At 50.8% G+C, this 57031-nt stretch carries 57 protein-coding genes and 2 pseudogenes (2 of these 59 only partly in view); 30 read left to right on the forward strand and 29 right to left on the reverse strand.

What is annotated here, in order from left to right; all coding sequences use genetic code 11:
- The 7 genes from KHQ09_RS14335 to arsK form a co-directional block, all read left to right on the forward strand.
- Positions 1–786: the 3' portion of a SulP family inorganic anion transporter gene (locus KHQ09_RS14335; protein ID WP_213598928.1), read on the forward strand. Its footprint begins 702 nt before the window's first position; 786 of the gene's 1488 nt are visible here — the last part of the coding sequence; its start codon lies beyond the left edge, outside the window; its stop codon occupies positions 784–786.
- Positions 787–896: 110 nt separating this feature from the next.
- The gene (locus KHQ09_RS14340) at positions 897–1265 is read left to right on the forward strand and encodes an ArsR/SmtB family transcription factor (RefSeq protein ID WP_213598930.1); all 369 of its coding nucleotides are present in this window, start codon (positions 897–899) and stop codon (positions 1263–1265) included.
- Positions 1266–1295: 30 nt separating this feature from the next.
- Positions 1296–1820: an arsenate reductase ArsC gene (locus tag KHQ09_RS14345; RefSeq protein WP_151160142.1), complete on the forward strand. Its 525-nt coding sequence runs from the start codon at positions 1296–1298 to the stop codon at positions 1818–1820.
- A complete protein-coding gene (gene arsB / locus KHQ09_RS14350; protein ID WP_213598932.1) occupies positions 1820–2869 on the forward strand; it encodes an ACR3 family arsenite efflux transporter in 1050 nt (349 codons plus the stop codon). Before KHQ09_RS14345 ends, arsB begins: the two co-directional genes overlap by 1 nt.
- Positions 2869–3282 (forward strand): arsenate reductase (glutaredoxin), encoded by a 414-nt coding sequence (gene arsC, locus KHQ09_RS14355; protein ID WP_213598934.1) that lies wholly within the window; start codon positions 2869–2871, stop codon positions 3280–3282. Before arsB ends, arsC (KHQ09_RS14355) begins: the two co-directional genes overlap by 1 nt.
- The gene (gene arsH / locus KHQ09_RS14360; RefSeq protein ID WP_272491723.1) at positions 3279–3989 is read left to right on the forward strand and encodes an arsenical resistance protein ArsH; all 711 of its coding nucleotides are present in this window, start codon (positions 3279–3281) and stop codon (positions 3987–3989) included. The genes arsC (KHQ09_RS14355) and arsH overlap by 4 nt, the downstream gene beginning before the upstream one ends.
- Positions 3986–5191, forward strand: a complete 1206-nt coding sequence (gene arsK / locus KHQ09_RS14365; RefSeq protein WP_213598936.1) for an arsenite efflux MFS transporter ArsK — start codon at positions 3986–3988, stop codon at positions 5189–5191. Before arsH ends, arsK begins: the two co-directional genes overlap by 4 nt.
- A gap of 54 nt (positions 5192–5245) precedes the next feature.
- Here arsK and KHQ09_RS14370 read toward each other — a convergent pair whose 3' ends face one another.
- Positions 5246–5506, reverse strand: a complete 261-nt coding sequence (locus KHQ09_RS14370; protein ID WP_022709229.1) for a helix-turn-helix domain-containing protein — start codon at positions 5504–5506, stop codon at positions 5246–5248.
- Positions 5507–5727: 221 nt separating this feature from the next.
- Between KHQ09_RS14370 and KHQ09_RS14375 the strand changes: the two genes are divergently transcribed.
- Complete coding sequence (locus tag KHQ09_RS14375) at positions 5728–6054, forward strand: hypothetical protein (RefSeq protein WP_213598938.1); 327 nt, start codon at positions 5728–5730, stop codon at positions 6052–6054.
- 353 nt (positions 6055–6407) lie between these two features.
- On the opposite strand, the gene KHQ09_RS14380 is transcribed toward KHQ09_RS14375, so the two are convergent.
- Positions 6408–7334, reverse strand: coding sequence for a GntR family transcriptional regulator (locus KHQ09_RS14380; RefSeq protein ID WP_213598940.1), 927 nt, complete (start codon positions 7332–7334; stop codon positions 6408–6410).
- Between the two features lie 217 nt (positions 7335–7551).
- On the opposite strand from KHQ09_RS14380, the gene KHQ09_RS14385 reads away from it, so the two are divergent.
- The 8 genes from KHQ09_RS14385 to KHQ09_RS14420 are packed head-to-tail and all read left to right on the forward strand — an operon-like array spanning position 7552 to position 16712.
- Positions 7552–8718 carry a C45 family autoproteolytic acyltransferase/hydrolase gene (locus tag KHQ09_RS14385; protein WP_213598942.1) on the forward strand — a complete coding sequence of 389 codons (1167 nt, stop codon included), beginning with the start codon at positions 7552–7554 and terminating at the stop codon, positions 8716–8718.
- 4 nt (positions 8719–8722) lie between these two features.
- Complete coding sequence (locus KHQ09_RS14390) at positions 8723–9667, forward strand: ABC transporter permease (RefSeq protein ID WP_213598944.1); 945 nt, start codon at positions 8723–8725, stop codon at positions 9665–9667.
- On the forward strand, positions 9664–10482 hold the full coding sequence (locus tag KHQ09_RS14395; RefSeq protein WP_213598946.1) for an ABC transporter permease: 819 nt from the start codon (positions 9664–9666) through the stop codon (positions 10480–10482). The genes KHQ09_RS14390 and KHQ09_RS14395 overlap by 4 nt, the downstream gene beginning before the upstream one ends.
- Positions 10479–12113 carry an ABC transporter ATP-binding protein gene (locus KHQ09_RS14400; protein ID WP_213598948.1) on the forward strand — a complete coding sequence of 545 codons (1635 nt, stop codon included), beginning with the start codon at positions 10479–10481 and terminating at the stop codon, positions 12111–12113. The genes KHQ09_RS14395 and KHQ09_RS14400 overlap by 4 nt, the downstream gene beginning before the upstream one ends.
- 23 nt (positions 12114–12136) lie before the next feature.
- Complete coding sequence (locus KHQ09_RS14405; protein WP_213598949.1) at positions 12137–12988, forward strand: alpha/beta hydrolase; 852 nt, start codon at positions 12137–12139, stop codon at positions 12986–12988.
- Between the two features lie 24 nt (positions 12989–13012).
- The gene (locus tag KHQ09_RS14410; RefSeq protein WP_213598951.1) at positions 13013–14569 is read left to right on the forward strand and encodes an ABC transporter substrate-binding protein; all 1557 of its coding nucleotides are present in this window, start codon (positions 13013–13015) and stop codon (positions 14567–14569) included.
- A gap of 60 nt (positions 14570–14629) precedes the next feature.
- The gene (locus tag KHQ09_RS14415) at positions 14630–16081 is read left to right on the forward strand and encodes an amidase (RefSeq protein ID WP_213598953.1); all 1452 of its coding nucleotides are present in this window, start codon (positions 14630–14632) and stop codon (positions 16079–16081) included.
- A gap of 13 nt (positions 16082–16094) precedes the next feature.
- Positions 16095–16712: an FMN-binding negative transcriptional regulator gene (locus KHQ09_RS14420; RefSeq protein ID WP_213598955.1), complete on the forward strand. Its 618-nt coding sequence runs from the start codon at positions 16095–16097 to the stop codon at positions 16710–16712.
- A 276-nt stretch (positions 16713–16988) separates the two neighbouring features.
- Here KHQ09_RS14420 and KHQ09_RS14425 read toward each other — a convergent pair whose 3' ends face one another.
- From KHQ09_RS14425 to KHQ09_RS14435, 3 genes are all read right to left on the reverse strand, one after another.
- Positions 16989–17606, reverse strand: coding sequence for a recombinase family protein (locus tag KHQ09_RS14425; protein ID WP_213600027.1), 618 nt, complete (start codon positions 17604–17606; stop codon positions 16989–16991).
- 165 nt (positions 17607–17771) lie between these two features.
- The gene (locus KHQ09_RS14430; protein WP_075657091.1) at positions 17772–18083 is read right to left on the reverse strand and encodes a hypothetical protein; all 312 of its coding nucleotides are present in this window, start codon (positions 18081–18083) and stop codon (positions 17772–17774) included.
- Between the two features lie 87 nt (positions 18084–18170).
- A complete protein-coding gene (locus KHQ09_RS14435; RefSeq protein WP_213598956.1) occupies positions 18171–18836 on the reverse strand; it encodes a hypothetical protein in 666 nt (221 codons plus the stop codon).
- A gap of 66 nt (positions 18837–18902) precedes the next feature.
- On the opposite strand from KHQ09_RS14435, the gene KHQ09_RS14440 reads away from it, so the two are divergent.
- Positions 18903–19850: a metallophosphoesterase gene (locus tag KHQ09_RS14440; RefSeq protein ID WP_213598958.1), complete on the forward strand. Its 948-nt coding sequence runs from the start codon at positions 18903–18905 to the stop codon at positions 19848–19850.
- Positions 19851–20286: 436 nt separating this feature from the next.
- Here the strand turns inward: KHQ09_RS14440 and KHQ09_RS14445 are convergent, their stop codons facing one another.
- On the reverse strand, positions 20287–20568 hold the full coding sequence (locus tag KHQ09_RS14445; RefSeq protein WP_213598960.1) for a hypothetical protein: 282 nt from the start codon (positions 20566–20568) through the stop codon (positions 20287–20289).
- 219 nt (positions 20569–20787) lie between these two features.
- Here KHQ09_RS14445 and KHQ09_RS14450 point away from each other — a divergent pair.
- The 4 genes and pseudogenes from KHQ09_RS14450 to KHQ09_RS14465 all read left to right on the forward strand — a co-directional run bounded on the left by KHQ09_RS14450 (position 20788) and on the right by KHQ09_RS14465 (position 24213).
- A pseudogene (locus tag KHQ09_RS14450) lies at positions 20788–21548 on the forward strand (IS5 family transposase).
- A gap of 133 nt (positions 21549–21681) precedes the next feature.
- A complete protein-coding gene (locus KHQ09_RS14455; RefSeq protein ID WP_213598962.1) occupies positions 21682–22152 on the forward strand; it encodes a hypothetical protein in 471 nt (156 codons plus the stop codon).
- A 324-nt stretch (positions 22153–22476) separates the two neighbouring features.
- Positions 22477–22770, forward strand: a pseudogene (gene arsC / locus KHQ09_RS14460) (arsenate reductase (glutaredoxin)); the annotation flags it as partial.
- 91 nt (positions 22771–22861) lie between these two features.
- Positions 22862–24213, forward strand: a protein-coding gene (locus KHQ09_RS14465; RefSeq protein WP_213597987.1) for an IS3 family transposase whose coding sequence is annotated in 2 segments (ribosomal slippage) — positions 22862–23198 and positions 23198–24213 — 1353 coding nt in all. Because the reading frame shifts where the segments join, the coding sequence is not laid out codon by codon here.
- Between the two features lie 349 nt (positions 24214–24562).
- Here the strand turns inward: KHQ09_RS14465 and KHQ09_RS14470 are convergent.
- The 7 genes from KHQ09_RS14470 to KHQ09_RS14500 all read right to left on the reverse strand — a co-directional run bounded on the left by KHQ09_RS14470 (position 24563) and on the right by KHQ09_RS14500 (position 32465).
- Positions 24563–24886 carry a GNAT family N-acetyltransferase gene (locus KHQ09_RS14470; RefSeq protein WP_213598966.1) on the reverse strand — a complete coding sequence of 108 codons (324 nt, stop codon included), beginning with the start codon at positions 24884–24886 and terminating at the stop codon, positions 24563–24565.
- A 30-nt stretch (positions 24887–24916) separates the two neighbouring features.
- Positions 24917–25567 (reverse strand): NADPH-dependent F420 reductase, encoded by a 651-nt coding sequence (locus tag KHQ09_RS14475; protein WP_213598968.1) that lies wholly within the window; start codon positions 25565–25567, stop codon positions 24917–24919.
- 121 nt (positions 25568–25688) lie between these two features.
- The gene (locus tag KHQ09_RS14480; protein WP_213598970.1) at positions 25689–26726 is read right to left on the reverse strand and encodes an LLM class flavin-dependent oxidoreductase; all 1038 of its coding nucleotides are present in this window, start codon (positions 26724–26726) and stop codon (positions 25689–25691) included.
- Positions 26727–26801: 75 nt separating this feature from the next.
- On the reverse strand, positions 26802–27476 hold the full coding sequence (locus tag KHQ09_RS14485; protein WP_213598972.1) for an FMN reductase: 675 nt from the start codon (positions 27474–27476) through the stop codon (positions 26802–26804).
- A gap of 63 nt (positions 27477–27539) precedes the next feature.
- Positions 27540–28667, reverse strand: coding sequence for an LLM class flavin-dependent oxidoreductase (locus KHQ09_RS14490; RefSeq protein WP_213598974.1), 1128 nt, complete (start codon positions 28665–28667; stop codon positions 27540–27542).
- A 114-nt stretch (positions 28668–28781) separates the two neighbouring features.
- Positions 28782–31211: a PIG-L family deacetylase gene (locus KHQ09_RS14495; protein ID WP_213598976.1), complete on the reverse strand. Its 2430-nt coding sequence runs from the start codon at positions 31209–31211 to the stop codon at positions 28782–28784.
- Between the two features lie 24 nt (positions 31212–31235).
- Positions 31236–32465, reverse strand: coding sequence for an ROK family protein (locus KHQ09_RS14500; RefSeq protein ID WP_213598978.1), 1230 nt, complete (start codon positions 32463–32465; stop codon positions 31236–31238).
- Positions 32466–32771: 306 nt separating this feature from the next.
- On the opposite strand from KHQ09_RS14500, the gene KHQ09_RS14505 reads away from it, so the two are divergent.
- From KHQ09_RS14505 to KHQ09_RS14530, 6 genes are all read left to right on the forward strand, one after another.
- Entirely contained in the window at positions 32772–34019 is a 1248-nt protein-coding gene (locus KHQ09_RS14505; RefSeq protein ID WP_213598980.1) for an extracellular solute-binding protein, read from the forward strand.
- 228 nt (positions 34020–34247) lie between these two features.
- Positions 34248–35171 carry a carbohydrate ABC transporter permease gene (locus tag KHQ09_RS14510; protein ID WP_022710584.1) on the forward strand — a complete coding sequence of 308 codons (924 nt, stop codon included), beginning with the start codon at positions 34248–34250 and terminating at the stop codon, positions 35169–35171.
- The gene (locus KHQ09_RS14515; protein ID WP_213598982.1) at positions 35168–36019 is read left to right on the forward strand and encodes a carbohydrate ABC transporter permease; all 852 of its coding nucleotides are present in this window, start codon (positions 35168–35170) and stop codon (positions 36017–36019) included. Before KHQ09_RS14510 ends, KHQ09_RS14515 begins: the two co-directional genes overlap by 4 nt.
- A 10-nt stretch (positions 36020–36029) precedes the next feature.
- A complete protein-coding gene (gene argH / locus KHQ09_RS14520; RefSeq protein ID WP_213598984.1) occupies positions 36030–37544 on the forward strand; it encodes an argininosuccinate lyase in 1515 nt (504 codons plus the stop codon).
- Positions 37544–38590 carry an ABC transporter ATP-binding protein gene (locus tag KHQ09_RS14525; protein ID WP_213598986.1) on the forward strand — a complete coding sequence of 349 codons (1047 nt, stop codon included), beginning with the start codon at positions 37544–37546 and terminating at the stop codon, positions 38588–38590. The genes argH and KHQ09_RS14525 overlap by 1 nt, the downstream gene beginning before the upstream one ends.
- Positions 38587–39501, forward strand: a complete 915-nt coding sequence (locus KHQ09_RS14530) for a carbohydrate kinase family protein (RefSeq protein ID WP_213598988.1) — start codon at positions 38587–38589, stop codon at positions 39499–39501. Before KHQ09_RS14525 ends, KHQ09_RS14530 begins: the two co-directional genes overlap by 4 nt.
- A 20-nt stretch (positions 39502–39521) precedes the next feature.
- Here the strand turns inward: KHQ09_RS14530 and KHQ09_RS14535 are convergent, their stop codons facing one another.
- The 9 genes from KHQ09_RS14535 to KHQ09_RS14575 form a co-directional block, all read right to left on the reverse strand.
- Positions 39522–40301, reverse strand: coding sequence for an SDR family oxidoreductase (locus KHQ09_RS14535; RefSeq protein ID WP_213598990.1), 780 nt, complete (start codon positions 40299–40301; stop codon positions 39522–39524).
- A 28-nt stretch (positions 40302–40329) separates the two neighbouring features.
- Positions 40330–41478 carry a galactonate dehydratase gene (gene dgoD / locus KHQ09_RS14540; RefSeq protein WP_213598992.1) on the reverse strand — a complete coding sequence of 383 codons (1149 nt, stop codon included), beginning with the start codon at positions 41476–41478 and terminating at the stop codon, positions 40330–40332.
- A 152-nt stretch (positions 41479–41630) separates the two neighbouring features.
- Positions 41631–42542, reverse strand: a complete 912-nt coding sequence (locus KHQ09_RS14545; protein ID WP_213598994.1) for an aldose 1-epimerase — start codon at positions 42540–42542, stop codon at positions 41631–41633.
- 12 nt (positions 42543–42554) lie between these two features.
- Positions 42555–43433, reverse strand: a complete 879-nt coding sequence (locus tag KHQ09_RS14550; RefSeq protein ID WP_213598996.1) for an SMP-30/gluconolactonase/LRE family protein — start codon at positions 43431–43433, stop codon at positions 42555–42557.
- Positions 43426–44067, reverse strand: coding sequence for a 2-dehydro-3-deoxy-6-phosphogalactonate aldolase (locus KHQ09_RS14555; protein WP_213598998.1), 642 nt, complete (start codon positions 44065–44067; stop codon positions 43426–43428). The genes KHQ09_RS14550 and KHQ09_RS14555 overlap by 8 nt, the downstream gene beginning before the upstream one ends.
- A gap of 16 nt (positions 44068–44083) precedes the next feature.
- Entirely contained in the window at positions 44084–45004 is a 921-nt protein-coding gene (locus tag KHQ09_RS14560) for a 2-dehydro-3-deoxygalactonokinase (protein WP_213599000.1), read from the reverse strand.
- Positions 45005–45010: 6 nt separating this feature from the next.
- Positions 45011–45961: an L-arabinose ABC transporter permease AraH gene (gene araH / locus KHQ09_RS14565; RefSeq protein WP_075657115.1), complete on the reverse strand. Its 951-nt coding sequence runs from the start codon at positions 45959–45961 to the stop codon at positions 45011–45013.
- A gap of 3 nt (positions 45962–45964) precedes the next feature.
- Positions 45965–47500, reverse strand: coding sequence for an L-arabinose ABC transporter ATP-binding protein AraG (araG, locus tag KHQ09_RS14570; RefSeq protein WP_213599002.1), 1536 nt, complete (start codon positions 47498–47500; stop codon positions 45965–45967).
- A gap of 94 nt (positions 47501–47594) precedes the next feature.
- Positions 47595–48596, reverse strand: a complete 1002-nt coding sequence (locus tag KHQ09_RS14575; protein ID WP_213599004.1) for an arabinose ABC transporter substrate-binding protein — start codon at positions 48594–48596, stop codon at positions 47595–47597.
- A 274-nt stretch (positions 48597–48870) separates the two neighbouring features.
- Between KHQ09_RS14575 and KHQ09_RS14580 the strand changes: the two genes are divergently transcribed.
- Positions 48871–49596, forward strand: coding sequence for a FadR/GntR family transcriptional regulator (locus KHQ09_RS14580; protein ID WP_213600028.1), 726 nt, complete (start codon positions 48871–48873; stop codon positions 49594–49596).
- Between the two features lie 45 nt (positions 49597–49641).
- Here KHQ09_RS14580 and KHQ09_RS14585 read toward each other — a convergent pair whose 3' ends face one another.
- Positions 49642–50400: a gamma-glutamyl-gamma-aminobutyrate hydrolase family protein gene (locus tag KHQ09_RS14585; RefSeq protein ID WP_075657119.1), complete on the reverse strand. Its 759-nt coding sequence runs from the start codon at positions 50398–50400 to the stop codon at positions 49642–49644.
- A 372-nt stretch (positions 50401–50772) separates the two neighbouring features.
- On the opposite strand from KHQ09_RS14585, the gene KHQ09_RS14590 reads away from it, so the two are divergent.
- Positions 50773–51027, forward strand: coding sequence for a YjhX family toxin (locus KHQ09_RS14590; RefSeq protein ID WP_028233546.1), 255 nt, complete (start codon positions 50773–50775; stop codon positions 51025–51027).
- A gap of 144 nt (positions 51028–51171) precedes the next feature.
- Here KHQ09_RS14590 and KHQ09_RS14595 read toward each other — a convergent pair whose 3' ends face one another.
- From KHQ09_RS14595 to lysA, 6 genes are all read right to left on the reverse strand, one after another.
- Positions 51172–51861 carry an amino acid ABC transporter permease gene (locus KHQ09_RS14595; protein WP_238481647.1) on the reverse strand — a complete coding sequence of 230 codons (690 nt, stop codon included), beginning with the start codon at positions 51859–51861 and terminating at the stop codon, positions 51172–51174.
- A 1-nt stretch (position 51862) separates the two neighbouring features.
- Positions 51863–52561: an amino acid ABC transporter permease gene (locus KHQ09_RS14600; RefSeq protein WP_213599006.1), complete on the reverse strand. Its 699-nt coding sequence runs from the start codon at positions 52559–52561 to the stop codon at positions 51863–51865.
- Between the two features lie 107 nt (positions 52562–52668).
- A complete protein-coding gene (locus tag KHQ09_RS14605; RefSeq protein ID WP_151160177.1) occupies positions 52669–53478 on the reverse strand; it encodes an ABC transporter substrate-binding protein in 810 nt (269 codons plus the stop codon).
- A gap of 94 nt (positions 53479–53572) precedes the next feature.
- A complete protein-coding gene (locus KHQ09_RS14610; RefSeq protein WP_022710604.1) occupies positions 53573–54319 on the reverse strand; it encodes an amino acid ABC transporter ATP-binding protein in 747 nt (248 codons plus the stop codon).
- Between the two features lie 122 nt (positions 54320–54441).
- Positions 54442–55329 carry a diaminopimelate epimerase gene (dapF, locus tag KHQ09_RS14615; RefSeq protein WP_213599008.1) on the reverse strand — a complete coding sequence of 296 codons (888 nt, stop codon included), beginning with the start codon at positions 55327–55329 and terminating at the stop codon, positions 54442–54444.
- A 139-nt stretch (positions 55330–55468) separates the two neighbouring features.
- The gene (lysA, locus tag KHQ09_RS14620; protein ID WP_213599010.1) at positions 55469–56746 is read right to left on the reverse strand and encodes a diaminopimelate decarboxylase; all 1278 of its coding nucleotides are present in this window, start codon (positions 56744–56746) and stop codon (positions 55469–55471) included.
- Positions 56747–56915: 169 nt separating this feature from the next.
- Between lysA and KHQ09_RS14625 the strand changes: the two genes are divergently transcribed.
- A protein-coding gene (locus KHQ09_RS14625) for a LysR substrate-binding domain-containing protein (RefSeq protein ID WP_116088946.1) crosses the window boundary here: on the forward strand, positions 56916–57031 show its beginning. Its footprint extends 808 nt past the window's final position; 116 of the gene's 924 nt are visible here — the first part of the coding sequence; it begins with the start codon at positions 56916–56918; the stop codon falls past the right edge of the window.

A 57031-nucleotide genomic window follows, 5' to 3' on the forward strand; every position in this document is an offset into this window, starting at 1 on the left:
GAATCATTGCTGACAGCTCAAATTGTTGATGACATGACTGATACGCCCAGCAATAAAAATCAGGAATGCTACGGACAAGGAACAAGCAATATAGCTTCTGCACTTATCGGCGGAATGGGTGGCTGTGCCATGATTGGCCAGTCCGTGATCAATGTGTCGTCAGGCGGTCGCGGCAGACTCTCAACATTTGTAGCAGGCGCGTTTCTTCTTTTCCTGATTGTTGTGCTTAACGATCTTGTCAAAATCATTCCAATGGCAGCACTTGTTGCAGTGATGATTATGGTTTCAATCGGAACATTTTCTTGGCGCTCTGTGCTTGATCTTAGACGCAATCCGCTGCCTTCTTCAGTCGTCATGATTGCTACAGTTGTAACAGTCATTACAACGCATGATTTGGCAAAAGGCGTCATCGTTGGAGTGCTGTTATCAGGCATATTCTTTGCTGGAAAAGTTGCTAAACTTTTTACTGTTACCAAACAAAGCGACGAGAGCACAAACACACTTACCTATATGGTTGAAGGACAGATTTTCTTCGCTTCAGCTGAGAGTTTTATCCATTCTTTCGATTTCAGCAGCACACACGCTCATATCATAATTGATGTCAGCCGAGCGCATTTGTGGGACATAACTGCTGTTGGAGCTCTTGATAAAGTCGTCTTAAAGCTTCGATCTTCCGGAGCACAGGTCGAAGTACGCGGTTTTAACCGTGCAAGCGCAGATATGATCGACAAGTTTGCTCTGCACGACAAAGCAGAACGACAAGCCGCCAGTAATTCGCTTCATTAAAAACAATGCTGGCACAGTCGAAAACTATGCCAGCACTCCCCCTCAGGTAGGCCCCCCTAATAATTTATCATTTGTGTTGACACAGTCAATATATCCATTATTCTAGATATATGGAAAATGAAAAAGCAATCACGGCACTCGCCGCCTTAGCACAGACCACACGACTGGAAACTTTCCGGCTACTGGTCAAGCACGAACCGAACGGTTTACCAGCAGGTGAACTGGCACGTGTATTGGATGTACCCCAGAATACAATGTCAGCCCATCTTGCCACATTATCACGAGCAGGATTGGTCAAAGGGGAACGTCAGAGCCGGTCGATCATCTACCGTGCTGACCTTGATGTATTTCGGGAACTGACACTTTTCATGATCAAGGATTGTTGTGGAGGCAATGCCGCGCTTTGCAAGCCTCTAATTGTAAACCTTGCGCAATGCACTGATGACAAAACAAAAAATCCAGAAACAATGATCAATTAACTTTAGCTATCAACTAGACGGACACATGTGATGACTGACAAGGTCTATAACGTGCTCTTTTTGTGCACGGGCAATTCCGCTCGTTCAATTTTAGGCGAAGCCATACTTAACATGGACGGAGAAGGTCGGTTTCGTGCCTTTTCTGCTGGTAGCAAACCCAAAGGCGAAGTTCATCCACTCGCGATAAAAGAACTTCAGGCTATGGGTCTTCCCACTAATCATCTCACATCAAAAAGCTGGGATGTATTTGCCGGTTCAGATGCGCCGAAAATGGATTTCATTTTTACCGTGTGTGATAGTGCTGCAGGAGAGTCTTGCCCCGTATGGATCGGCCATCCGATGACTGCGCACTGGGGTATTGAAGACCCAGCGGCAGTTGAAGGCAGCGAAACCGAAAAGCAACGTGCTTTTGCTCTTGCAGCGCGCTTTATGAAGAACCGAATATCAGCGTTCCTCAATCTTCCACTAGGTTCAATTGATCGCATGTCAATCCAAAACCAGCTGAACCAAATTGGTTTGATGGAAGGTAATATTGGCACACCAAGGAAGCTATAATGTCTGTATTTGAACGATATCTGACACTCTGGGTTGCGCTATGTATCATCATCGGGATTGCCTTGGGGCATCTGTTTCCCGCAGCCTTCCAAATGGTCGGGGCAGCAGAGGTTGCTAAGGTCAATATACCTGTTGCCATACTGATCTGGCTGATGATCATTCCCATGCTGCTTAAAATCGACTTCTCAGCGATGCGTCAGGTCGGCCAGCATTGGCGTGGCATCAGCGTAACGCTCTTCGTCAACTGGGCCGTCAAACCCTTCTCTATGGCCTTGCTGGGCTGGCTGTTCATCGGTTGGCTATTCAGACCATATCTCCCGCAAGATCAAATTGACTCTTACATAGCAGGCCTGATTATTCTTGCCGCAGCACCATGCACAGCAATGGTCTTTGTATGGTCAAACCTGATTAAAGGCGAACCCCATTTCACACTATCTCAGGTGGCACTGAATGACGCGATCATGGTCATTGCCTTTGCCCCGATTGTCGGCCTGCTCTTAGGATTATCAGCGATCACAGTGCCGTGGAATACACTGATTTTCTCAGTGGTTTTGTACATCATCTTTCCCGTCATCATCGCACAACTGATACGACGCAGCCTGCTCTCCAAGAATGGTGGCCAGTCCTTAAACAAGCTGCTGAAGGCATTACAGCCATTATCGCTGGTCGCTCTTCTTGCAACGCTTGTTTTGCTCTTTGGTTTTCAGGGGGAACAGATCATCGCCCAGCCACTAATCATCGCCATGCTTGCTGTACCGATCCTGATCCAAGTCTATTTCAACTCCGGTCTGGCCTATATCCTGAACCGGATGTCCGGCGAACAACATTGTATTGCAGGCCCGTCTGCAATGATCGGCGCTTCAAACTTCTTCGAATTAGCCGTTGCCGCAGCAATCAGCCTTTTCGGCTTCAGTTCCGGTGCTGCCCTTGCAACAGTTGTCGGCGTATTGGTGGAAGTTCCCGTCATGCTCTCCGTTGTCTGGATCGTGAACCGGTCAAAAGGCTGGTACGAACAAGGCAATAATCAAACCAAAACAGGTGATATCTGATGTCCGTTACAATCTATCACAACCCTAAATGCGGAACTTCACGCAACACACTCGCCATGATCCGCGCCAGCGGTGAAGAGCCTGTCATCATTGAATATTTGCAAACGCCACTATCCAAAGAACAACTCTCAGAACTTGTTGCTGCCATGAAAATTTCCGTGCGGGATTTACTGCGGGAAAAAGGCACTCCTTTTGCTGAACTCGATTTAGCCAATCCGAAATGGTCGGACGATCAGCTGCTGGATTTTATTGTGCAACATCCGATCCTGATGAACAGACCGGTTGTGGCCGCACCTCGTGGTACAGCCCTTTGTCGCCCGTCAGAACGTGTTCTTGACCTTCTGGAAAATCCCGCTGTCAGTTTCACCAAAGAAGACGGAGAACAGATCACTTATGAGCGGAAGGACAGATAATCGTGACACTGCCCAATCTTGACCTGCAGGCGTTTCGTGCACCCGATTACGATAAGCTCCAAGCGCCTTTACTGACACATAAACCGCGCATCCTGCTTCTATACGGATCACTGAGAGAACGTTCTTACAGCCGCTTCTTAACGCTTGAAGCACAGCGCCTGCTGGAATTTATGGGGGCAGAAACACGGATATATCATGCCAACGGTTTGCCATTGCCAGATGACAGCACTGCTGATCACAGCAAGGTTCAAGAGTTGCGGGAAGCAATGGTGTGGTCAGAAGGGCAAGTCTGGACCAGTCCTGAACGCCACGGCGCAATGAGTGCGGTCATGAAATCACAAATTGACTGGATACCTTTAGCGGGCGGCTCTGTACGCCCGACGCAAGGTCGCACACTGGCACTGATGCAGGTTTCCGGCGGCTCGCAGTCTTTCAATGCTTTGAACCAAATGCGTGTGCTAGGTCGATGGATGCGCATGATTACAATCCCCAACCAATCATCAGTCGCCAAAGCATGGCAGGAGTTTGATGAAGCCGGACACATGAAGCCCTCTTCATTTTATGAAAGAGTTGTCGACGTCATGGAAGAACTCATCAAGTTCACCATCCTGACACGGGGCATTTCTGACCACCTGACCGACCGTTACAGTGAACGAAAAGAAGCCGCAGAGAAACTGGAAACCCGTGTTTCGTTGAAATCCATATGACCGATCAGCGCCTTCCTGCTTATGCAATCCTGAGCCTTGGCCTCACACAAATCATCGGCTACGGCACACTCTACTATTCATTCAGTGTGCTGGCTCCGTCCATTGCGCATGGCTATCAGGCAACAACGGAATGGGTCTATGGAATATTATCCATAGCACTGCTAGCAGGTGGTGTGCTGGCACCGTGGCTGGGCAAACTCATTGACCGCTTAGGTGCTGCACAAATTATGACAGTCGGCTCTGCTTTTGCAGCGCTTGCTCTCATCCTTTGCGCAACATCCCCCAATTCGCTGGCGTTCATTGTAACGCTTACAATTGTGGAGATTGCTGCCAATCTCGTACAATACGGAGCCGCCTTTGCACTGCTTGTGCAGATCAAACCAATGGTTGCTCAGCGCAGCATTGTCTATCTGACACTGATAGCCGGTTTTGCATCCACCATCTTCTGGCCACTCACATCATTGCTTCTTCAATGGCTGACATGGCAGCAAATCTATCTGGTCTTTGCCGGTCTGCATCTGGTGGTATGCCTCCCGCTGCATTATTCCCTGACACGCACCAGTAAAACAACTCATGACCAACGTAAGAATGATGACAAAGAAATAGCTTCTGTAGCCGGTGCATTGCCTCAGGCATCAAGACGTATGGGCTTCACAGTACTTCTGGCAGCATTTTCCTTACAGGCATTGATATCCTCTGCAATCCTTGTCCATATGATCCCGCTACTGGCCATATTGGGCTTGGCAAAATCAGCAGCCTTTATTGGCGCTGTGTTCGGACCATCGCAAGTCGCCAGCCGCCTGATCAATATGATGGCGGGAAAAACCCTATCCCCCGTGAACTTAGCCATCATCGCAGCCTCGTTCATTGCCTTATCCGTTATGATATTGATGATCGGTGCGCCTTATATCCCTGCGGCGATATTATTCGCCTGCCTGTTTGGTTTCGGCAATGGTCTGTTCAGCATTATAAGCGGCTCCCTCCCGTTATATTTATTTGGAAGCGCCGGATATGGTGCGATGCAGGGAAAACTGATGTCTGCGAGATTGGTGCTATCCGCCATCGCACCCTTTGCAATGGCCTTCGCGTTGAAGAATACAAGTGTTTACATCACTCTGGCGATAATCATCGTCGTATCGATTGCGGGAGGCGGCCTGTACTTCATAATAAAGCAGGGCTTACAGACCAAAGTTTTCAACTAAGCCTACTACAAAACTTAATCTCCAAATCACTTCCTATAACACGGAAATTTCCAATTATTTATATTTTCGCCCCGCCTTCATTGGCTGCGGTGGCAGTGCGTCTTTATCAGGAACTTCAAAAAGCTCACTGACTGTCACTTGCAGTGCATCAGCCAATGCTTCCAGTGTCGAAATCGTGACGTTCTCTGTACCCCGTTCGACCCTCCCTACATACGACCTGTCAACATTTGACTCCAAAGCTAATCGCTCCTGAGAGAAGCCCTTAGCCACACGAAGTTTCCGTAAATTCCAACCGATAATCTGTCTTGCGTTCATAGAACGATTAACAGTATAGACGGCTTGACAATCGACGGACTGCTGGGCACATATTAAATTTGAGCACACGTTAGTGAATCCAATGGATTCACATAACAATGTCGGGGGCAAATGAAGTGCAGATCGAAGCGATCAAACGTATCGGGTCAATCAGCCAATCAGCTGCAACCCATCAGAAACATACGCAACACGGCTAAGGTCGAGAAACAAAGGTCGCTTCAATGGCATACCCAATTCAAATGATAGAACCAGTTACCCATAGAACAGCAGTTGGCTTCAAGGGCATATCGTGGACATGCTTGTTCTTTGGTCCATTCCCAGCATTGTTTCGTGGCCACTTTGTTGGCTTCTTAATCATCCTACTTGCAGTTCTCTGCACTTTCGGCCTTGCCAGCATTGTGTTTATGTTTGTTTACAACAACTGGCACTACAATTGGCTAGTATCAAAGGGGTTTAAACCAGCAGGAGCAGCTATGGCAATGGGTATGATGGCCAATCAGAACATGATCAATGTCCACGTAGCGAAGCCTGAACAACCAAGCTCCTAATGACAATGATTGCAAAAAGACTGTGATATCACTCACAACAGGACAATCTGGCCTTTATGGAACCGTGCACTTGCTTGCCGTAAGTCAAATAAAATGCCCATATTTATCATCTGCAAGGCATACAATGCCTTGCAGATTTTTACTGGTATCATAAGCACAGCTTTACAAAATCCAGCAACAGAATAACCGCCTGCTGCAGACCCAATCTTTTAGCGCCTTCATATATTGCAATTATAGAATAGAGAAACTGATTACTGATCTTGTAGACTACGAGCTCGGCAAAACCAGAATGACTATAGAATATAAACGGAAAACAGCATCTTACCGATCATAAGTGCTACATCAACATACTATTAATCATCACGACTGGAACGTGAGATGTGGCGGCGCAATAATGCCGCGGCAAAATTAATGTCTAGCTCCTCTATCGCCCGTAAAATATCAATGTGATCATGACAGGCGTCATGTAAACGTTTTTCGCTAAGTGTGCCAAAATCCGCATATTCAGTCATCCGTCGCAAACTATTCTGCCAGCGGACAGATTGGGTGAAAAACCTATTATTAGCCCAGGAAACTATGGTTTCATGAAACGCCGCATTAGTGTAAAACCACGTATCCTTAGTAAGCTGTCCCACTGGCAGATCAAGAATTGCCTGTTGTTGACGTAGCAGGGCTTGAAGCTGCTCCTCCTGAGGGGCATAATCGGGCTGTAACAACGCACCGCACTCAACCACAAGTCGAAACGTATAGCTTTCCTGCACTGCACGTTCATTATCTAGTGACTCTGTAAAACGCCAACCGTGCCCCGGCAAACGTTCCGCTAATCCTTCAGACGAGAAACGTAATAACGCGCGGCGTACAGCACCGCGCGTAGCTTTAAACTGTTCCACAAGCTCGGTCTCAGAAACCTCTGTACCAATCACGCCCATAGCACGCGCCGTCATTAAGTCATTATAGAGATTGGTATTTTCTGATCTTGGTATTAGTTGATCAATCAGCTCGTCTTCGGTAAGCATTCTTATCAGATGATAGCCCTTACCTGCGACATGGGCTAGAAGACCATAATCAGTTAATAGATTCAGCACAAAACGCACAGGTGAACGGGAAACATTCAGCTCCCGCGAAAGCGCCGCATCCGAAATACGCTCTAACAGTTGCCACTTACCGGCACTTATCAATGCGAGAACTTTTCGCGCTACGTCCGCCTGTAAACCGCTCAACTCCCAATCAAAACCGGCAGCCTCGGTTGCATCTTTCCGTGCTTCTTGTTGTGTTGTCATAAGTATTTTCTGTTTTTTATTGAAACATAATCCCGATTTAGTTGTGTACACAGCTATGCATGAGCCGCGCACTCATCGCAAGAGGCAACTTTCCATGCCCTAAGCCATATAATGACCAGCTTTTAGTTTTGCATAATTTTAAACAAAAATCTATTGACTTATGTAATTTGACGTAGGATGTGTATTACATGCATACAAAATACAATTGAGGACACCAATGACGATCAAGCCATTTCCTTTTGTAGCCCTGACCGGAGAAGCCTATGAGCGTGGTCGTCAATACGGAGTTTTACTGAAGTCATATATTGAACGAAGTGCTGAACTCTATACCGGTACACTGACTAGCTTCGGTCTTGCATCAACGCAAAAAAGCAAGCTGATTGATGATTGCGCGACCAAGATCGCCGAATTTGAACCGCTTTATCTTGAAGAAATGCGTGGTATCAGCGATGGCTCCAGCGTTGCATTCGAAGATATCGTGATGATCAATGCGCGTACCGAAGTTGTGGCCATGGCACGCACCATGACCGGTACACCAGAAGATGATGATCTGGATGACGGTTGCACTGGCGCCTTGATAATGCCGGAACGGAGCAAGACAGGAAATCTAGTCCATGGCCAAAACTGGGATTGGCGCGCGGAATGTGCTGAAACCGGTGTTGTGCTGCGCGTTCAGCGCGAAGATGGACCGGATTATGTTACCTTTGTTGAGGCTGGCGGTCTGGCACGCAGCGGATTCAATGAAGCAGGTATTACCATTACTGCCAATTATTTGGAATGCGACCGCGACTATAAAAAACTCGGTGTACCGCTTGGTCTGCTGCGCCGCAAAGTGCTGGAGCAGGAACATTTTGCTAAAGCAATCAAAACCGTAGCAACCACACCAAAATCCTGCTCGAACAATATTATGATTGCAAGTGCTGCCGGTTTCGGTATTGATTTTGAGTGTGCACCGGATGAGGCCTTTCCGCTTTACCCTGAAAACGACCTGATTGTGCATGCCAATCACTGGGTCAGTCCTGTCGCATTGTCCAAACTGGTGGATACCGGACGCCCTTACGTAGCGGAAAGCTTCTACCGTGACTGGCGCGTTCGTAAAATCCTTGAACAGCAGGGTGAGAAGCTCGATCGTCAGGCGCTGAAAATTGCCCTGTTTGATGATTTCCTCACACCTTTTGCTGTTTGCCGTCCACCGCGCCCAAGCGACACCAGCAATCTCACCGCAACTGTTGCCATGGTTATCATGGAAGCCGCATTGAATTTCATGGAAATTGCCCCTTTGCCGGCGCTCAACCGTACCTTCACCAGCTATACGCTGCGCAATGACACGCCGGTACCTGCGGATGCCGGAAAACCTGCGCAGGCTGTATCGATAAAAGGTTGAGGCCATGCTCCGTTTTGCACTGACACGGATAGTCATGGCTATCCCCACACTGCTAATTGTGGCGGTGGCGGTTTTCGTCATCGTCCGCATGATCCCGGGCGATCCGGCAGCGATGATGCTCGGCGATGCGGCAGATGCCGCAGCGCTGGAAAACTTGCGTGAAAGACTGGGGCTAAACCAAAGTATCGCCACGCAGTTTTTTATCTGGGCAAGCAATATTCTGCAGGGTGATTTTGGCGTTTCCATCGCCAATAAAGAACCGGTTTTGGAACTGATCCTTGACCGTTTCTCCACCAGTGCCACGATCGTGTTTACTGCTGTGGTTCTGGCAACATTGGTTGCTGTGCCACTAGGTATGATTGCGGCATGGAAGCAAAACAGCTTCACAGATTTCACTGTTGTCAGCTGCGCGACATTGCTGCTCTCTATCCCGACATTCTGGATGGGGCTGCTGCTGATCCTCAGCTTCGGCATGAAGCTCGGCTGGCTGCCGATTGTCGGTTATATCAGTTTTTCTGAAAGTCCAAAGGCCGCGCTGATCTATTTGATCCTGCCGGTGATGACGCTGTTTCTCCATGAGATCGGCGTTATCATGCGTATGGCACGTGCTTCGACACTGGAAGTGCTGAACCTTGAATATATTATGCATGCGCGTGCCAAAGGTCTGTCTGAAGGCACAGTGATGTGGCGCCATGCTTTCCGCAATGCATTTGGTCCGACATGGACATTGCTGGGTCTTATCCTCGGCAATCTTCTGGCGGGTGTAGCGGTTGTTGAAACGGTTTTCACCATTCCGGGTCTTGGCCGTTTGCTGGTTAATGCGATCTTTGCCCGTGACTATCCGGTTATTCAGGGCTGCCTGTTGTTCATCGCCGGTATCTACGTGGTCGTGAATCTGATTGTTGATCTCGTCTATCCGTATTTTGATCCGAAGGTGACGGCACAATGAAACATCTGCCATTAAACCTTCTCATCGGCGGTACCCTGGTTGGCAGTATCGGTATTGTTATGCTGATCGGTTCTTTCTGGACACCCTATGACCCGCTGGCACTCAATTTTGCTGCCAAACTCGCGGCACCCAGCCTTTCCCATCCGTTCGGCACCGATGAATATGGCCGCGATGTCCTCAGCCGCCTGATGCGTGGTGCGGCCGCTTCTGCCCGTATCAGCCTGCTGACCGTATTGCTGGCGACAATTTTTGGTGTCTTTCTCGGTGCCTTGACTGGCTTTCTGCGCGGTTGGTTTGACCGCATTTTGATGGCCGTCAACGACGCATTAATGGCGTTCCCGGGCATGTTGCTGGCACTGGGTCTGCTGGCTGTTTTTGGTGCCAATGAAAAAGGCATCATTCTCGCACTGGCGCTGGCCTATATGTCGTCGGTCATCCGTATTGTGCGCGGCACGGTACTATCCATCCGTGAACTTGAATATATTCAGGCGTCCCGTTTGATGGGCAATTCCGAGTTCTTCACCATGCTGCGCCATGTTCTGCCCAATTGTCTGGCACCGATTACAGTTATGGCGACCTCCATGCTTGGCTGGGTTTTACTCGCCGAAAGTTCTCTCAGTTTCCTTGGCCTTGGTGTTGCTCCTCCCGCACCAACCTGGGGCAATATGCTGGCCGGCAGCCGCGCTCATATCGAGCAGGCCATGTGGCTAGGTATTTTCCCCGGCCTTGCTATTTCGCTCACCCTGCTTGGCGTCAATCTGCTTGGCGATGCCCTGCGCGATCTACTCGATCCACGACTGAGGAAACGCTCATGAACCCGCTACTTGAAATCGACAGCCTGACATTACGTGTCGGCCAGAGCGGCCCGCAGGTGGTTAAACAGGTCAGCTTTCACGTCGGCTCCGGCGAGATTGTCGGCGTGGTTGGTGAATCCGGCTCAGGCAAGACCATGGTGGCACGCGCCATCATGAAATTGCTGCCGAAAACCATTCAGCCGAGCAACGGGAAAATCCGCTTCAACGGCGAAGATGTCTTTGCCATGAATGGCACAGCCATTCGCTCTATTCGCGGCAAGCGTATTGCCATGATCTTTCAGGAGCCGATGACCTCGCTCAATCCGTCTTTGACGATTGGCCGGCAGCTGGAAGAAGGGCTGGAACTGCACTACCAGCAGGAAAGCAAAAAAGAGCGGCGGCTCAAAATCATTAACATGCTGGAAAAGGTCGGCATCAAAGATGGTGAAAAAGCACTGAGCGCCCATCCACACCAGTTCTCCGGCGGCATGCGTCAGCGTATTATGATTGCTTCGGCCATGTTGCTGCAACCCGATTTGCTGATAGCGGACGAGCCGACGACCGCATTGGATGCCGTTGTCCAGCGTGAAATCATGGAACTACTGCTCAAACTGACCCGTGAGAATAGCACCTCCGTCTTGCTAATCAGCCATGATCTGCCAATGGTGGCGCGCTATTGTGATCGCATTGTTGTGATGCGCTATGGTGATCTGGTGGAGGAAGGCCTGACCGAGCAGGTTCTGAGCAATCCGCAACATGATTATACCCGCAAACTGCTTTCAACACTGCCACGCCGCATCCCTGCCCGCGCACCTGCGAGCGGTGAAGCTCTGATGCAGGCAGACAATATCATTGTTGATTTTATCGGTAACAAAAGCCTGTTTCAAAAAGCGCCGGTTAAAACCGCGCTAGATGATGTGAGCGTTACAATTTTCCCGAAAGAAGTCGTGGCGATTGTCGGCGGTTCCGGCTCCGGAAAAACGACACTGGCGCGGGTTATCGCCGGTCTCGTGCAACCTAAATCCGGCACACTCAACTATAAAGGCCAACAAGTCAGCCGTAACAACAATCATTTCAATGATTACCGGTTCAATTGCCAGCTTGTGTTTCAGGACCCCTACTCATCCCTCGACCCGCGCATGAAGATCGGGCAGCTCGTGGCAGAACCACTGCGTTTATCCGAGGGGGTAAGCACTGCAGAAAAAAGCGCTCTGGTGAAAAGCACGCTGGAGGATGTCGGCCTTGGCGGCGACTTTACAGAACGCTTTCCGCATGAACTTTCCGGTGGTCAGCGCCAACGTGTTGCCATTGCCCGTGCCCTTGTGCGACGCCCTGCTTTTCTGATTGCCGATGAAGCCGTGTCAGCTCTGGATGTGACTGTGCGTGCACAAGTGCTAGACCTGCTCGCGGAATTGCAGGAGCGTTACGGCTTTGCCTGCCTGTTTATCAGTCATGATCTCGGGGTTGTGGAACAAATCGCAGACCGCGTGGTGGTGATGAAAGACGGCAAGATTATAGAACAAGGCACACGGGACGCAATCTTTGACCATCCGCAGACGGATTATACACGACAGCTGCTCTCGGCTATCCCGATTTTAGAAACGACCGGCACTGGCGGCGTACGCCTGAAATGGCGTAACGAAGCCGCATAATGAACCCATCCGGGGAGGAAAATATGTCATCAACTGTGAAACGCGAAGGCCACGGCATTAAACTCAGCTTTTATGATTTCGGTGCCACACCGTTCTTTGCCAGTCAACAGGATCAACGCTTCAGCTACTGTCTCTATGTACCTGAATCTTATAGCGAAACAGATACGAAAACTTATAATCTGGCCGTGATCGTGCATGGCACAGGGCGTACGGCATCGCAATATCGTGACCGTTTTGCAGATTTTGCCGCGAAAAAAGACTGCATTATTCTGGCACCGCTGTTTCCGGTCGGCATTATCCAGAAGGATGAACTTTCCAATTACAAGCGCATCAAATTTCACGATATTCGCTATGACGAAATTCTGTTGTCGATGGTCGATGAGGTCGCTGCCAAATACCGTCTCAAGGATAATCGTTTCATGATGTATGGCTTCTCCGGCGGCGGCCAGTTCAGCCAACGGTTTTTCATGCTGCATCCGGAACGTCTGACTGCTGTGTCTATCGGCGCACCGGGCGTCGTGACTCTGCTCAATTCCGATTATGACTGGTGGGTTGGCACCCGCAATATCGAAGCTCTATTTGGTAAGACAATCAATCTCGATGCCATGCGCAATGTGAAAGTGCAGACCCTGATCGGCACGGAAGACAATCTCACATGGGAAATCGCCATTCCGCGTGACAGCGCCTTCTGGATGGATGGTGCCGATCTGATGGGTGAAAACCGGCTGGATCGCATTGAAGCTTTGGCAAAATCCTTTGAAACACAGGGTATTCGGGTGCGTCGCGATACTGTGGCCGGTGTTGCCCATGAGCCTTTCCGTGTGATTGAGCACGCAGAGGCCTTCTTCACGGATGTCGTGCAAGGTCGTTACTAAAAATTATAAAAACAGGGGAATAACATGATCTTTAAAAACAGTTTGAAAATACTGGCATTTACCGCATTCGCGACCACCTTTTCCTTCGCTGTCTCAGCACAAGAAGGGCAGACTCTGCGACTGGCTCTGCACTCCGATATCGGCAGTAAAAATCCGGGCGTGAACCGTGATGGTCCGTCAGATATGGTTCTGGCGCATGTGGTTGAGGGTCTGGTTGCCTATGGTGAGGACCTGACCATTAAACCGATGCTGGCCGAGAGCTGGAGCAGCAATCCAGAAGCAACAGAATATGTGTTTCAGTTGCGTAAAGGTGTAAAATTTCACAACGGCAGTGAAATGAAAGCCGAAGATGTTGTCTGGAACTTCAAGCGTTATCTGAATGCAGAAACCGACTTTCAATGTGCCGGCCGTTATAATGGCACCATCGGCGCTGCGATTGAAGATGTGAGCGCTGCGGATGATTATACGGTGACAGTGAAATTCAACGCACCCGCACCGAACTTTCTGATGACTCTGGCGACAATTCAGTGCACGCCGTGGATACTCCATCCCTCTTCTGTGGCTTCTGACGGCAAATTTGACAAGCCTGTCGGCACCGGCCCTTATCAGTTCAGCGATTGGCAAACCGGTCGTTATGTTGAACTGAAAAAATTCGATGATTACAGCGCTCTTGCCGGAGACAAAGACGGTTATGCCGGTAACAAACAGGCGCTTATTCCGACCCTGCGCTTTATGACGGTTCCGGATGCCAGCACCCGCAGCAATGGTCTTGTTGCCGGTGATATTGACATGATCGACGAAATCGATCCGACACTGATCGATACGCTGACTGCAAAATCCATGAATGTCGATATTCAGCAAACACCGTCATGGATGACGCTGCATCTGCAAACCAATGCACCGCGCCTCAAAGATGTGCGTATGCGTCAGGCTATTGCGCATGCCATTGATCTGACGCAGCTTGTCGGTGCGGTTGGTGAAGGACGTTATGTTGCCAACCCGTCAATCATCCCGTCGGAAAGCCCGTATCGCGATGACAGCACCGCCACTTGGCCTGCTTATGATGTGGAAAAGGCGCGCGCCCTGCTGGCTGAAGCCGGTTATAATGGCGAGCCGATCAGCCTGCTGGTTTCCAATCGCGATGACCGTGTGCAGGTCGCAACAATTGTACAGGCCATGCTCAACATGGCCGGTATCAATGCTCAGCTGGAAGTGCGCGACTGGGCAACCCAACTCGACCGTTATCGTCGCGGCGATTATGAGATGGAAATTTTTGCTTATTCCGCTCGCCTTGATCCGCTACTGATGTATCAATCTCTGATTGGCGACAAAGCACAGGAACCTGCGCATCAGTGGGATGACAAAGAAGCCATTGCCCTGCGCACCAAGGCTGCGAATACGCAGGATTTCGAAGAGCGTAAGAAAATCTACAATGAACTGCATCAACTGGCGGCAAAACAAGTGCCGATCATCGGCCTGTTCAACCTGCCGACAATCACAGCACTCAATCCAAAAGTCGCGGATTACAAAGGTTGGCCGGCCGGTACTCACCGTCTCTGGGGCATGAGCAAAAAAGACTGAACTTTATACGCGATGCCGGATATTCCGGCATTGTCCTCCCCTTTATGAACAGGACTTCCTATGGCCGCGCCTGAATTTAATTATACTGACAGCGATGCAACAAGTCTGGCGCAAGCCATTAAGGACAAAGTGCTTTCTCCGCGTGAAGCGGTTGATGAAGCCTTTGCAGCCATTGCCCGTGTTAATCCGCAACTGAATGCCATTATCTGCGAAATGCGAGACGCGGCAGACGAACAATTGCAACACCTTGCCACCCAATCCCCGCAAGATCATGGGGCACTGTTTGGTGTGCCGACCTTACTGAAAGACGACTGTCCGTCTTATGCCGGCGCACCAATGTCCTATGGCTGTCGCGCCGCAGACGGTAATGTATCTGAGCGGGATCATGAACTAGTGACCCGTTATCGCGCTGCCGGTCTGGTCATCATCGGGAAAACCAATTTGCCGGAATTTTCCTGCAACATTGCCACCGAGCCAAGCCTGCATGGTGCAACGCTTAATCCTTGGGATGTCCGCAAAAGTATTGGCGGCTCCTCCGGCGGTGCAGCGGCTGCCGTTGCCGCACGCATGGTACCGGTGGCCTATGGCAATGACGGTGCCGGTTCTATCCGTGTCCCAGCCGCCTGCTCGGGTCTTTTTGGCCTGCGCCCGTCCCGCGGACGGGTTCCCTGCGGCCCTGTTTCGACTGAAAACTGGGGCGGGCTGGTGAGCCATCACGTCCTCACCCGCTCAGTGCGTGACAGCGCTTTGATGCTCGACCTGACTGACGCACCGGAACAAGGCGCGCTTTATTGTGCACCTGCCAAAACCGGCACATTCATGCAGGCGGTCAATCAGTCGCCGCGTAAATTGCGCATCGGTCTGTGGCAGAAAACCGGCCTTGAAACACTAGTCGAGCAGGCTGTGTTGGAAGGCTTGCAAAAAACCGCAGATATGTGTGTTGCACTCGGCCATGAGATTGTTGAGATCATGCCGGACTATGATGCGCAGGCTTTGAGTGCTGCCTTCACCAAATTGGTTGCCACCTATACGGCGATGGAAGTGGATGATCTGGCGCGTGATTTCAACAAGCCTATGAATAGTGACTTCTTTGAGCCAAGCAATCTGGGCCTTGCCGAATATGGTCGCTCGCTCAGTGGTCTGGATATTCTGCGCGCCCGCAATCAGGCCAACACGACCGCCCGTAGTTTCGGACGTATGTTCAACACCGTGGATGTGGTGCTGTCCCCCGTATTGCCATGTCTGCCTTTCGATAAAGGCACATTGAATGTCCGCACAAATGACTGGAAGCATTTTGCCCGTCAGTTCATGGAGTTGACCATGTTCACCCATCCGGTCAATGCCGCCGGTGCGCCTGCCATGAGTATTCCGCTGCTGCAAACCGCAGAAAATACACCGCTCGGCATGCAGTTCATTGCGGCGAATGGCAAAGAAGAAACCCTTCTGACATTAGCCGCTCAACTTGAACGTGCCTATCCGTGGGATAGCCGCCGCCCTGCGATTTGCGCCTGAGGACATCAAATACATGCTTTATACCAAAGACTATTTTCAGCCGCATAAGGAAACTGAGATTTTTGATCTTATTGACCGCACTGTGCTGGGTACGCTGATTACCCCGCATGAAGGTGGTGTGGCGATCTCTCACCCGATCTTTATGATTGACCGGCAGAACCGCCGTCTGATTTCTCACATTGCGATGAATAATGATCACGGACAATATTTGCGCGTTGGCCTGCCTTCTATTGCCATTCTGATGGATCAGGGCAGCTATATTTCCTCCTCGTGGTACCCGAATTATCCGCAACGTGACAGCGCACCGACATGGAGCTTTATGGTTGCGCATATTCACGGAAAACCAGCAGTTATGAGCGATACAGAGACTGTACAGCATTTGCAGGATTTGGTGAGCCATATGGAGCGCGGCCGTGATAAGCCGTGGCAGATGAAAGAGCTTGGCCCCGGTGGCATGGGGCGACGCCTACCGAATATTCTCGGCTACACTATGCCGATAGATAAGATAGAGGTGAAATTCAAACTCGGGCAGGATGAACGCAGCGATGACATGAAAGCCGCAACTGATCAGCTGGATAATAACGGTCAGCAAGCACTCGCCAAGCGGATGCGCGATTACTGCAAGCTATAAGTTCTTTTGAATGGCCTTGACTTAACACATTACGTTGACGGGTAAATCACGAACACACTTAAAACAATGAGTTTGCCCGCATTTACCCCTTTTACACTAGGGAAAGTCATTGCATCATACTTGGCACACTTGATTGGCGTCATACTTATTTCGATAACGACCTGCTGGCAGCATCGCATTTACTTGGAGGTGACAATAGCCAATTTACCAATCACGAAGGATAAAGCTTCACTCTACTCTCGATGGATTTTTAATTACTCCTCCCATTGCGAGAGATTATACTCTATTACCGGACTTTTTAAGTCTTGATAAGGTCGATCTGGAACAACCGGTTGCCTGAATAATGCTATTCCAGCTTTGGCCACTTTCAAGCATTTTCAGTATAGCTTCATTACGGGATTTATTCTCCGGACGACCTTTATAAAGCCCCTGCTCTCTAGCCTTGGCTATTCCCTGCTTTTGTCGTCTACGACGATCCTCATAGTCTTTACGAGCAATGGCCGCGATCATGTCCAGCATCATATTATTAATGGCTCCTGACATACGGGCAGTGAATTCATCTGTACTTGAAACGGCCATTCCCCATGATGTCGGCAAATCAAGAGCAACCACTTTAACCTGCCTGTCACGAATTTCAGACTTCAAGCGCTCCCAGTCCATAGCATTCAAACGACTTAAGCGGTCCACCTGCTCTATCAGTAAAATATCACCTGCCTGACAGTCAGATAGCAGACGAAAAAGCTCCGGACGGTTCAGCGATGCGCCACTTTCATTTTCAATATATGTGGCTGCAATCTTCAGACCTTTATCGCTAGCGAACTGAAACAAATCGTCTTTCGCCCTGCTGGCATCTTGCTCTTTTGTCGATGCACGAAGGTAAGCTCTCACAAACATACGAACCACCATAAAGTTCCATTTACATGGTTCCATTATAGATGGTTCGTTATAAGTTATCAAATGATACTTATGGAACCAAGATCAGTATGGTCCGCTTAAGGCATAAACAAATTGAACCACAAGAAACAATCAACAGATCACAAGGGATCATGTTTCAGATCGTTATTCTTTTTCCATTTTAGCCCACGTATGATCCTGATGTTCAATCTGAGCCATACAATCAAAACAAGAAATATTATCGCTGTAGTGCTCCAGCGCAGACAAATGTTCTTTATCAGTCAGGCGCTTTTCACAGTCATGTATTCTGTCCCCCTCACAAACCGGATTAAAGTAGCCTTTTAGTACGTATTTTTGCTTATCCGTCAGCGTATCAACCCCGCGTGCAACCGCCTGTGCAGCAACACCTTTAGCAGCATCACTTTCCAACAAATCCCTTTCGGATAAGATTCGTAGTATACTCTCTTTAATTCCCATAACTTCCTCCGCTTGTTACCTACTTACATTCTAAATAAAATATATCTGATCAACATAGTTGATCATCACTTTGACAATCCAACGGACTTAGTCGTATGAACGTATCGAATCTCGCAGGCATTTATGCCATCGCATATCAACACGCGCCTGATCTTCCGTACCGTAACACCACCCTGATTTTTCCAATGCCTGAACCACGGCACTCCGCCGTACACAAGCCTTCATAGTTTTTGGATCATCCGGATTACTCCCACGACAAATAGTTTCCTCAGCTTCCCATTGCATAATCAGTTTTTTCACACCCTTCACAGAGTCCGAAATCTTTCCAGCATGATCTAACTCCGGTTTAGCGGCTGGTAGAGCTTCAAGTCCTTTTGCAGAACCATCCCACTCACATGCAACTAAGTCACGTCCATCAATTCGAATGTTCTTGCTCGACAATACATCAAGAAAAAATTGCTGCTCACCTATATCTTCAAATTCTCTGCAATCAGCTTTCACATAAAAACGCCCATTTCGAACCTTCTTCACCTCAGCAACCAGACAACTAACTTCCGGAAAGGAAAATTGCCGCCCATTTTGTTCAATAGACAATTCGACAAAATCCAGCTCTCCTTTCTTAAGAAGGGTGCAGTCTGCCTTCGATGAAACAAAACTCCCTTCACTAATGGGCAATTGACTCTGCGCTACGGCACCCTCTGAATAAGTAAAAGTGAACAAAACGAACGACAATAAGTATGAATAATTCTTCATCGAACACCTAAAAGCGATAAAAGATTGCTTTCTTTATTAATTCACATTTTATTTTTTGGAATCACTATGACAACAATAGGATACGATATTATTGGTGATATTCATGGAAATAGTACAAAATTACACAGTCTTTTATTTAAGTTAGGGTATACTAAGGCTAATTCTTATGGGTACACCCATTCCGAAAGGAAAGTAATTTTCCTTGGTGATTTCATTGATCGTGGACCACAGCAACTTGATACCGTCCTGACGGCCAAAGCTATGATTGAAAATGGCTCTGCCTTAGCGGTAATGGGCAATCACGAATACAACGCTATTTGCTATGCCACACCAAATCCACATCAGCCCAACGACTATTTACGCACCCATTCAGGAAACACTGGGAAAAAGAACCTCCAGCAACACGCTGCATTCCTGAATGGGGTGCAACATGATTCCGTTCTCTACAATGAACTTATTTCGTTCTTCAAGGCACTCCCCATCTGGCTTGAAATTGACGACATCCGTGTCGTTCACGCCTGCTGGAATACGCAGAAACAAAAACAACTGAGGCCGTTCTTAACCAGCGACAACTGCTTGACAGAGGCAGGCATCATTGAGAGCGCCAAAGAAGGCAGTGCAGCCTTTGAAGCAACCGAATTGCTATTAAAAGGCTTGGAACTCCCTCTTCCCAATGACATGAAGTTTCAAGACGCAGATGGTCATGAACGCCGTTCTGTACGCGTAAAATGGTGGGACAACACCGCTAATGATTATGCATCCCTTGCACTTTTGCCGGAAGCCATAACCCAGACCCTGCCAAGGGATACAATCCCAAACCTTGATGCTTATCGCTACAATGAAGATTCCATGCTCTTCATTGGTCACTACTGGTTAACAGACAAACCAAAACCATTATCTTCCAACGTCATTTGCGTCGATTACAGTGCAGGTAAAGGCGGTGATCTTGTTGCTTATCGCCATGATATCGGCCAACCTTATTCAATCAATAACTTTATGACATCAGCTAGTTAATCGATCCTTGGACATGCAACAAAGCATTGATATCGAAGGAATTACCTATGATATTCAATATCGTGAAATTGCATTTATATGTTTATTGATGTCGAAAATTCAATATGGCACAGGCATGTCCTTGCTGGGTAATACAGCTCTATAGACTTCCGATTTGGTGAAAGCCCGCCACCTCGTTTATTTGGCAAAACACCTGCATTACACGTATTCAAGATCAGAACCTTTGTTCGACATTCCATCGAAATGGCTCTAAAGGCGTATCAGCCATATTACTTTTCATACACCGCAAATAAAGATTACAAAATCAGGTTTCAGAGCCTGACCTGAAAAGGCACGAGTGATTTCAGTAGGTTATGATTCAATCGGATTTCTGATATACGATGGAGATCACGATGTCCTAGACTGAAACCACTTGCCCTCATTTGATCTGGGTTCTTCAGTTTTTCAATGGGCCAGCAGGCTTCTTATTGTCCTGCTTAACTTTTCCATTCAGCTTATCATTTGTGCGCAGACCACCATGCTTAGCGCATATTTTTGCCGCTTGAGATTCACTAAGTTGAGAAGTACCATCTCCAACTACGAATTGATGCCCATCCTTACACTGCCCCGACCATTTTTTGGTGCCGCTGTCATATATGATTTTATAAGCATTAGCTGGAACAACTGAAGCTGCAACAATAAATGCAACAAAAGCAATTTTTATATTCTTACTATACATAATAAACATCTCCCATTTTAGTTAACCATAAATATAGTATTATAACTAATCTGATCGACAAATGAATAATATTTTTCAGAGCCTGACCTGAAAAGGCTTGTGTGATTTCAGTAGGTTATAATTCAATCGGATTTCTAATATAAGATGGAAATCACGATGTACTAAACTGGAATCACTCGACCTGATTATCAATGACAGAGACCGCGTTACGTAAGTGATATGACCGCAAAAGAATGGGCATTGATTACCCTCATCACGCCCGTTTTGCCGACATTTTGACCGTCACGTACCACTGAATTGCATGAGGTTGTGAATGCTTTGTTTTATATCGCATCAACTGGTTGTAAGCGGCATATGCTGGCCAAGAATTTGCCACCTTATTCAACCGTCCAAGTACATCTCTATGAATGGCGCGTTGCAGGGCTGTGGACACTATCGGCAATACGCTTGTGATGACCGCATGTGAGCAGGCGAATAAACAACCCAGCCCTACGGCTGGTGCAATCGATAGTCAGTCGGTCAAAACCACGGAAAGTGTTGGAATACGTGGATTTGATGCGGGTAAGAAGATCGTTGGGAGAAAGCGACACATTGGGCTTGATATACTCCGCTTGAAGGTTGGCCTCGTGATCCACTCGGCTGGTATTCAGGACAGAGACGGTGCGCCGGATGTCTTGAAATCCATCTTCAAGCGCTGGCCGTGGTTACGGTATATCTTTGCTAACGGCGGATACGCTGGGCCTAAGTTCAAAGGCAGACTGGAAAAGGTCGGTAAATTCACAATGGTGATCATCAAGCGATCAGATCAAGCACTAGGCTTTGAACTCCTATCACGCAGATGGGTTGTCGAACACACCTTTGCATGATTGAGACGATGCCGAAGATTGGCAAAAGACTTCGAGATAACCATCGCTTCTACCGAGGCGCAGCTTTACATCACCAACATTCCTTTTCTAACACGGCGCATCGCAAGAGATTGATATCATTGCCATCCTTATGAGTCAGGCTCTGATACCGTGGTAGCAACTTACATCAGCGATCAATATGGTTACTTCTATGGACGTGTCGGGGCTTGGCTTCACTTTTACAGACAGATCAGCAAGGAGAATAAGAATGATAGTTGAAACAGCGAAAGCGATTGCGCGAAAGTACCATCAAGGGCAGGCTGATAAAGCAGGCGTTGATTATTTTTCAGGGCACTTAACCGCTGTCGCATCGCAGATTCACGACAACGAACTAGCGAAAGCAATCGCTTATCTCCATGATATCATAGAAGACTGCGATATAGCACCAAAGCAACTTGAATCCGAATTAATGGCAGGCGGAATTACTGAACAGAAAGCTTTGACCATTTCACGCGTTGTGCAGCTCTTAACGAAGCCAGATGTCGACTACTTTGCTTACCTTGAAACGGTCAAAGCTGACCCATTAGCGAAAATCGTAAAGCTTGCAGACCTGACCCACAATATGGATCGATCCCGCCTGAACTCCTTATCTGAAAAAGATGAAATGCGCCTTGCGAAATATGCAAAGGCATATGCTTTTTTGGCTGACAGACATAACAATCCACAGCCAACACCGTAAGACAAACCTTCTACTTCAAAAATCCATCGCAATTATGGTACAAAAAATGGTACAAAATTCATTTTTTGAATTTTAAATATATCATAAAAATCAATATGTTAATATATTCTAAGACGAAAACAGAATCCCGCTCTCTCCGCCAGAAGCATTTTGATGGTATTTCTCAGATAAAAATTCAACAAGTTAAGTATCGTTGCTTACACCGATTATCGGATGCGTTGATCCCGATATTTGGGCACCTTATGCTTTCACCTTCAGATCATTAACCGTTCAAAAAACTGGTATATGTAAGCAAATGATCGAACTAAGGCAGGTCAATCTCTGATGTCCGTTACAATTTATCACAACCCTGCATGCGGCACTTCACGCAATACGCTCGCTATGATCCGCGCCAGCGGTGAAGAGCCTGTCATCATTGAATATTTGCAAACACCACCTTCCAAAGAACAACTGTCCGAGCTTCTTGCAGCCATGGAAATCCCCGTGCGTGATTTATTGCGGGAAAAAGGGACGCCTTTTGCGGAGCTGGATCTGGCAAATCCCAAATGGTCTGACGATCAGTTGCTCGGTTTCATAGTGCAGCATCCCATCCTGATGAACAGACCGATTGTGGTGTCACCTGTCCGACATCAACGCCTTTGAGACCAAACAGTGTTAATTGAGAAGAGAGGACTTTCGGCTCATCATAGCTCAATTAAAGGAAGCAAAGATGAGACAGAAACCCGTTCCGCAAACGTCTAGCGCTGAGAAGACGATCAAGGATATACGGCGCGCGACGCGCAAGCATTATTCTGCAGAGGATAAAATCCGTATTGTGTTGGAAGGCCTACGTGGCGAGGACAGCATTGCCGCGATTTGTCGCCGTGAGGGGATCGCCGAGAGCCTGTATTATAGCTGGTCGAAGGAGTTTCTCGAAGCTGGCAAGAAACGCCTTGCTGGCGATACGGCCCGCTCGGCGACCAGTGACGAGGTTCGGTCACTGCGTCGTGAAAGCCGTGACCTGAAAGAGGCATTGGCCGACGTCATGCTGGAAAACCGCCTGCTCAAAAAAAGCATGATCGGGGATGGGGGCGACGACGAATGAGATATCCCGCCACCGAAAAGCTTGAGATCATCCGGCTTGTGGAGCAGTCGCATTTGTCAGCTAGGCAAACCCTCGACAAGCTGGGCATTCCAAGACCGACCTTCTATCGATGGTATGATCGTTTCCAGACCCACGGTTTCGAGGGGCTGGAAGACCAGACGTCCGCACCTTCGCGGGTGTGGAACCGCATTCCTGATGACATCCGGGATCGTATCATCGCACTGGCGCTCGATCATACCGACCTGTCACCACGAGAGCTGGCGGTGAAGTTCACCGATACGGAAAGTTATTTTGTATCAGAGGCTTCGGTCTATCGTCTGCTCAAGGCCCACGACCTGATCACGTCACCAGCCTATATTGTCATCAAGGCCAATGATGAGTTCAAGGACAAGACCACGCGGCCGAATGAAATGTGGCAGACCGACTTCACCTATCTGAAAGTTGTCGGTTGGGGCTGGTTTTATTTGTCGACCATCCTTGATGACTATTCCCGCTACATCATCGCCTGGAAACTGTGCACCAGCATGAAAGTCGAGGATGTCACCGATACACTCGACCTGGCACTGGCAGCTTCAGGCTGCGATAAAGTCAAGGTCGAACACCGTCCCCGCCTGCTGTCGGACAACGGTTCGTGTTACGTCGCTTCCGACCTTGGTGACTGGCTGGACAAATACAAAATCAGCCAAGTCCATGGCGCTCCCGGTCATCCGCAAACGCAGGGCAAGATCGAACGCTGGCACCAGACGCTCAAGAACCACATCCTGCTCCAAAACTACTTCTTCAAGGAGGACCTCGAAGCCCAGATCGCAGCCTTCGTCGATCACTACAATCATCGCAGATACCACGAGAGCCTCGACAATCTCACCCCGGCTGACGTTTACTTCCGACGTGGACGGACTATCCTAATCGAACGCGAAAGGATCAAACGAGACACCATCAGAAAACGCCGCTTGAACCACCAGGCCAAAGCAGCTTAAATCAACCCGCAAAACAAGCCGCAAACTCCAATCTTCAAGAGCACAAAAAGTCTCAAATCATTCGACGACGGACACAAACGAAATTACCATCGACGAGAATGAGTGAAATCTGCGCAAACCCGACCAATATTCAGCTAATATAATAGGGCTAACACATTTTAGAACAGTTTCAAGATCACGAAAACGAGAACATTTAACAGTTTGATTTTAAAGCAGTTTTCCATGAAAAATGGCTTTATATTCCTAAGAATATAAAGCCATTTTTGACAATCGAATCTAAAAATCACGAACAATCAGGTATTTTGGACGTCAAAACAATTATACTTGAGCAAAACTATCCAGTATTATTTTAAAGCGACGGCTCTTCACCCGGAGCAATCGTCATAACATCCGCCCAGTCCGGATGGCGGCGATATTGTGCCCGCACATATGGACAAAGCGGCAGGATGCGAAAAGTGTTTTTACGTGCATCTTCAACCATATAGGTCACAAGTGCGGCGGCTGCACCGGTACCGCGCATGGAATCCGGCCCGCCGGTATGATCCGCACTGATAACGCCGTTCGCACGGCGGGTAAAAGTAATCTCGGTTTCGCCTTCTACACCGTCAACACGCGCCACATAGCGGCCGTGGCGTGTGTCTGTGTCTTCCTTGCTCATTCGAATATCAGTCATTCAACCCTCTCCTTTTGAACTTGTGGTCTGTCAGCTTGCCTGTTTCAGAGTAAGTGCTTCCAGCATATCCGCACGGGTAAACGGCGCACCGAAAACCGGCGTACCCGTATCAAACATCCGGCTTTCAATCAGAAGCCCCGCATCTACCGGATCAAACCCAATCCGGTCGATAAATCCGGCAACCTGCCTGCGGGACTCCGCATCATTACCGGCAATGGCCAGCGCACGGCGTTGCGGGTCACCGCTTGGTCGGGCTTCCTCATCAATCTCATGATAGCCCATATGGTTGAAACTGCGTACCAACCGCGACTGCGACAGGAATTTCTGGATCACTTCGCTACTCGAAGTTCCTGTTTCAAACTCAGCAAGAGTTCCGTCTGTCGGTGCCCAGTAATTCATTGCATCAATAACGATTTTGCCCGCCAGCAGTTCCGGCTGCAGTTGACGATATTTGGACAAAGGCAGCGCAAGGATGACGATATCGCTTTCTACAATCACGTCCTGCGCAGTTGCAGCAACGGCACCCGGCACCATGATTTCGAGCAACAGCGCAATCTCTGCCGGTGATTTGGATGTCGCAATCTTCACCGCATAACCCGCCGCAATCGCGCGACGGGCTATAGCGGTGCCGACACGGCCGGCACCCAGAATACCAATTGTTCTCACTTCTGTGATTTGCATATCAGCAATCTCCTGCTATTTGAAAGCGTATCCCGAAAAGTGGGAACCGGTTTTCGGATAAGATACGCGCAGAAACAAACGGATGGAGCATTTTCAACAATTCGGTTTAAACCGAAAATACTCAATCCACGCCAAGCTCCGCATCAACCAGAGGCTTCACTTTGGTTCCCAGCAATTCAATCGAACGCAGAAAATCCTTATGCGGCATCTGCCCCACATCCATCTGGAAAAACTGGCGCATATGCCCGAGCTGTTTCTGCAAAGTGATAATACGCTCTGCAATTTCTTCCGGTTCACCAGCAAAAATCGCGCCACCGCCGCTGGCTTCACTGTCATAATGCGAGCGTGGCGGTGGTGCAAAACCACGGATTTTGCCCAGCTGCTCCATCACCGCATGCCAGTGCGTCCAGAAGAAATCCTTGGCTTGCTTGGCATTCTCGCCAACAAAACCCGGCACTGCGACCGAGACTTTCAACTGTTCCGGAGCAATCTCCGCCTGTGCACCCGCACGGCGGTATAGCTCGGCCAAAGGTGCAAAACGTGCAGCCTGCCCGCCGATAATCGCATAGGAAATCGGCAGTCCGAGAATACCGGCGCGTACCGATGAATGCGGATTACCGCCGGTTGCCAACCAGATCGGCAGCGAGCCGCTTTCAGGACGCGGTACAACCAGCGCCTCGTTCAAAGCCGGACGGAATTTGCCCTGCCATGTCACGCTTTCGCTTTCATTGATCTTCAGCAGCAGATCGAGTTTTTCGGCATAAAGCTCATCATAATCATTCAAACTCTGACCAAACAGCGGGAAAGACTCCGTCGAAGAACCGCGACCGGCAGTAATCTCGGCACGGCCGTTCGACACGGCATCCAGCGTTGCAAACTGCTGATACACACGCACCGGATCATCCGTGCTCAACACGGTTACCGCACTGCCCAGCTTGATATTTTGGGTTGTGGCTGCCGCAGCACCAAGAATAACGGTTGCCGCAGAGGCCGGCATTTCCCGTGTATGGTGTTCACCAATACCGAAATAATCCAGCCCCACTTCATCGGCCAGCTGAATGGCTTCCAGCAGGTTGCGTGTTGCATCTGCCGTTGAGCCCAGCTCACCGGTCTGTGCATTTTTCTGTACGTCGCCGAAACTATAAACGCCAAGTTCCATAATACTGGCTCCTTTCAGTGTGGCATTTCAATGCCCGCACTTTGAATCTTCTAAATATGTGTCGCTGTCTGTTTATCAACCGGCTGTGCCGGTGCGCCCTTTGAGCAATTGTGCAAATGGCGTGACCGTCTGGCTGAGCTGCACACCGGAATCCCGTTTGCGTTGATCGCCGATATTCGGGACAAAACCACCGACACCGCTCTTTTCCGCTACAACCAGCGCTGCAAATTCACTGGCCGCACGCTGCACACGGGAGGACAGATCATGTCCGGCTTCACCACTGCCAAAATCTTCAGTCGCAGCAAATACACCGGTCGGCACAACTGTCGCCCGCAGGTAAGAAAATAACGGCCGCAAAGCATGATCCAGCACCAGCGAATGGCGTGCGGTTCCCGCTGTTGCCGCAATAATCACCGGCATATTGTTCAGCGCATTGGTATCCAGACTGTCGAACAGCATTTTGAACAATCCGCTATAGCTGGCGGTGAAAACCGGTGTGACTGCAATCAGTCCGTCAGCCGCAGAGATTCTCTCTTTAACCTCAGATAGATGCGGTGTCGGAATGCCGCCGGTCGCCATAGTTGTGGCCAAATCCATAGCCAGTTCACGCAGCTCAATCACCTCGATCTGCGCTTCTTCACCGCGTGCACCGATTTGTGCGGCTGTTGCCTGTGCAATCTGATCTGCCAGCATACGGGTTGATGATGGCTGTGACAGACCTGCACTCAAGACAAGAATACGACGTGTCATAATTATCTCCGTTCATTGGCAGGGAAGGAGCAGAGATATCCCTGCCCCTCAATCAAACCTGCCTCACGCTGGCTGCTCTGCGCTTTCAACCGGAATGACCTTACGGTGTTTACCATCCGGCCCCTGTGCACGCAGGCTTGCGTGGCTTGGCGGATCGCTCGGAATATGCGCCGGACGCCGTGCTTCAAACTCTTTACGCAATACCGGCACCACTTCCGTGCCCAGTAGCTCAATCTGTTCAAGCACCATCTCTTCCGGCAGACCGGCATGATCGACAAGGAACAACTGACGCTGATAATGACCGGCATAATCAGCAAAACTCAGTGTTTTCTCGATCACCTGCTCCGGCGAACCGACAGTCAGCGGGGTCATTTCCATAAAATCTTCCATAGATGGCCCGTGACCATAGACCGGCGCATTATTGAAATAAGGCCGGAAATCACGAATGGCATCCTGACTGTTTTTGCGCATGAAAATATGCCCGCCAAGACCGACAATCGCCTGATCAGCACTGCCATGACCGTAATGTTCAAAGCGCGAACGATACAGATCAATCATCTGCTGGGTATGTTCCTTGTTCCAGAAGATGTGGTTTGCAAAGAAACCATCTCCGTAGAACGCAGCCTGTTCAGCAATTTCCGTGCTGCGGATCGAGCCGTGCCAGACAAATGGCGGCGTATCATCCAGCGGTGCCGGAGCCAGCGTAAAGCCGCGTAAAGGCGTGCGGAACTGACCCTGCCAATCCACTGTTTTCTCACGCCACAAACGGCGCAGCAGATGATAATTCTCAATCGCCAGCGGAATACCCTCGCGGATATCCTTACCGAACCACGGATAAACCGGCCCTGTATTGCCACGCCCCATCATCAAATCAACACGACCACCGGCCAGATGCTGCAGGATCGAAAAATCCTCGGCAATCTTCACCGGATCATTGGTGGTAATCAGCGTTGTCGAGGTCGTCAGCTGAATTTTGCTGGTTTTAGCCGCAATCCAGCCGAGCATGGTCGTTGGTGAAGACGGTACAAATGGCGGATTATGATGTTCGCCGGTAGCAAAAACGTCGAGACCGACTTCTTCCGCCTTCAGCGCATATTTCATCATCGACATCAGCCGCTGATGTTCGCTCGGGGTTTTGCCGGTTGTCGGATCAGTTGTTACGTCACCGACGGTAAAAATTCCAAACTGCATGAGTACACCTGTCCGTTTGTTCCTATGTCAGGAATAAGCACCAAAGTGCGTTGTTGACAGAAACATAATCAGTTCAGATTTTTGCAGTAGTCAGTAGAATTGCACTAGACTGTCCTAAATATCAGACAAACTCTCATCATCAGCGCCACTCACCAGATTGGCCATCAGACGGAATGCCCCCGCAACCAGCCTGTCCATCTGGTGATGCAGCACAAGACTGGTATGCGTATGCCGCCCTTTGCCAATCCGTGCAGACAGAAGCGCACCGGTTAACGGCTGTTCATTGGCATCATGCATCGACAATAACGGCTGATAGGCCTCATCCCAATGAGAGGCGAAATACAGCCCGCGCTCTTTGTTCCAGCCCTGCCAGTCTTTATCTGTTATGCAATTCGGCCAGTTGAGCAATATGTGCTCCGGTGCCAGAACGGTGACAGTCGCTGCGGGATCAGTCACCCGCCAGCGCAGTGAGGGCGAGCCGATTTTCAACGGGCGCACAGGTGTTAACTGCGGGTTCCAGCCATCGGTCGGGCGATGATAAAGCGTCAGCAAATGACCGCCATTTTCAACATAGCTATGTAAGCGTGTTGTTGCCTCAGCCAGATCTTGCCTTAAACCGAAAGCAAAAATACCGACAACGATACACGTAAACTGCTGCAAATCACCGGCCAGATGTTTTGGCTCCAGCTCTGTTACATCAAGCCCCATACGGCTCAGCCACAGACCAACACGATCAGCGCCACCGCCGATATAACCGATGCGCGCCCCTTGCGGCAGTTTCAGATCCAGCGCCAGCACATTCAATAATTCCGGCTCGCGATACATCACCCGTCCGATATGCGGATAGGAAACTGGCGTCTGCCGCACTGCATCACGACCGGCAATTTGTGCTTGTAAGCGGAACAATCCAGCTTTCGGTTTTCCCGGCGCGTGAAGTATCGTGCTACCGGCGCTCTGCACAACCGTCCAGCCACCGGTGCTGATAAAACGCACAGGCTGCGGATCACCACTGACAGTTACATTCACCGGCCATTGTGTCTTGCCTGCCGGATCAAGTTGAACAATCACCGCCTCAGGCTCAATCCGCACAGATTGGGCAGGCACTAGCGCAAACTGTTCCGCAAGATCGAAACTCGCTTTGGCCTGATAGTCCGAGAACTGTGCTGTTACCCGAACATAGAATTCGCCATTACCACCAAGCGAATACCAGACCGGCCGATAAAGCGGACTGAAAGCCGCCTCTGCTCCGGCCTTTATATCAAAGGACTGAGTGGTCGCTGTTGTCTCATGTGCATAGGCTGCACAATGCTCCGGTAAAACCGGCTCAACCTGCGCCTGATATTGCGTATGACCAACACCAAACCGCACCTGCAACAAAGCTTCACCGGCAGGTGACATTACCGGCGGGGTCAACTCGGCTTCGTCAAAAATCGCTGCAGCTTCAATCAGAGCAGCATCAATCTCGGTCTTCTTGCGTAAAAGACGATGCTCATGCGCGAGCAGAAAATCTGCCGGTGCATTGGCGCGGATAGTATCAATATTGCGCGCAGCCGATACCAAAGAAGCGATGATTGCATCACGGTCAGGGAACGCGACAATAGCACTATCAATCGCTTTTTGCGCATCTTGTAATGCTTTGGCGATCGCTTCAGGCATCTCCGCATGAGCCGCTAAGGCCGTCAGATCAGCTGGCAGATTATCCAGAACGGAAACCTCCGCACCGGTCTTCTCTGCCAGCAACAGATGCAGTGGCCATTGCGTTTTTGGCTCTTCCGGCCAATGCCCCATACCCTGAGAAGCATGATAATAACGCGACCATTCCCCGATGCGGTCATAATCCGCACCCGTTGCCGGTTCACGTCCCTCAGCCCGAACTATCAATGTTGCTTCCGGCGGCGGCACTTCATCATCATAAGTATCGCCCCCGCCAGACCATGCAGGCAGATAATATTTGGTAACCCGCCAAGGCTTCAGACCTTGCGCAAAATGCTCAGGAAAAGCCTGATTGTCAGCAGCCAGTGCAATGGCTCTTTCCGCCGCGTGGGTCATCGCTCGGTGGTGACCATGCTGCCCCGGCACATCGAGAAATGTCGGAATAACAATATCCGGCCGCTCACTGCGATAGGCGCGCACGAGTCGCTCGACGATACGTTCCTCACCCCAGCGATCAAAAGTGCGGTCGCCATCTTTGGAAAAGCCAAAGTCATGCACCGCATCATCAGGCCCGTGACCAAGCCATGCAATATCGCAATCCAGTATCCGCGCGGCTTCTTCCATTTCACGGGAGCGCATCAGCCCCAATGCACCGCCGCGCTCCGGTCCCAAAGCATTCTGCCCGCCCTCACCGCGTGTGGAACAACCGACAATCACCCGCATACCCGCACCAAAGCGGAAATAAGCTAGCAATCCGCTTTGCTCATCATCAGGGTGTGCGCCGGTATTCATCACTGTAACCACCGAGCGCAACCGGCTCAGCGCATGATGCAGGCGCATAAGAGCCGGTGCCGATTTTTGTCGTTCGATACGTTGGCGGTCAGTCAGCACCGGATGCCTCCTCACAAAGATGAATTACAAGTCAGCGAGCGTATCCAGTTTCGGGGTCATCGCTTCAAACAAAGGCAGAGCAGCGGCACCCAAAGCCGCCGTAAATTGTCCGGTATGACCGCGCAATACACGCGGCAAAGCACGGCTGCGGCGGCTGGCAACGGAGATCGGCAACTGCCCCATCCGTGCAATCAATCCGTCGATAATCGCATCAGGCAGCATGCCACCCAGCACTACCGTTTCCGGATCGAGAATATTTTCGATCATGGCAATCATCGGTGCCAGATAGAGTGCGGCCTCATCCATCCACTCCATCAGCACCGGATGGGCGCTGTCATGCAATTTCTGCAGATCGTCAAAATCTGTTTCTGTCACGCCCGCCAAAGCCAGTTTTTCACGCAGGACATACAGCGATGCATAGCGCTCCAGACAACCGGACTGACCGCAGGGGCAAGCTCTGCCTTTTGGCGCCACCACAATATGTCCGATTTCACCGGCATTGCCGAAAGCGCCGCGAAACGGCACGCCGTCCTGAATCATGCCAAGACCGACACCGGCACCGAAATAGATCATCGCAAAAGAGGAAATGGCATGACCCGCGCCAAACAGGCGCTCTCCCACCGCTGCCGCATTCGCGTCATTCTCGATGGTAACCGGCTCACCGCAAGCCTGACCTAAAATGGCTGCCGCATCCACATCTGACCAGCCAGGCAAAGTAGTCGGCCCGACAGAGGTCATGCCTTCAATATCGAACGGCCCCGGCATCACCACACCGACACCCAGCAAAGGTGCAGAAAACTCCGCTTTCACAGTATCAACCTGTATACGCAACAAGCCGGAAAGCGCGTCAGGGCTGGTATCATGCACCGGTGTAATATGGCGGGAACGGGGTTGTCCTGTCAGATCAAGCACCGTCGTCACCATGTGATCGGATGCCATTTCAACACCCATCGTTACAGCGCCGTCAGGATTGACTGCGAATTGTTTAGGCGGCTGACCACGACCGGATTTGAGCCTTCCGGTCTCCATCAACAGATTTTCACAGACCAGTTCATCGACAATATTGGCAATTGCCTGCGCTGTCAGATGGGTCAGGCGCGCAATATGCATACGTCCCAGCGAGCCGTGCTGACGCACAATATCCAGCACTACCCGACGATTGTGATCGCGGATTCGTTCGGGGTTTTTACCCAAAGTAATCAGCTGTGTGCCTGATTCTGTGCCCGATTGTGTACCTGCCGGCTGTGCGCCCATGCTGCTCCGTCCTGCCCGTCTCAAAAAATGATAAGCGAGAGCCTTCATAACCGCAATAGATTAACTCAAGTAAATTATCTTATTGACAAAAGCCTGTAAAATAGTGACCGTAGAGGGCAGCTCTGCGGAGGAAAACGCATCTGAAGGGGCAAAGCTGCCAACCGGTCTTTGACGAGATGCAATTTCCGAACACTGATCGCTGACGCATGTCACCCCAAAACGGGCTGCCGTTTCGGAAACAACATGCACAAAACTGTATTTTTGCCTGATACCGGCAGCAGCCGGAGGTCATAAGGGGAGGTTCACATGCGTAAATTATTATTTGCGGGATTGCTCGCAGGCTTCAGCACAATGGCGCTCAATGCAGCGCAGGCTGTTGAAATTGAATATTGGCAATATGTCTTTGAATCGCGCGTTAAAGCGATGGACAAGCTGATCGAGAATTTCGAAAAAGCCAATCCGGACATCAAGGTCAAGCACACCACCTTCCCTTATGATGATTATCAGACCCGCGTGATTGCAGCCAAAATGGCTGGCAACAGCCCTGATGTCATGCAGCTTTTCTATGGCTGGCTCGATAAATTCGTAGCAGGCGGAATTTTGCAGCCGCTGCCAACCTATACATTCCCGCATGATAAGATCGAAAGCGATTTCTTCCCGATCACCAGTGCGATGAAGCGCGGCGAAGACTATTATGGTCTGCCGACTGCCGTGCGCTCACTGGCGCTGTTCTACAACAAGAAACTGTTTGAAGAAGCCGGTCTGGATCCGAAAAACCCGCCAAAAACACTGGATGAACTGGTTGCAGCAGCAGAAAAGACAGCCAAGCGCGATGCAAACGGCAATCTGACCACCGCCGGTATCACTCTGGATATGGCCGGACAGGATCACCATTGGTGGCGTGAAGTGCTGATCCGCCAGTATGGTGGCGCGCCTTACACCGACAATGACCGCAAAGTCGCTTATGATTCAGAAGCCGGTGAAAAGGCTCTGAAATTCTACACCGACCTGCAGACAGAGAAAAAAGTCGGCGAGTTGAAATTCATGGATGAAGGTCAGGCTGCGTTCCGTGCAGGCATGGCTGCCATGACCGTTGACGGTACTTTCCGCCTCGGCGCATTCCGCACCATCAAGGATTTTGAATGGGGCGTTACCGAACTGCCAGCCAATACTGAAGGTGTGCGTTCCAACTATGCCAGCTACTTTGCAAACGGTATCGGTGCCAATGCAAAAGGCGAAAAACTGGAAGCTGCCAAGAAATTCCTTAACTATATCTCCTCGCCGGAAGCGATGGAAATCTGGCTCAAAGAAGTTGGTGAACTACCTGCACGTCGTGCGGTTGCCCAGACTGAAGCCAATCTGGCAGACCCGATCTACGGCCCGTTCCTCAGAGGTCTGGACTATGCGCACACCACCATGTTTGTGGATGAAGCAGCCCAGCGTCAGACCGCTATGGATATGGTGAACCGTGTGGTTCTGGAAAAACAGCCTGTGAAAGAGTCGCTGGCTGAAGCTGCAAAAGCAGAACAGACCATCATTGATGATGCACAGTAATCTCTGAAAAGACGGTGTGCCGCTGTCATCAATCGGCGGCACACCGGAATATCGTTTCATCATCTTCAAACTGCATGAAACTGCGGATGAGTTCCGGCTCTCCGCCAGAATATTTCCGGTATGTGCTGAACCTCCGACTATATTCCCCAAATTTGTTTGACGCATAGTCCCGCAAAACCGCATCGCACTTTGCCGGATATGCTTCCGTACCATAAGGTATTTTGAACCATGACTGTGACGGCTGCCCGCTCCGGTGATACTTTCTGGAACCGCCTGCCCATGCGCACAAGGCGGCTCATCTGGGTGTGGAGCTTTCTCGCCCTGCCTATTCTGTTTTACACGGTCATCCGGTTTTATCCCACGGTTGAGGCCTTCTGGCTGTCGCTGACCAACTGGGATCTGATGAAACCGCCGAAATTTATCGGCCTTGCGAATTATGAGAAACTGTTCGCTGATCCGCAATTCTGGAAAGTGTTCAAAAACACATTCACTTACTTGCTTATCGGCACGCCGGTCAGCCTGTTTCTGGCTTTTGTGATCGCTTATTATCTTGATCGCGTGCGCTTCATGCACGGGCTGATCCGTGGCTTGTATTTCCTGCCGTTTCTCACCACTGCCGCGGCAATGGGCTGGGTCTGGCGCTGGTTCTATCAGCCTGCTCCGATCGGCGTGATCAATAATATGCTCAATACCATCGGCCTGCCACAGCAGACATTCCTGCGCTCGGTGGATCAGGCACTCTATTCCATTATGGCAACATCCATCTGGGCGGGCCTCGGCTTCCAGATCATCATTTTCATGGCGGGTCTGCGCGCTATTCCGAACACCTATTATGAAGCCGCCCGCATTGACGGCCTGGGTGAATGGGCAATCCTGCGCAAAATCACCATTCCGTTGCTGAAACCGACAACCGTGTTTCTGGTCGTCTTCTCGTCCATCGGCTTCCTGCGCATTTTCGATCAGGTCTATAACATGACCACCTATGATCCGGGCGGCCCGCTTGGCTCCACCAAGCCACTGGTGCTGATGATCTATCAAACCGCCTTCTCGTCTTACGCCATGGGCTATGCCGCTGCGCAGACAGTCGTGCTGTTCTCCATTCTGCTGGTTGTCTCACTGTTGCAGCTGTGGATCTTGAGGGAAAAGAAATGACCGCTGAAACCAAAACACCGGCACTCCCGTTTGCAAATATCCGGCCAGGCCGCGTCCTCACATGGACACTGCTGTTTATCGGCGGCATCATCATGGTCACGCCACTGGCCTATATGTTCTCCACTTCGTTCAAAACCGCCAGTCAGGTCTATGATCTGCGTCTGATACCGGCTGACCCGACAGTGCAGAACTATGTGACCATTCTTGCAGACGGCCGCTTCCTGCGCTGGTTCTTCAACTCCATGCTGGTTGCTGTGATTGTCACGCTCTCCAATGTGTTCTTCGACAGTCTTGTCGGCTACACATTGGCGAAATTCCAGTTCCGTGGCCGTCATTTCATCTTTCTCGCCATTCTGTCAACGCTGATGATCCCGACCGAAATGCTGGTGATCCCTTGGTATCTGATGTCCAGCAAACTCGGCTGGCTCGACAGCTATTGGGGCATCATGTTCCCGGGCATGATGACGGCTTTTGGTACCTTCCTGATGAAGCAGTTCTTTGAAGGCGTGCCGAATGACTTCCTCGAAGCTGCCCGTGTGGATGGTCTGAACGAATTCCAGATCTGGTGGAAAGTGGCCATGCCGCTGGTCACACCGGCACTGTCGGCTCTGGCAATCTTCACCTTCCTCGGCAACTGGACAGCCTTCTTCTGGCCGCTGATCGTCACCACCAGCAAGGAACTCTACACATTGCCTGTCGGGCTTTCGAGTTTCGCGGTCGAGCAATCGATTCAGTGGGAAATGATTATGACCGGCGCCGCTATCGCCACCCTGCCAACCCTGCTCGTGTTCCTGTTGCTGCAGCGCTATATCGTGCGCGGCGTCATGCTGGCCGGCCTGAAAGGATAAGGATACTATTATGTCTGTAAACGATCCGCGCCTTGCCGATAAAAGCGTTTTCCCTGATCCGGTCTACAAGGAGACCGTGCTGAAACCGCTTTTTGACGGCGCTAAAACCCATCATGTCGAAAGCTTCCGCCGCATTGACCGCGCCCATCTGGTGATGCTGACGGAAACCGGCATTCTCGACGAAAAACAGGCATCGGCAATTGCCGGTGCGCTGGAACAAATCGACCGTGATATTGATCCGGCCTCCCTCACTTATACCGGTGAAGTTGAGGACTTCTTCTTCCTGATCGAGAAAGAACTGAAGTCCCGTCTCGGTGCGGATATTGCCGGTCGCCTTCATACCGCACGTTCACGCAATGATATCGACCACACGCTGTTCAAACTCGGCCTCAAAGAACATATTGATGTTCTGCTGGCCAAATCCCGTCATCTGCTCAATGCGATGATTGAAACTGCAAACCGCGAACAGGCAACATTGATTGTTGCCTATACGCATGGTCAACCTGCACAGCCTTCAACCTTCGGCCATTATCTGTCCGCAGCGATTGAAGTTCTGATCCGCGATATGCAGCGTTTTGCAACAGCGCGTGAAATCGTCAACCTGTCACCTATGGGCGCGGCAGCCATCACCACCTCAGGTTTTCCCATCGACCGCGCACGCGTGGCTGACCTGTTGGGCTTTGCCGCGCCTTTACGCAATTCCTACAGCTGTATTGCCGCTTCGGATTACATCACCTCAACCTATTCCGCGATTGAGCTGATGTTTATCCATCTCGGCCGTCTCATTCAGGACTTCCAGTTCTGGACGAGCTTCGAGGTTGGCCAGATCTATGTGCCGAATGCTTTTGTGCAGATCTCTTCGATTATGCCGCAGAAGCGCAATCCGGTGCCGATTGAACATATGCGTCATCTGGCAAGCCAGACTATGGGTCGCGCCCGCACGGTGCTGGATGTGATCCATAACACGCCTTTCACCGATATGAATGACAGTGAAGGTGAAACGCAGCAAATGGGCTATGAGGCTTTTGCTTCTGCCGGTCGTGTGCTTGATCTGCTGGCCGCCTTTGTGCAGGCCATCCGTATTGATCCGGCGCGTGTTGCCGACAATATCCGCCGCTCCTGCATCACTATTACCGAGCTGGCTGATTCACTGGTGCGTATTGAAGGTCTGTCCTTCCGTCAGGCGCATGAAATTGCAGCAACCGTGGCTAAAGCCGTTGTCGCCAAAGGCGGCGGTCTGGCACAGGACGGCTATGAGCCGTTTCTGGAAGCCTTCAAACATGCGGCAGGCAGAGAGCCGTCTTTCGACCGCGCAAAGTTTGAAGAACTGGTTTCACCGGAGCATTTTATCGCCGTGCGGGATCGTTTCGGCGGCCCTGCACCGGAACCCATGGCACAGGCACTGACAGCTTACCGCGATCAGGCCAATGCCTTTGCAAGCCTTGCAGACACACAAGCCGCAGACGAGGCCAAAGCCGCGCGCGAGCTCAATGATAAATTTCAGGCCTTGGTGGAGAAACGCTGATGGCAACGATCGAACTGAACAAGCTGGTCAAACGCTATGGCAAAGTGGAAGCCGTGCGCGGCATTGATCTGCAAATTGCCGACGGCGAATTTGTCGTTTTCGTCGGGCCTTCCGGCTGCGGAAAATCCACGACGCTACGCATGATTGCCGGTCTGGAAGACATTTCCGGCGGCGCGCTGAAAATCGGCGATGAAGTCGTCAATGAGCGTGACCCGAAACAGCGTAATATTGCGATGGTGTTCCAGAATTATGCGATCTATCCGCATATGACTGTCCGTCAGAATATCGGTTTCGGTCTCTATACCTCCAAAATCTCCAATGCGGATAAGAATGCCCGTATTGAAGAAACCGCAAAAATTCTCGGCCTCGAGCCATATCTGGATCGTCGCCCTGCTGCGCTCTCCGGTGGCCAGCGTCAGCGCGTTGCCATTGGCCGTGCGATGGTGCGCAATCCGTCTGCCTTCCTGTTTGATGAGCCTCTGTCCAATCTTGACGCACAGTTACGCGCCCAGATGCGTATTGAGATCAAACGCCTGCACCAGCGCCTCAAGACCACAACCGTTTATGTGACCCACGATCAGGTTGAGGCCATGACCATGGCTGACCGTATTGTGGTGATGCGGGACGGAAATATTCTGCAGACCGGCACACCGACCGAGCTTTATGAAAATCCGGTTGATGTGTTCACCGCCCGCTTTATCGGCAGCCCGTCGATGAACCTGATCTCAGGCCGTAAAAACGGCAACAGCGTGGAATTCGCAACGGACGGCGATGTTCTGGTCGGTATCCGCCCGCATGATCTGATGGTTGTCACCGGCGATGATGCCTCCACACCGGCAGGCATTGAACTGACCGGCACCGTCACCGCGGCTGAACCGCTGGGACCTGAAACACTGGTACATATTGATGTGCAGGGCACCGCAGTTATCGCTACTGCATCGGGCAAATTCATTCCGGCCACCGGCAGCACGCTGACTGCACGCGCAGCCAGTGGCAGCCTCTATCTGTTTGACAAGGCGACAGAGAAAAGTCTGGGACGTCTATGAGTTTGAAAGACAATCAGCATCCGGCCGTTCTCAGCATCGGGCGGATTTACTGCGATCTGATTTTTACCGGTCTGGCAGCTTTGCCGGAACCGGGACGTGAAGTCTTTGCTGATAATCTGAAAATGGCAGCCGGTGGCGGTGCCTATATCACCGCCGCGCATCTGGCGCATACCGGCCGCACAACCGCGCTTGTGGCGCGGCTCGGTCTGGATGCTCTGTCCGCCGGTCTGGCACCGGAGCTGGAAGCCGCAGGCATTAATCTGCAATTTCTGGAGCGCTCCGTTGATGCAGGCCCTCAGGTGACTGTTGCCAGCGTCATCGGCAACGACCGTGCCTTCCTGTCGCGCCGTGCAGGCACTGCACTGCCTGCAACATTGGATGCCGCGCTCAACTGGTCACAGGCTGGTCATTTGCATATTGCGGAATATGCAACGCTGCATGAGATTCCTGATCTTGTGCACCGTGCCAAGGCACACGGCCTCACAGTCTCGCTTGATCCAAGCTGGGATGAGACCCTGATCTATGATCCGGCTTTGCTCAAGGCTTGCGCAGGTATTGATATCTTCCTGCCCAATAAAGAAGAAGCACTGGCGATTACGGGTTTTGAAGATCCGCAAGACGCTCTCGATAAACTCGCGGAAACCTTTCCCGTCACAGTCTTAAAAGGCGGTGCGGAAGGTGCATGGCTGCGCTCCAACGAGCATAATCTTCACGCCAAAGCTGAAAATGTACCGGTTATTGATACCACCGGTGCAGGTGATGCATTCAATGCCGGTTTCATCAATGCATGGCTTTCAGGGGCAGATGCACAAACGGCACTCAATGCCGGTATCCAGTCCGGTAGTCTGGCCGTGCAAGCTGCAGGTGGCACAGCCTTCTTGCAAAAACAGGAGATCAGTCCGGCGGACTGATCTTCCACTCTTACGCACTATTAGACCGCGTGTTGCAAAACACTTAAACCGCCGTCGATTGTCAGGCAGGTTGCGGTCATAAACGGACACTCATCTGAAATCATAAACACGGCCGCCATCGCAATTTCCTGCGTGCTGGCAATGCGTCCGCCCGGATGCAACCGCATGGTTTCAGCTTTTGCTGCCTCTGGGTCAGGAAAACTGTTCCAATAATCGACATTTTTCTGAGTCAGCACATAGCCCGGTGCAATAGCATTCACACGTATCTGCTGCGGCGCATATTCCAGCCCCAGCGATTTGGTCATGCCGAGCAAAGCATGTTTCGCCAGCGGATAAGGGAATGTGTGCGGGATAATCGTGAAAGAATGGGTGGAAGCAATATTGAGAATAGCACCGCCGCCCTGCTCAATCAGACGCGGCAACACAGCCTTACAACAATTCCACGCGCCTTTCAGATTAACATCGAAGCAACGGTTCCATGCTTCATCATCCATTTCCAGCGGTTTGCTGAAGACATTGATCCCCGCATTATTGACCAGCGCATTAATCTGCCCGATTTCCGCATCGGCCTGAATAAAAGCATTTGCAATCGCTTTGGCATCGGAGATATCCGCCTGAGCAAAGCCCACCGTAACGCCGCTTTCCCGCAAAGCCAGCGCCTCTTTTTCCAGCAATGCCCCATCCGTATCAATCAGGAACAGCGCTGCGCCCTCGCGGCCAAAACATTGGGCAATCGCAAGGCCGATACCCTGTGCCGCGCCGGTGACAACAATGCGTTTTCCGATCAGACGATCAGCCATGATATTTATCCTTTTTTAAACGCCCGCATTACCATTCAGCGAAACTGCCATCTTCGTGACGCCACACCGGATTGCGCCAGCGATGGCCGGTTTTTGCCCGTTCAATCACATAGGCTTCATCAACATCGACACCCAGACCCGGCCCCTGCGGAATAGCCACAAAGCCGTCCTTGTAATCAAACACTTCACGATTGGTGATGTAATCCAGAATATCATTATCCTGATTATAATGGATATTCAGGCTCTGCTCCTGAATGAAGGCATTGTAACTCACCGCATCAATCTGCAGGCAGGCAGCAAGAGCAATCGGCCCCAACGGACAATGCGGTGCCAGCGCAATGTCATAGGCTTCGGCCATTGAAGCAATCTTGCGGCATTCGGTAATCCCGCCCGCATGGGACAGATCAGGCTGTATAATATCCACATAACCGCCGGAGAGAATATTCTTGAAATCCCAGCGGGAATAAAGACGCTCCCCCAATGCAATCGGCGTGGACGTATGATTGGCGATCTCTTTCAGCGCCTCATAATTCTCGGATAAAACCGGCTCTTCAATAAACATCAACCGGAACGGATCGAGCGCTTTGGCCAGCACTTTCGCCATCGGGCGATGCACACGGCCATGAAAATCCGCCCCAATCCCGACATGCGGACCAACCGCATCGCGCACGGTGCCGATCGTCTCGACAATCGCATCAATCTTGGCATAGCTGTCAACGATCTGCAGCTCTTCCGCTCCGTTAAGCTTCAATGCAGTAAAACCGCGCTCCACCATTTCCTTGGCATTGCGTGCCACATCAGACGGACGGTCGCCGCCGATCCATGAATAGACTTTAATCCGGTCGCGGCATTGTCCGCCCAGCAGTTGATGCACCGGCACATTCAGTGCCTTGCCTTTAATATCCCACAGTGCCTGATCAATACCGGCAATGGCACTCATATGCACAGCACCACCACGATAAAACCCGCCGCGATACATGACATTCCAATGGTCTTCGATCAGAAACGGATCTTTGCCGATCAGATAATCAGACAGCTCATGCACCGCCGCTTCAACTGTCAGCGCACGCCCTTCAACAATCGGCTCTCCCCAGCCGGAAATACCCTCATCGGTTTCCACTTTCACAAACAGCCAGCGCGGCGGCACAATATAGGTCGTGAGCTTGGTGATTTTCATTCTGTTACCCTTTTATAGACCTGATTTTTCGAGCGGTTCCAGTTAGAACTGAATTGTCTAAACCGCTCTAAATCTTTGTTTTACGCATTATCCTACGCATCGAAGCGGGAATAGAAATCAGTCCAGTGAACTGATTTCCCCGCGAAGGCGCTTCACACTTTTGCTGGAAATGCTTTAGTTTGCTCAGGCTGCAAACGAATTATTCCCGACAGGCTTTCAGACGGTTGCAATATTTTCAGACCACCATAATCGTCACGGCAATGATCGCCCGCCATATGAGACATCGGCTCCAGACAAAAATAATCCGAACGGGATTGCGGCTCCGGCACACCATGCGGCGCATAGAGAAAAAACCGGTCAAACAACGGGTCGGCACTCATGGTCAGGGCTGTATTCTGTTCCGGCCAGACAAGTGTCGCAGTGCCGTCCCATCCCTCAAACCCGTTATTCACCCAATGATCGGGAATTTTTTTCATTCTGCTGAAATTCAGATCATCGGGAATATTGACGCAGTTTTCCGGTAAATAACCCACACCTTGCGTCCACATTTTCTGCGCATTGAGCTGTAGCTGCGTTTGTTCAGTCAGATGAAAATAAGGATGCCAGCCAAGGCCGAACGGCATGGCTTTATCCCCTTTATTCGTCACACGCATGGAGAGAGTGAAACCGGTTTCATCCAGTGCAAAATTCTGTTCCGCTTCATAAATAAAAGCAGCATCGGCTTTGTCATGGGTAAAGCGCAGCACAAGCCGGTTCTCTGACTGCTCTGCAATCTGCCAGAGACCTTGCCAGCTTTCGCCATGAATATAGAGCGGATCATCATCTGTATTCGCCTGAAAATGATAATCCCGCCCCTCAAAACTGAAGTGATTTTGCGGAATACGGTTGCCGAACGGGATAAGCGGAAAACCACCTGTTTCAACCGGTGCTGCATCGGCATGTTTGGCTTCACGCAGCAGGGGAATAATCCGCCCCTGATTGTGCCACCACAAGCCATGTACCGTGCCGCCATGGCTAGCAATATGCGCTTCAAATTGTTGGTTTTTCAACGTGATGATACTCATGGCAGCCTCCGGTCAGATGATTTTGACATCGGTTTCAAACCTGCCCTGAAACGGCAGATCCATGATGAATATCGCCCCCGCCGGCTTTTGCTGCCGCGCTGTGTCATCCAACCCGACCCATGCGGATGTCACCAGCATCTGGCTGGCAGTTTTGCCGATAAAAGCAGGACAGCTCGGCTGAGAAACCGGCAGAGCAATTGAACGCAGAAAACTGCCATCCGGTGCATATCCGGCAATCTGCGAGCCACCCCAGAGGGCAACCCAAAAATTACCGTCCGCATCCACAACCGCACCATCGGGATTGCCTGCGGGAAAATCATTGAGAAACAGTTCCGGCTCCCCGACCGGCAAACCATTCTCAGGGTCAAGCGGCACACGCATCACTTGACGTAAAGCTGTATCGGCAAAATATCCGGCCGTGCCATCCGGTGAAAAACAGATCGCATTGCTGATCGTAATATTGCCGTAAAGCTTGCGCAATTCACCTTTGAAATACCAGTAGATTGCACCTGCACCCTGCTCAGCCTGCCAGCCCATTGTGCCAAGCCAGAATGCCCCTGATGGGTGCACCCGCGCATCATTGGAGCGGGTAAGACGATTATCCGCTTCGATTTCACAATGCAGAGACAGGTCGCCCGTTGCCACATCGCGCAGATACAGGCCGCGCTCTGTGAAAAGGAGCTGGCGATACTCATCCACCCGCGCAAGGGCACTGGCGGCAAAAGGCAGATCATGTTGCCTGCTCACACCGTTTTGAAACTGATATTCGCAGAGTTTGGATTGCAGAATATCAAACCACCATGCTGTATCTGTATGAGGGTCATAGACCGGCCCCTCACCCAGCTTACACAAAGGTGCATTCAACGCAGCGGGCACAAATATCTCAGCCATGCGCACCACCAAACACCTCATCATAGGCTGTGATTGTCAGTCGGGCTTTTGCCTGCACGGTTTCCGCACTATCCTCTGGTTTATACAAACTGGAACCTATGCCGAATGTGCGTACACCCGCGCGGGCATAATCTCCGAAATTCTGATCGGAAACACCACCGACAGCCCCGACAACAGCATCCTTCGGCAGAATGGTTTTAATTGCCGCGATGCCTGAGGGACCAAGGGAACCGGCAGGGAAAAACTTCAATGCTGAAGCGCCGCTACGCAGTGCCAGCAGAGCCTCACTCGCCGTATAACAACCGGGCATGGTAATCAGCCCGCAGGAAGTTGCATGGCGGATAACATCGGCATCCGTATTCGGGCTCACCATAATCCGCCCGCCAATATCTGCCAGCCGCTGTGCATCTTCTGTTGTCAGCACGGTTCCGGCACCGATCAGCACTTTGTCACCGAATAACCTCACCGCGCGTTCAATCGAAACCCACGGCTCCGGTGAGTTCAGCGGAATCTCAATAATCTCGAACCCTTCTGTAATCAGGGCTTCAAGCACCGGCTCAACCTCATCATTGCGGATACCGCGAATGATCGCCACCAGTGAGCGTTTCAAATTCGGCCAGATGACAGATGACATTGTGCTTCCCTCTCCATCACACATGATGTGTTATCGGCCACACTCTGGCCGCTGCAGCAAATAATCCCTGCCGGACTGCAATCTCGCCATCCAGAAGGGTGATGCTGAAACCGGCTCTTTCCAGCGCGGCCTGATACAACCGGCCGAGTTTTCCCGAAGCCACCAGCCCGATTGTACCCGTGCCGTAAAGCTGTTTTGCCCTGCCCGCCTCTGCACCGATCAGCAGACCGGAAAGATGCGCTGCGCCCTCAGACTGCTTTTCAAAACCAAGCAATTGTGCTGCACGGATACCAAAAATATCCTCGGCCATCCGTGCCGGTTCCGCGCATGTCTTTTCAACAGCACGGAGAAAAGCAGGTGTATTTTCATCAAAAGCCGCATCTGTATCCACCGCATGTCTGAGAATGGAATGTTGAGACAGTACCGCAAAGAGCTCACCGGTCATGAAAGTCGCAAACTGCGTCACAACACCGTTTTCCAGTCTCGTCCACTTACTATGCGTGCCAGGCATACAGATCAGACCATCGGGCACCGATGTGGCAATACCTGCAAGCTGGGTTTCCTCACCGCGCATCACATTGGCTGCGGATGCATCACGCTGCGCAAGCCCGGGCAAAATACGGATATCCTGTGTCTGATTTTCTAACTTGAGCGCATAATCTGCCAGACCATCAAGCGTAGCAGGCAGGCTGATATAAGGTGCCTCTACCCAACCTTGCCGTGCACCGGCCATACCGCAGATCATAACCCGCAAATCCGGTCCTGCTTCCAGCTTGTGTAAATGCTTTTCCAGCACCGGTGCAAAACCCGTTGCAGCACAATGCATCATACCTTCATCACTGCGGCTTTCACCCAGCACATGCCCCTGTGCATCCGTCATCCAGAGGCGAAAACTGCTCGTTCCCCAATCGACCAATGCGTAAACAGCGTCATTCATCAGTGTTTATCCTCTGAACCCGATCATGTTTGAGCGCAGATTATCCAGCAGCACAGCAATGAGAAGAATACAACCGCGCACGACATATTGGTAAAATGCCTGAATATTCAGCAGGTTCATGACATTCTCGGCAATGCCCATAATCAGCACGCCAACAATCACGCCCAGCATTGCAGCACGCCCGCCAGCCAGAGAAACACCACCGAGAACACAAGCCGAGATGACAGATAATTCAAGCCCTGTTGCCGCATTCGGCTGACCGGATGTGATACGCGATGCCAGCAAAATACCGGCAATACCGCAGACCAGCCCCTGCAGGGCAAAAATCCAGATACGCATGGAATCCACATTCACACCGGCAAGACGCGACGCTTCGGGATTACCGCCGATTGCCAGCGTGTTCTTACCAAAGACTGTGCGGTTGAGCACAAATCCGAAAATGACAAACAGCAGTCCCATCACCCAGATCGGCGTCGGAATGCCTAAAAATTTTGACAGTGCCAGCTGATAGAAAGACGGATCATTTATACCAACCGCGCGACCATCACTGGAGATCAGCGCCAATCCGCGCACAATCTGCATCGTCGCCAGCGTGGTAATCAGGGCATTGATACGAAATTTCGCAATCACAACACCATTGAACAGCCCGACGATAAAACCGCCTGCCAAAGCGGCCAGTAATCCGAGAAAAATTGAACCGGTAGCATTGGACGCCATCACCGCAATCATGCCGGTAAAGGCGACAGTGGAACCGACGGAAAGATCAAAATCGCGCGATGCAAGACAGAACATCATCGTGCAGGCAACAATGCCGATGGTTACCACCGATTGCAGAAGCCCGAGCATGTTCCGTTCAGTCAGAAAATTCGGGACTGTCAGTGCCACCACTGCAAAGGCCAGCAGAAAAATCACCACAAGCCCTTGTTCACCAAGCAGAATTTTTTTAATTGAAACCATCGTTCAGGATACCTTTTGTAATGATCCGGCTGCCGTTTCAGCAACGGTCTTATCCGGTAGTGCCGCTGTGAGAATGGCGCGGTCATTAAAATCAGCACGATCAAATCCGGCGGCAATCCGCCCTTCGCACATCACCATAATCCGGTCTGAAATGCCCATGACTTCGGGCAGTTCGCTGGAGATCACAACAATCGCCATACCGCTTTCAGCAAGCTGATAGAGAATTTCATAAATCTCTGCCTTGGCGCCCACATCAATACCGCGCGTCGGTTCGTCAATAATCAGCACCTTGATATTCTGCTCGGCCAGCCAGCGGCCGAGAATAACCTTCTGCTGGTTGCCACCGGAGAGATTGACGATATTCTGTTTGCGCGACGGCGTACGCACCCGTAATTTTCCGATATAGGTTTCTGCCAGTTCCGCCTCTTTTTTCGGGCGGATCAAGCCAAATGGCGAAAAATGTCTGCGGGCAGAAATAGCGATATTTTCTTCAATCGAGCGCCCCTGAACAATACCGTCAAATTTACGGTCTTCAGGACAAAGGACGATACCTGCACGGATGGAACTGCGCGGATCATCAGCCTTCACAACCTTACCATCAACATACACCGCACCGGCGCGTCGTTGATCGGCACCATAAATCAGGCGGCTCATCTCGGAACGTCCGGCACCGATCAGACCGAAGAACCCTAAGATTTCACCGGCACGCACCTCAAAATTCACAGGCTCCGGTAATTTACTGCCGCTGAGATTTTCAACTTTCAGCAATATATTCTGGCGAATATTGCGACCGCGCCAGCCCCAGATATTATTGATCTCCCGCCCCACCATTTCAGAGATAATCTGGTCGCGGGTGACATTCTCAAGACTTGGATGATGGGCGGCCAGTTTGCCGTCACGCAGCACAGTCAAACTATCGCAAAGCTGGAAAATCTCATCCAGACGATGCGAGATATAAAGAATGATCTTGCCCTCAGCCTTCAGACGGCCGATCAGGCGGAACAGGATTTCGCTCTCCCGCGATGACAGGGATGACGTCGGCTCATCAAGCGCAATAATACGCGCATCCAGCATCACAGCCTTGGCAATTTCCACCATCTGCCGTTCACCGATTGAAAGCTGTGCAACCTTAGTGGCAGGGTCGATATCAATGCCTATCATCCGCAATTTTTCGCCGACAGCACTAACCAGCGCTTTAAAACTGATAATGCCGGCTTTAGCAGGAAAGCGGCCGAGCCACAGATTTTCCGCAACACTCAGTTCCGGCACCAATTGCAGTTCCTGATGGATAACGATCACACCGGCATGAAAAGCATCGCGCACGGATGCATATTTCTGCACCACACCGTCAATAATGATCTCACCGCTATTCGCCTGTTGATCGCCGGAAAGAACACGGATGAGCGTGGATTTACCCGCCCCGTTTTCTCCCATCAGCCCGTGGACAGCCCCTTGAGCAACACTGAAAGACACATCTGTCAGCGCCTTAACACCGGGATAGAACTTTGAAATATTTTTAAACGTCAGAAAGTCAGCCATGCCGCACCTGTCTCTCAGCAGTGGTTGCACCACTTGAAGAATAATTTCTGAGAAATGGGAGCCGGAACACTCAATGCTCCGACCCCGTGCAGGATTACTCGATGCCGAGTTCCTTGCGGACTTCCGCGTAATTATCGCGCAAGGCTAGCTGACCGGATGTCAGAATGAGCTTTTCAGGCTCTTTGCCATCCGCCAGCCATGCATACATATTCATCGCTGTTTCGTAACCATGACGCTTCGGTGAAATGATAACTGTGCCGTAGAAACCGGTCGGGCTAGGCTTTTTAAACTCATTAATCGCAGATTCCGCACCGCCGATACCAACCGCCACAACATTCTCTGACGGAATGCCAACGCTTTCCGTTGCGCGTACCGCACCAAGCACGGACTCATCATTGAGGCCAACGGCAACCCAATATTTGATATCCGCATTCTTGTTGAGAACAACAGTGGATGCATTCAGCGCGGCCTCAGTATCCGTTTTTGCCTGTGGTGCCGCAAAAATATTGGCTTCCGGCAATCCGTTTTCTTTCATAACCGAAAGCGCGCCTTCAACACGGTCAACGGCAGTCGGCAACTGGTCATAGGAAACACGGATTGCACCGACATTCTTCCAGTCCCAGCCACGCTTTTTAACTTCTTCGCTGATGGCGCGGCCAACTTCCTCACCGATTTTGGTGGCGGAAATCCCCATATGCGCCACATCTTCCAGCGGCTTGCCATCCGCACCGACAAGACGGTCATCGACAGTCATCAATTTCAGACCATTGGCCTCGGCCTTGGCAACAATACCCGGCCCGAGCTTCACATCCGGCGTACAGATGATCACACCGGTAGCGCCCTGCGCAGCCAGATTATCCAGTGCAGACTGCACCTTCTCACCGTCTTCCGCACCGATTTTGACCAGAGTGAAACCTTTTTCCTTTGCCGCTACATCGGCAAATTTCCACTCATCTTGAAACCACGGTTCTTCCGGCTGCTTCACAACAAAGCCGATTTTCACATCCGCCGCATAGGCTGCAGATACTCCTGCAACAGCCGTGAAAACCACACTGGCCATCATTCCGGCTAAAGCAGCCGTTTTTAAAAAGCGCATATCTTTCCTCCCAAAGATTGCACGTCATCTCAAGCTCCCACAGCCTTGTCATGACGCTGATGTCCTCCATCGCCGGTCACGCTAAAACAAATCATCATACCAGTCAATAATTCTTGTATGATGATTTAAAATTGTTCATTATACATAATTAAACAACTGAGTGCCTTGCGGTTTCCGTCTGTCAAACCCTATGACTATGATCAGAGCCTGCATTAAAGCCGGAAACTGAACAACCGGATGGCCGGATTAAAACGAAAGAAAAGCCGTGACCGAAATGTCTGAGCAGAGCCTGCATGCCCCTTCCCGCACAACGCGGCCAAGGGTACAAAAAAGCATAACTGCCACGCTCGCCGCTGACATTCTCAACGGCCGCTTCAAGCCGGGCTCAATGCTGCCCCGCGAAAATGATTTGTGTGAAGAATATGGCGTCAGCCGCACGGTCATCCGCGAAACGATAAAAACACTGGAGTCCAAAGGGCTGGTGCGCGGTAAGCCGCGTATCGGCACAGTCGTTTGTGAGCAGGATGAATGGAATCTGCTGGATCAGCAGGTGCTGGACTGGTTGGGGCCGCGCATCGTCGATCTGAATTTATTGCTCTGCGTTCTGGAAGCCCGCCGCGCGATTGAACCGGTCGCTGCCGAACTGGCAACACAACGCGCATCCGCCATGGATATTGCGGCGCTGGAAATAGCATGGAACAAGATGAATGAGGCGGGCAGCGATATTGAAGCCTTCACGCAGGGCGATGTTGACTTCCACATCGCTCTGTTGCGGGCAAGCCATAATCAGGTCTTTCGCCAGCTTTGCGGCATTATTGAAGCCGCGTTGCGCTATACGCTTTACACATCCAATGATGCAGTTGCGAGCCGCGATGAGGCCATTTCCGAACATCTGGAACTGATTGAAGCCATACGGCTGCGCGATAAAGAGCGGGCGCGCAACAGTTCCAATAAAATGCTGGATCTTGCTGCACGCGATCTTGGTATGAAAGACAAGTAAAACGGCCTGCACAATTGAGCACAGGCCGTTATAAGCGAAAACAGCTCAGCGATTATGATAGGCTTCGGCAGCAGCGCAAAATGCTGCCAGCAGATGCACATCGCCTTCCATCTGTTTATATTCCGGATGCCATTGCACACCGATGGCAAAGCTCTTCTCCGTGTGCTCAATCGCTTCAATAATACCGTCTTCTGCCGTAGCTGTCACACGCATCGGCGCTTTAACTGTGCGCACCGACTGATGATGCGAGCTGTTGACATGCTGACCGGTTGTGCCAACCAGTTTCGCCAGCAGGCTGTCTTCTTCAATTGCGATACTGTGCCCTGCACGTTCCTTGCCACCGGCATTTTCAGTATCTTTCGAAACGGAATGTTCCAATGCGTCTGAGACTTCATCCGGAATATGCTGCACCAGCGTTCCACCGGCGATAACAGCCAGCAGCTGATGACCGCCGCAAATCCCCAGCACCGGCATATCGCGTTCCAGCGCACCGCGCAGAACCGCCGCTTCAAATTCTGTCCGTGCAGGTTTCAGACGGATTGTGTCTGTACGCGCTTCTTCGCCGAACATTGCAGGTGGCACATCAAAAGCACCGCCGGTTACAACCAGCCCGTCAATCATATTCAGATAGGTTTCAGCCAGTTCTGTGAGATGCGGCAAGGCAACCGGTGCAGCGCCCGCCTCTTCAAGGCAGGACAGATAATTCTGGCGGATTGCATACCATGGAGAATCCGAAAATCCGCCGCCCTCTTCGCTGTCGAGTGTAACGCCGATGATCGGGCGGAATAGTGTTTTCTGTGTCATTGTGCCGTGCTTTTATAATGAAATTTCTGTGCCTGAATGAATACGTCCTGTTGAGCGAAAACAAGCGTTATTATCATCTGGCTTCATGCATTTTTGCGATCAGCAATCACCTTACCTGCACATCATAGTCATACTTGTTTTTATTACATTTTCGCATTATATTTTGAGCAGTCGTCTTAAGGAGATTTATGCGCAGCATCCTTCATCGTTGATCCTCTGCTTATGCAGAGCCGCCTGTCACACACAGGCTCCAACGGCTTGCGCCCGACTTTCTCTCCTTATCAGGACAATTCCCATGATGACTCAGATCATGCTGCCATGTGTTGGCGGTTTCTGTGGGCTGTTCGTCCGTTTCCAACAACGGAGACAGCCATGAATATTTCACGTTTTGAACGCCGTATTCTCGATATGTTGGCCAAAGGCGGCCGTATCGAACCGGAAAAAGATGACAATGGCAAAATTATTGATGTCGATTTCATCTCCCGCGAGGGCTGGTTTCTTGACGGTACAGATTTACAAACCTTCAAAAAACTGCGCGCCAAACGGCTGATCGCCTCGTTTAACGGCAGTGCTTACCGCATTTCCAAACAAGGCATTCAAAGTCTGCAAATCGCCCGCAATGCATAGGTAAAAAGCGCAGCACATCACATGCTGCGCTTTTTATATTTTTAGAGCATAATTCCTTAAACTTGGATCAGTTTAAGGTAAAATTATGCTCTAATTTTAAAGTGTTAGAGCGACCTTTGTGTGCCAAGTCTGGCACACGGCGCTCTAATCTAACGACAGGCGCTGTGAACCGCTGATCTTGTTCTCCGCCCATTTGGAAAATTTGAGGATCGGATAACAATAAACGAAATAGACCAACGCAATCAGACCATAGATAAACAACACATCGCGAGGGAAGCGCAGCATCGACACTTCACCCTGACGGGTCAATTCGGCAATCCCGATCACCGAGAGAATGGCCGTGCTTTTGATGATAATCACATAGACAGAACTCATCGGCGCAATGGTCAGCTTCAGTGCCTGAGGCAAAATCACATGCCATAGTTTTTGCAACTGGTTCATACCGACCGCAGTTGCAGCTTCCCACTGACCACGCGGCACCGCATCAATAGCACTGCACACAATTTCAGCCACATAGCAGGAAGTATAGAGCGACAGTGCCACAAAGGCCGCTGTGGTGGAATCCCAGCTCAGCCATTCAATCCCTGTGTTAGGCAACACGAAATAGAAAACATAGAGCTGTACCAGAAAGGGTGTGCCGCGCAAAATATGCACATAGCCGCCAAACAGCTGTGTCAAAACAGGAATACGATAACTGCGTATAATCCCGATCACAGTGCCAATCAGCGAACCGGCAAGAATTGCGACCAACGAAACGGTAAAAGTCTCTTTGAACCCCTGCCAGAGAAACGGCATCACCGAGACTGTAAGCTTCCAATAATATTCAAACATCATATCAGCCTTTCGCAGCCCAGGCAGGACCTGCCAGCTTCTTTTTCACATGATGCGAAAGGAGCAGCATCACACAATAGATAGCGAGATATCCGGCAGCGATTGTCAGAAAGCTCTCATTCGGACGCACGCGCTCACTGTTGAGTAGCAGCCCCGCACTGGTGAATTCGAACACCGTAATCAGCGACAACAGCGATGTATCTTTAATCAGCACGGCCGTCTGGCCGAGCACAGGCGGGATCACATTGGCAAAAGCCTGCGGCAATACAATATGGATCAGCCGCTGTCCGTAACTCATACCCACAGCCTTGGCGGCCTCAACCTGTCCGCGCGGGACTGAACCGATACCAGTGCGGATGATCTCGGACATATAAGGTGTGCAGTTAATAACCAGCGCGGCAATACCAAGCCACATTTCAGGCCATTTAGCAGTAAACGGCAGCAGAACCGGCAGACCGAAATAGACCAGATAAATCTGCACCAGCAGCGGGGTCGAGCGGATGAATGTGACATAAGCCTGTATCAGATTGCGCAGCACTTTCCACTGCGTAAACATGATAATGGCCATGATCGTGCCGAGCACAAAAGACAGCACAAAACTCACACCGGTTGCAATCAGCGTATTAGCCAGACCTTCTGCAAAGCGGTCGAGATACTGCGCAACGATGCGGTAATTGAAATAATCAAGAATGAATGATGACATTATCCGGTCCCGGATATTTCACGCAGGCAGATAGCCTGCCGCAGCGCAAAATATTTAAAACAGTAAGGCTCCTGCCCGCCCGAATGGCAGGCAGGAGATGGCTTCTGTTACTTGTGGTCTTTTTCCCACTCGGTGGTGTTCCACCAGTAGTTGACCATCTGGTCGAGACGTTTGTCAGAGGTGATCAGTTCAACATAATTGTCGAGCCAGAACTTCAGATGCGCTTCATCAGGGCGCACGGCAAAGGCCAGCGGGTTTTTGACAATAATGCCGTCAAGAATTTTCAGATTACCGAATTCATTGACGAAATTGGTGACGTTGCCGAGATCGGAAACGGTTGCATCAATACGACCAGCAGACAATGCCTGTGCCACCGCAGCAGTACCGCCAGTGAACTCTTTCAGCGTTGCCTTTGGCATAAACTTCTTGATGGCTTCACTGTATGAACTGGCCTGTGTCGAGCCGATATTCAGACCTTCCTGATTGAGATCTTCCCATTTGGCCAGCGGTGAATCATTCTTCACCACCGCGACAGTTTCTTCGTAGAACATCGGACGAGAGAACAGCAATTGCGCCGCACGCTGCGGGGTTGGCGTCATGTCAGCGGCAATCATATCCACTTTGCCTGCCAGCAGTGCCGGAATAAGACCTTTCCAGTCATAATCCTGAAACACGACTTTAACGCCGAGATCCTCACCCATCATACGGGCAAGTTCTACGGCCAGACCGGTTTGCTTGCCATCTTTATTGATGAAGCTGACCGGCGCACCCTGCGTCTGCACGGCAACACGCAGCTCACCGCGTTTCAGAATTTCTTCCATAATATCTGCTTTGGCGGTGCTTGCAGCACCGACAGACATAGCGGCCACACCCGCCAGCATTCCGATCGACAGAGCGATTTTTTTCAGAAATTTCATAATGTTCTCCTCACTATTATATGGATTTACCCTTATTTACGGGCATTCATTTCCGTAACTTTCAACAGACGTCCCCCACGTCTGCTCCCTCCCTTTAAAGCACCTGTTCGAGAAAATGCTGTGTGCGCTGATGAACCGGCTTGGAAAACAGCACATCCGGCGTTCCGGTTTCAACAATTTGCCCTTCATCCATGAAGATCACACGATCAGCCACCTCACGGGCAAAGCCCATTTCATGGGTGACAACCACCATGGTCATGCCGGATTTTGCCAGTTCTTTCATCAGATCGAGAATGCCGCCAACCATTTCAGGATCGAGCGCCGAGGTTGCCTCATCGAACAGCATCACTTTCGGGTTCATCGCCAAGGCGCGGGCAATCGCCACGCGCTGTTGCTGACCGCCGGAAAGCTGGCTCGGATAATGTCCTGCACGTTCCGCAATGCCCACACGCGCCAGCATATCCTGCGCAATTTTCAGCGCCTCCGCCTTGGAGCGTTTCAGCACCACTGTCTGTGGCAGAACCACGTTTTCCAGCGCTGTTTTATGCTGAAACAGATTAAAATGCTGAAACACCATGCCGATTTCAGAACGGGCATGATTGAGATCAGTCTTAGGATCGGAGATTGCCAGATTATTGACGGTGATCGTGCCGCTGTCGATGGCTTCCAGTGCATTGAGCGTGCGCAGCAAAGTGCTTTTACCGGAGCCGGAAGGACCGATAATGACCAGAACCTCCCCCTTCTCTACGGAAAAAGAGACATCGCCCAGTGCACGGTGAGCTTTGCCGTTGCTGGTCGCAGGATAGGTCTTGCTGACATGCTCAACTGATATAAAAGTCATTACTTCCCCTCTCAAGCAGTTTCAGGAAAAGTGGATACCGGTTTTCCGTCCTAAACTGCGTAATAATCAGAGCTAACGCTGTCTCTTACGGACAGTTTTGCGTTATCCTTATTGAATTCTGTTTATGCTTCGTCAGGCAGAAATCCGTAAAATGCGACAGCAACATCCCCTGTCAGGATAATTGTATCATCAGCACATAACTCGACCTGTAAAGCCCCGCCTGGCATTAAAACACGGAATTTTTTCTGATTTGTGCGTCCACTACGCACCGCTGCAACCGCTGCTGCGCAGGCACCGCTGCCACAGGCTTCCGTGAGAATACCGGGACGTTCATAAACCACCAGTTTCAGCAGTGCCTCATCACCTTCAAACGGCAGCAGTTCAGCCACACCAATATTCGCCTGCTCCGGCAGATAGGCACTGTTTTGCACCACAGCGGCCTCAAGCGGCACATCGACAGCATCAAAATCCGGCACGAAATAAACCAGATGCGGATTGCCCATACTGACGGCAAAAGGTTCGGACAACGGGCCGTGGTTCAGACGCCCGTCATGGTTCGCAAGTGGCCCCGCCAGCGGAATAGCCTGCCAGTCTGTAACAGCAGGCGCAAGATAAAGGCTGATACGCGGCTGCCCGTTTTCAGCCTCTGCCATACGGGCTTCGATCAACCCGCCAAGTGTTTCTAACATTACGGAATTTTTGCCTGCTTCCTGCATCCAGAGAAAAGCAGCACAACGGCTGGCATTAAAACAGGCAGGAGCCTCCATACCATCCACATTATAGATGCGCATCCGCACATCAGCACGGGCATTTTGCGGCATTTCCAGCACCAGCAACTGATCGCCGCCGACACCACGATGACGATCACAAATCTGCGCAATCAGTGTTGCCTGCGGCCGGAAAACATTTTCCCGACCGTCAACAAGCACAAAGTCATTCCCCAGCCCGTGGGTCTTGACGAAGAAAATTCCTGCTGCACCTGTTTGCGCCGCTTCGGAATATGGCCTCATATTTCCCCCCTCCCTTCGGGCTGTCTTCAAGCATTTCCAGCAAAAGTGTGTAGCGGTTTTGCGTAGGAAAATGCTTAAAACAAATAATGGCAGCCTCAGGAAACGGCCTCCCAACCGTTCCCTTTATGCTGACCGGATCCTATAGATCCCGTTCCAGCATCAATGCATCTTCTACCGTCCACTGACGGCGAACCAGTCTGAATGTATCGCCCTCAACAAGTACTTCCTGAATGAGCGGACGCGCATTATAGGTTGAAGACATTGTTGCACCATAGGCACCGGCAACACCAAGCATCACCAGATCACCACGCTCCAGTGCTGGCAAACGGTCGAATTCGCCGAATGTATCCGAGCTTTCGCAAACAGGGCCAACCAGATTAACCGGCAGAGTTTCCGCATCTGCTGCCGGTTCACGCACCGGCCAGACCGGATGCACGGCATCGTAAAGTGCAGGACGCATCAGATCATTCATCGCTGCATCAACAATAGAGAATTTGGCATTGCCCTGATTTTTGCCATAGAGCACTTTGGTCACCAGCGCACCGGCTTCGGCAATGATGAAACGACCCGGCTCCATCGTCAGTTCGCAATCAATATCACCAAGCGTATCGCGTATTGTCTGTGCATAGGCATCGACATCAATACCGGCAGAACCATCATAGGAAACGCCGAGGCCACCGCCGAGGTCAAGACGGGAAATGTTCAGGCCTTTGGCGCGGATAGCCCGTGTCAGCTGTGCCAAGCGTTCAAAAGTCTGACGATATGGTGTGACATCGGTGATCTGCGAACCGATGTGAACAGCAATACCAACCACATTGATTTCTTCGCGGGCAGATGCGGCTGCATAAGTATTCAGCGCATCAGCATAGGCAATGCCGAATTTGTTCTTGCTGGTGCCGGTGGTGATTTTCGGATGGGTCAGTGCATCTACGTCCGGATTGATGCGCAGCACAACGGTTGCCACTTTGCCAAGCTGGCGGGCAACACGGGAAATCGCATCCAGCTCTTCGATGGATTCAATATTGAGCTGATGCACACCGGCATTGAGTGCCGCTGCAATTTCCTCATCGGTTTTACCAACGCCGGAGAACACGATTTTATCCGCAGGCGAACCGGCCGCCAATGCACGGTGCATCTCACCGCCGGAAACAATATCCATACCGCAGCCTTCACCAACCAGCAAAGACAACAGCGACAGGTTGTTATTGGCTTTCACCGCATAGCAAATCTGCACATTGAGTCCGCTCAGCGCAGTGCGCAATCTGGCAACACGTTCACGCACAGCAGCAGCCGAATAGACATAAAACGGCGTGCCGTATTTTTCTGCAATTGCAGAAACATCAACGTTTTCAACGCTTAAAGCCCCGTTTTTATAGCCGAAATGCGCAACATGCGGACGTGAGAACTCAGTGGTCATTCTACCCTCAAACACTCGAAGCGGAGGGTCGCACAAGACACACCGCTTCATCATTACTCGCATCAAGCTATCAGACATCCATCTGCGGTCAAATTCATAATAATCTCTTTATTATTCATTTTCGATATGCTTAATACTGGAAAGGTCTTGCTGCCAAAGGGGAGATTTTATGCGTCTGACACACCGCCAGCTGGAAATTTTTCAGTCGCTGATGCACACCCTCAATGTAACTGAAACGGCAGACCATCTCGGCTCCTCGCAGCCAACCATCAGCCGCGAGCTGAA

This window comes from Pseudochrobactrum algeriensis, assembly GCF_018436245.1.
Classification (GTDB): Bacteria; Pseudomonadota; Alphaproteobacteria; order Rhizobiales; family Rhizobiaceae; genus Pseudochrobactrum; species Pseudochrobactrum saccharolyticum.

What these genes read in the sequence shown, in the direction of transcription:
- KHQ09_RS14340 (WP_213598930.1), top strand. Translation starts at nt 897, where the DNA reads ATGGAAAATGAAAAAGCAATCACGGCACTCGCCGCCTTAGCACAGACC.
- KHQ09_RS14345 (WP_151160142.1), top strand. Translation starts at nt 1,296, where the DNA reads ATGACTGACAAGGTCTATAACGTGCTCTTTTTGTGCACGGGCAATTCC.
- arsB (WP_213598932.1), top strand. Translation starts at nt 1,820, where the DNA reads ATGTCTGTATTTGAACGATATCTGACACTCTGGGTTGCGCTATGTATC.
- arsC (WP_213598934.1), top strand. Translation starts at nt 2,869, where the DNA reads ATGTCCGTTACAATCTATCACAACCCTAAATGCGGAACTTCACGCAAC.
- arsK (WP_213598936.1), top strand. Translation starts at nt 3,986, where the DNA reads ATGACCGATCAGCGCCTTCCTGCTTATGCAATCCTGAGCCTTGGCCTC.
- KHQ09_RS14370 (WP_022709229.1), bottom strand. Translation starts at nt 5,506, where the DNA reads ATGAACGCAAGACAGATTATCGGTTGGAATTTACGGAAACTTCGTGTG.
- KHQ09_RS14375 (WP_213598938.1), top strand. Translation starts at nt 5,728, where the DNA reads ATGGCATACCCAATTCAAATGATAGAACCAGTTACCCATAGAACAGCA.
- KHQ09_RS14380 (WP_213598940.1), bottom strand. Translation starts at nt 7,334, where the DNA reads ATGACAACACAACAAGAAGCACGGAAAGATGCAACCGAGGCTGCCGGT.
- KHQ09_RS14385 (WP_213598942.1), top strand. Translation starts at nt 7,552, where the DNA reads ATGACGATCAAGCCATTTCCTTTTGTAGCCCTGACCGGAGAAGCCTAT.
- KHQ09_RS14390 (WP_213598944.1), top strand. Translation starts at nt 8,723, where the DNA reads ATGCTCCGTTTTGCACTGACACGGATAGTCATGGCTATCCCCACACTG.
- KHQ09_RS14395 (WP_213598946.1), top strand. Translation starts at nt 9,664, where the DNA reads ATGAAACATCTGCCATTAAACCTTCTCATCGGCGGTACCCTGGTTGGC.
- KHQ09_RS14400 (WP_213598948.1), top strand. Translation starts at nt 10,479, where the DNA reads ATGAACCCGCTACTTGAAATCGACAGCCTGACATTACGTGTCGGCCAG.
- KHQ09_RS14405 (WP_213598949.1), top strand. Translation starts at nt 12,137, where the DNA reads ATGTCATCAACTGTGAAACGCGAAGGCCACGGCATTAAACTCAGCTTT.
- KHQ09_RS14410 (WP_213598951.1), top strand. Translation starts at nt 13,013, where the DNA reads ATGATCTTTAAAAACAGTTTGAAAATACTGGCATTTACCGCATTCGCG.
- KHQ09_RS14415 (WP_213598953.1), top strand. Translation starts at nt 14,630, where the DNA reads ATGGCCGCGCCTGAATTTAATTATACTGACAGCGATGCAACAAGTCTG.
- KHQ09_RS14420 (WP_213598955.1), top strand. Translation starts at nt 16,095, where the DNA reads ATGCTTTATACCAAAGACTATTTTCAGCCGCATAAGGAAACTGAGATT.
- KHQ09_RS14425 (WP_213600027.1), bottom strand. Translation starts at nt 17,606, where the DNA reads ATGTTTGTGAGAGCTTACCTTCGTGCATCGACAAAAGAGCAAGATGCC.
- KHQ09_RS14430 (WP_075657091.1), bottom strand. Translation starts at nt 18,083, where the DNA reads ATGGGAATTAAAGAGAGTATACTACGAATCTTATCCGAAAGGGATTTG.
- KHQ09_RS14435 (WP_213598956.1), bottom strand. Translation starts at nt 18,836, where the DNA reads ATGAAGAATTATTCATACTTATTGTCGTTCGTTTTGTTCACTTTTACT.
- KHQ09_RS14440 (WP_213598958.1), top strand. Translation starts at nt 18,903, where the DNA reads ATGACAACAATAGGATACGATATTATTGGTGATATTCATGGAAATAGT.
- KHQ09_RS14445 (WP_213598960.1), bottom strand. Translation starts at nt 20,568, where the DNA reads ATGTATAGTAAGAATATAAAAATTGCTTTTGTTGCATTTATTGTTGCA.
- KHQ09_RS14455 (WP_213598962.1), top strand. Translation starts at nt 21,682, where the DNA reads ATGATAGTTGAAACAGCGAAAGCGATTGCGCGAAAGTACCATCAAGGG.
- KHQ09_RS14470 (WP_213598966.1), bottom strand. Translation starts at nt 24,886, where the DNA reads ATGACTGATATTCGAATGAGCAAGGAAGACACAGACACACGCCACGGC.
- KHQ09_RS14475 (WP_213598968.1), bottom strand. Translation starts at nt 25,567, where the DNA reads ATGCAAATCACAGAAGTGAGAACAATTGGTATTCTGGGTGCCGGCCGT.
- KHQ09_RS14480 (WP_213598970.1), bottom strand. Translation starts at nt 26,726, where the DNA reads ATGGAACTTGGCGTTTATAGTTTCGGCGACGTACAGAAAAATGCACAG.
- KHQ09_RS14485 (WP_213598972.1), bottom strand. Translation starts at nt 27,476, where the DNA reads ATGACACGTCGTATTCTTGTCTTGAGTGCAGGTCTGTCACAGCCATCA.
- KHQ09_RS14490 (WP_213598974.1), bottom strand. Translation starts at nt 28,667, where the DNA reads ATGCAGTTTGGAATTTTTACCGTCGGTGACGTAACAACTGATCCGACA.
- KHQ09_RS14500 (WP_213598978.1), bottom strand. Translation starts at nt 32,465, where the DNA reads ATGGGCGCACAGCCGGCAGGTACACAATCGGGCACAGAATCAGGCACA.
- KHQ09_RS14505 (WP_213598980.1), top strand. Translation starts at nt 32,772, where the DNA reads ATGCGTAAATTATTATTTGCGGGATTGCTCGCAGGCTTCAGCACAATG.
- KHQ09_RS14510 (WP_022710584.1), top strand. Translation starts at nt 34,248, where the DNA reads ATGACTGTGACGGCTGCCCGCTCCGGTGATACTTTCTGGAACCGCCTG.
- KHQ09_RS14515 (WP_213598982.1), top strand. Translation starts at nt 35,168, where the DNA reads ATGACCGCTGAAACCAAAACACCGGCACTCCCGTTTGCAAATATCCGG.
- argH (WP_213598984.1), top strand. Translation starts at nt 36,030, where the DNA reads ATGTCTGTAAACGATCCGCGCCTTGCCGATAAAAGCGTTTTCCCTGAT.
- KHQ09_RS14525 (WP_213598986.1), top strand. Translation starts at nt 37,544, where the DNA reads ATGGCAACGATCGAACTGAACAAGCTGGTCAAACGCTATGGCAAAGTG.
- KHQ09_RS14530 (WP_213598988.1), top strand. Translation starts at nt 38,587, where the DNA reads ATGAGTTTGAAAGACAATCAGCATCCGGCCGTTCTCAGCATCGGGCGG.
- KHQ09_RS14535 (WP_213598990.1), bottom strand. Translation starts at nt 40,301, where the DNA reads ATGGCTGATCGTCTGATCGGAAAACGCATTGTTGTCACCGGCGCGGCA.
- dgoD (WP_213598992.1), bottom strand. Translation starts at nt 41,478, where the DNA reads ATGAAAATCACCAAGCTCACGACCTATATTGTGCCGCCGCGCTGGCTG.
- KHQ09_RS14545 (WP_213598994.1), bottom strand. Translation starts at nt 42,542, where the DNA reads ATGAGTATCATCACGTTGAAAAACCAACAATTTGAAGCGCATATTGCT.
- KHQ09_RS14550 (WP_213598996.1), bottom strand. Translation starts at nt 43,433, where the DNA reads ATGGCTGAGATATTTGTGCCCGCTGCGTTGAATGCACCTTTGTGTAAG.
- KHQ09_RS14555 (WP_213598998.1), bottom strand. Translation starts at nt 44,067, where the DNA reads ATGTCATCTGTCATCTGGCCGAATTTGAAACGCTCACTGGTGGCGATC.
- KHQ09_RS14560 (WP_213599000.1), bottom strand. Translation starts at nt 45,004, where the DNA reads ATGAATGACGCTGTTTACGCATTGGTCGATTGGGGAACGAGCAGTTTT.
- araH (WP_075657115.1), bottom strand. Translation starts at nt 45,961, where the DNA reads ATGGTTTCAATTAAAAAAATTCTGCTTGGTGAACAAGGGCTTGTGGTG.
- araG (WP_213599002.1), bottom strand. Translation starts at nt 47,500, where the DNA reads ATGGCTGACTTTCTGACGTTTAAAAATATTTCAAAGTTCTATCCCGGT.
- KHQ09_RS14575 (WP_213599004.1), bottom strand. Translation starts at nt 48,596, where the DNA reads ATGCGCTTTTTAAAAACGGCTGCTTTAGCCGGAATGATGGCCAGTGTG.
- KHQ09_RS14580 (WP_213600028.1), top strand. Translation starts at nt 48,871, where the DNA reads ATGTCTGAGCAGAGCCTGCATGCCCCTTCCCGCACAACGCGGCCAAGG.
- KHQ09_RS14585 (WP_075657119.1), bottom strand. Translation starts at nt 50,400, where the DNA reads ATGACACAGAAAACACTATTCCGCCCGATCATCGGCGTTACACTCGAC.
- KHQ09_RS14590 (WP_028233546.1), top strand. Translation starts at nt 50,773, where the DNA reads ATGAATATTTCACGTTTTGAACGCCGTATTCTCGATATGTTGGCCAAA.
- KHQ09_RS14595 (WP_238481647.1), bottom strand. Translation starts at nt 51,861, where the DNA reads ATGATGTTTGAATATTATTGGAAGCTTACAGTCTCGGTGATGCCGTTT.
- KHQ09_RS14600 (WP_213599006.1), bottom strand. Translation starts at nt 52,561, where the DNA reads ATGTCATCATTCATTCTTGATTATTTCAATTACCGCATCGTTGCGCAG.
- KHQ09_RS14605 (WP_151160177.1), bottom strand. Translation starts at nt 53,478, where the DNA reads ATGAAATTTCTGAAAAAAATCGCTCTGTCGATCGGAATGCTGGCGGGT.
- KHQ09_RS14610 (WP_022710604.1), bottom strand. Translation starts at nt 54,319, where the DNA reads ATGACTTTTATATCAGTTGAGCATGTCAGCAAGACCTATCCTGCGACC.
- dapF (WP_213599008.1), bottom strand. Translation starts at nt 55,329, where the DNA reads ATGAGGCCATATTCCGAAGCGGCGCAAACAGGTGCAGCAGGAATTTTC.
- lysA (WP_213599010.1), bottom strand. Translation starts at nt 56,746, where the DNA reads ATGACCACTGAGTTCTCACGTCCGCATGTTGCGCATTTCGGCTATAAA.